At 71.4% G+C, this 43,101-nt stretch carries 42 protein-coding genes; 18 read left to right on the top strand and 24 right to left on the bottom strand.

The window, feature by feature from the left end:
- Positions 1–81: 81 nt before the first annotated feature.
- Positions 82–810: a hypothetical protein gene (locus AB0M46_RS16005; protein WP_363336496.1), complete on the bottom strand. Its 729-nt coding sequence runs from the start codon at positions 808–810 to the stop codon at positions 82–84.
- Between the two features lie 67 nt (positions 811–877).
- Between AB0M46_RS16005 and AB0M46_RS16010 the strand changes: the two genes are divergently transcribed.
- Both AB0M46_RS16010 and AB0M46_RS16015 read left to right on the top strand, forming a co-directional pair.
- The gene (locus AB0M46_RS16010; RefSeq protein ID WP_363336578.1) at positions 878–2,062 is read left to right on the top strand and encodes a DNA recombination protein RmuC; all 1,185 of its coding nucleotides are present in this window, start codon (positions 878–880) and stop codon (positions 2,060–2,062) included.
- A gap of 459 nt (positions 2,063–2,521) precedes the next feature.
- Positions 2,522–2,911 carry a hypothetical protein gene (locus AB0M46_RS16015; RefSeq protein ID WP_363336498.1) on the top strand — a complete coding sequence of 130 codons (390 nt, stop codon included), beginning with the start codon at positions 2,522–2,524 and terminating at the stop codon, positions 2,909–2,911.
- Positions 2,912–3,316: 405 nt separating this feature from the next.
- On the opposite strand, the gene AB0M46_RS16020 is transcribed toward AB0M46_RS16015, so the two are convergent.
- From AB0M46_RS16020 to AB0M46_RS16040, 5 genes are all read right to left on the bottom strand, one after another.
- The gene (locus AB0M46_RS16020) at positions 3,317–5,092 is read right to left on the bottom strand and encodes a tetratricopeptide repeat protein (protein WP_363336500.1); all 1,776 of its coding nucleotides are present in this window, start codon (positions 5,090–5,092) and stop codon (positions 3,317–3,319) included.
- A 171-nt stretch (positions 5,093–5,263) separates the two neighbouring features.
- Positions 5,264–7,048 (bottom strand): ABC transporter ATP-binding protein, encoded by a 1,785-nt coding sequence (locus AB0M46_RS16025; protein WP_363336502.1) that lies wholly within the window; start codon positions 7,046–7,048, stop codon positions 5,264–5,266.
- A complete protein-coding gene (locus tag AB0M46_RS16030; RefSeq protein WP_363336504.1) occupies positions 7,038–8,792 on the bottom strand; it encodes an ABC transporter ATP-binding protein in 1,755 nt (584 codons plus the stop codon). Before AB0M46_RS16030 ends, AB0M46_RS16025 begins: the two co-directional genes overlap by 11 nt.
- A gap of 42 nt (positions 8,793–8,834) precedes the next feature.
- Positions 8,835–9,296 carry a methylated-DNA--[protein]-cysteine S-methyltransferase gene (locus tag AB0M46_RS16035; protein WP_363336580.1) on the bottom strand — a complete coding sequence of 154 codons (462 nt, stop codon included), beginning with the start codon at positions 9,294–9,296 and terminating at the stop codon, positions 8,835–8,837.
- Between the two features lie 44 nt (positions 9,297–9,340).
- Positions 9,341–10,744: an AlkA N-terminal domain-containing protein gene (locus tag AB0M46_RS16040; RefSeq protein ID WP_363336506.1), complete on the bottom strand. Its 1,404-nt coding sequence runs from the start codon at positions 10,742–10,744 to the stop codon at positions 9,341–9,343.
- A 110-nt stretch (positions 10,745–10,854) separates the two neighbouring features.
- Between AB0M46_RS16040 and AB0M46_RS16045 the strand changes: the two genes are divergently transcribed.
- Positions 10,855–11,412, top strand: coding sequence for a hypothetical protein (locus tag AB0M46_RS16045; RefSeq protein ID WP_363336507.1), 558 nt, complete (start codon positions 10,855–10,857; stop codon positions 11,410–11,412).
- 83 nt (positions 11,413–11,495) lie between these two features.
- On the opposite strand, the gene AB0M46_RS16050 is transcribed toward AB0M46_RS16045, so the two are convergent.
- Positions 11,496–12,308 carry an AAC(3) family N-acetyltransferase gene (locus AB0M46_RS16050; RefSeq protein ID WP_363336509.1) on the bottom strand — a complete coding sequence of 271 codons (813 nt, stop codon included), beginning with the start codon at positions 12,306–12,308 and terminating at the stop codon, positions 11,496–11,498.
- Positions 12,309–12,327: 19 nt separating this feature from the next.
- Here AB0M46_RS16050 and AB0M46_RS16055 point away from each other — a divergent pair, with 19 nt between their 5' ends.
- Both AB0M46_RS16055 and ychF read left to right on the top strand, forming a co-directional pair.
- A complete protein-coding gene (locus AB0M46_RS16055) occupies positions 12,328–13,161 on the top strand; it encodes a sugar phosphate isomerase/epimerase family protein (RefSeq protein ID WP_363336511.1) in 834 nt (277 codons plus the stop codon).
- Between the two features lie 321 nt (positions 13,162–13,482).
- Positions 13,483–14,556 carry a redox-regulated ATPase YchF gene (ychF, locus tag AB0M46_RS16060; RefSeq protein ID WP_363336513.1) on the top strand — a complete coding sequence of 358 codons (1,074 nt, stop codon included), beginning with the start codon at positions 13,483–13,485 and terminating at the stop codon, positions 14,554–14,556.
- 235 nt (positions 14,557–14,791) lie between these two features.
- On the opposite strand, the gene AB0M46_RS16065 is transcribed toward ychF, so the two are convergent.
- Positions 14,792–15,109, bottom strand: a complete 318-nt coding sequence (locus AB0M46_RS16065) for a pterin dehydratase (protein WP_363336515.1) — start codon at positions 15,107–15,109, stop codon at positions 14,792–14,794.
- A 206-nt stretch (positions 15,110–15,315) separates the two neighbouring features.
- Between AB0M46_RS16065 and AB0M46_RS16070 the strand changes: the two genes are divergently transcribed.
- Positions 15,316–15,714: a (deoxy)nucleoside triphosphate pyrophosphohydrolase gene (locus AB0M46_RS16070; RefSeq protein ID WP_363336516.1), complete on the top strand. Its 399-nt coding sequence runs from the start codon at positions 15,316–15,318 to the stop codon at positions 15,712–15,714.
- The gene (locus AB0M46_RS16075; RefSeq protein WP_363336518.1) at positions 15,711–16,205 is read left to right on the top strand and encodes a DUF1990 domain-containing protein; all 495 of its coding nucleotides are present in this window, start codon (positions 15,711–15,713) and stop codon (positions 16,203–16,205) included. Before AB0M46_RS16070 ends, AB0M46_RS16075 begins: the two co-directional genes overlap by 4 nt.
- Positions 16,206–16,238: 33 nt before the next feature.
- On the opposite strand, the gene AB0M46_RS16080 is transcribed toward AB0M46_RS16075, so the two are convergent.
- The 11 genes from AB0M46_RS16080 to AB0M46_RS16130 form a co-directional block, all read right to left on the bottom strand.
- Entirely contained in the window at positions 16,239–17,231 is a 993-nt protein-coding gene (locus AB0M46_RS16080) for a succinate dehydrogenase/fumarate reductase iron-sulfur subunit (RefSeq protein WP_363336520.1), read from the bottom strand.
- The gene (locus AB0M46_RS16085; RefSeq protein ID WP_363336522.1) at positions 17,231–19,096 is read right to left on the bottom strand and encodes a fumarate reductase/succinate dehydrogenase flavoprotein subunit; all 1,866 of its coding nucleotides are present in this window, start codon (positions 19,094–19,096) and stop codon (positions 17,231–17,233) included. Before AB0M46_RS16085 ends, AB0M46_RS16080 begins: the two co-directional genes overlap by 1 nt.
- 9 nt (positions 19,097–19,105) lie before the next feature.
- Positions 19,106–19,927: a hypothetical protein gene (locus AB0M46_RS16090; RefSeq protein WP_363336524.1), complete on the bottom strand. Its 822-nt coding sequence runs from the start codon at positions 19,925–19,927 to the stop codon at positions 19,106–19,108.
- A gap of 374 nt (positions 19,928–20,301) precedes the next feature.
- Entirely contained in the window at positions 20,302–21,684 is a 1,383-nt protein-coding gene (locus AB0M46_RS16095; RefSeq protein ID WP_363336526.1) for a metallopeptidase TldD-related protein, read from the bottom strand.
- A complete protein-coding gene (locus AB0M46_RS16100; protein WP_363336528.1) occupies positions 21,681–23,117 on the bottom strand; it encodes a TldD/PmbA family protein in 1,437 nt (478 codons plus the stop codon). Before AB0M46_RS16100 ends, AB0M46_RS16095 begins: the two co-directional genes overlap by 4 nt.
- Before the next feature lie 63 nt (positions 23,118–23,180).
- Positions 23,181–23,465 (bottom strand): 4a-hydroxytetrahydrobiopterin dehydratase, encoded by a 285-nt coding sequence (locus tag AB0M46_RS16105; RefSeq protein ID WP_363336530.1) that lies wholly within the window; start codon positions 23,463–23,465, stop codon positions 23,181–23,183.
- Positions 23,466–23,475: 10 nt separating this feature from the next.
- The gene (mycP, locus tag AB0M46_RS16110; protein ID WP_363336532.1) at positions 23,476–24,576 is read right to left on the bottom strand and encodes a type VII secretion-associated serine protease mycosin; all 1,101 of its coding nucleotides are present in this window, start codon (positions 24,574–24,576) and stop codon (positions 23,476–23,478) included.
- Positions 24,573–25,673 carry a type VII secretion-associated serine protease mycosin gene (mycP, locus tag AB0M46_RS16115; protein WP_363336534.1) on the bottom strand — a complete coding sequence of 367 codons (1,101 nt, stop codon included), beginning with the start codon at positions 25,671–25,673 and terminating at the stop codon, positions 24,573–24,575. The genes mycP (AB0M46_RS16110) and mycP (AB0M46_RS16115) overlap by 4 nt, the downstream gene beginning before the upstream one ends.
- Before the next feature lie 13 nt (positions 25,674–25,686).
- Positions 25,687–26,787 carry a type VII secretion-associated serine protease mycosin gene (gene mycP, locus AB0M46_RS16120; RefSeq protein ID WP_363336536.1) on the bottom strand — a complete coding sequence of 367 codons (1,101 nt, stop codon included), beginning with the start codon at positions 26,785–26,787 and terminating at the stop codon, positions 25,687–25,689.
- A complete protein-coding gene (locus AB0M46_RS16125; RefSeq protein WP_363336537.1) occupies positions 26,784–28,148 on the bottom strand; it encodes a hypothetical protein in 1,365 nt (454 codons plus the stop codon). Before AB0M46_RS16125 ends, mycP (AB0M46_RS16120) begins: the two co-directional genes overlap by 4 nt.
- The gene (locus AB0M46_RS16130; RefSeq protein ID WP_363336539.1) at positions 28,145–28,603 is read right to left on the bottom strand and encodes a hypothetical protein; all 459 of its coding nucleotides are present in this window, start codon (positions 28,601–28,603) and stop codon (positions 28,145–28,147) included. Before AB0M46_RS16130 ends, AB0M46_RS16125 begins: the two co-directional genes overlap by 4 nt.
- A gap of 68 nt (positions 28,604–28,671) precedes the next feature.
- On the opposite strand from AB0M46_RS16130, the gene AB0M46_RS16135 reads away from it, so the two are divergent.
- Positions 28,672–29,541 (top strand): hypothetical protein, encoded by an 870-nt coding sequence (locus AB0M46_RS16135; protein ID WP_363336541.1) that lies wholly within the window; start codon positions 28,672–28,674, stop codon positions 29,539–29,541.
- Here the strand turns inward: AB0M46_RS16135 and AB0M46_RS16140 are convergent.
- On the bottom strand, positions 29,510–31,615 hold the full coding sequence (locus tag AB0M46_RS16140; RefSeq protein WP_363336543.1) for a prolyl oligopeptidase family serine peptidase: 2,106 nt from the start codon (positions 31,613–31,615) through the stop codon (positions 29,510–29,512). The genes AB0M46_RS16135 and AB0M46_RS16140 overlap by 32 nt on opposite strands.
- A 130-nt stretch (positions 31,616–31,745) precedes the next feature.
- Here AB0M46_RS16140 and mshB point away from each other — a divergent pair, with 130 nt between their 5' ends.
- From mshB to AB0M46_RS16155, 3 genes are all read left to right on the top strand, one after another.
- Positions 31,746–32,699 (top strand): N-acetyl-1-D-myo-inositol-2-amino-2-deoxy-alpha-D-glucopyranoside deacetylase, encoded by a 954-nt coding sequence (mshB, locus tag AB0M46_RS16145; protein ID WP_363336545.1) that lies wholly within the window; start codon positions 31,746–31,748, stop codon positions 32,697–32,699.
- On the top strand, positions 32,696–33,625 hold the full coding sequence (locus AB0M46_RS16150; RefSeq protein WP_363336547.1) for a hypothetical protein: 930 nt from the start codon (positions 32,696–32,698) through the stop codon (positions 33,623–33,625). The genes mshB and AB0M46_RS16150 overlap by 4 nt, the downstream gene beginning before the upstream one ends.
- A gap of 236 nt (positions 33,626–33,861) precedes the next feature.
- Positions 33,862–34,329: a hypothetical protein gene (locus AB0M46_RS16155; RefSeq protein WP_363336549.1), complete on the top strand. Its 468-nt coding sequence runs from the start codon at positions 33,862–33,864 to the stop codon at positions 34,327–34,329.
- 13 nt (positions 34,330–34,342) lie between these two features.
- Here the strand turns inward: AB0M46_RS16155 and AB0M46_RS16160 are convergent, their stop codons facing one another.
- Positions 34,343–35,299 carry a GNAT family N-acetyltransferase gene (locus AB0M46_RS16160; RefSeq protein WP_363336551.1) on the bottom strand — a complete coding sequence of 319 codons (957 nt, stop codon included), beginning with the start codon at positions 35,297–35,299 and terminating at the stop codon, positions 34,343–34,345.
- Between the two features lie 107 nt (positions 35,300–35,406).
- Here AB0M46_RS16160 and fdxA point away from each other — a divergent pair, with 107 nt between their 5' ends.
- Positions 35,407–35,733 carry a ferredoxin gene (fdxA, locus tag AB0M46_RS16165; RefSeq protein ID WP_363336553.1) on the top strand — a complete coding sequence of 109 codons (327 nt, stop codon included), beginning with the start codon at positions 35,407–35,409 and terminating at the stop codon, positions 35,731–35,733.
- A complete protein-coding gene (gene dapC / locus AB0M46_RS16170) occupies positions 35,730–36,842 on the top strand; it encodes a succinyldiaminopimelate transaminase (protein WP_363336582.1) in 1,113 nt (370 codons plus the stop codon). The genes fdxA and dapC overlap by 4 nt, the downstream gene beginning before the upstream one ends.
- Positions 36,843–36,885: 43 nt before the next feature.
- On the opposite strand, the gene dapD is transcribed toward dapC, so the two are convergent.
- Positions 36,886–37,830 carry a 2,3,4,5-tetrahydropyridine-2,6-dicarboxylate N-succinyltransferase gene (gene dapD, locus AB0M46_RS16175; protein ID WP_363336555.1) on the bottom strand — a complete coding sequence of 315 codons (945 nt, stop codon included), beginning with the start codon at positions 37,828–37,830 and terminating at the stop codon, positions 36,886–36,888.
- Positions 37,831–37,864: 34 nt separating this feature from the next.
- On the opposite strand from dapD, the gene dapE reads away from it, so the two are divergent.
- Positions 37,865–38,932, top strand: coding sequence for a succinyl-diaminopimelate desuccinylase (gene dapE, locus AB0M46_RS16180; RefSeq protein ID WP_363336557.1), 1,068 nt, complete (start codon positions 37,865–37,867; stop codon positions 38,930–38,932).
- Positions 38,933–39,045: 113 nt separating this feature from the next.
- On the opposite strand, the gene AB0M46_RS16185 is transcribed toward dapE, so the two are convergent.
- Both AB0M46_RS16185 and AB0M46_RS16190 read right to left on the bottom strand, forming a co-directional pair.
- Positions 39,046–39,174 carry a hypothetical protein gene (locus AB0M46_RS16185; protein ID WP_363336559.1) on the bottom strand — a complete coding sequence of 43 codons (129 nt, stop codon included), beginning with the start codon at positions 39,172–39,174 and terminating at the stop codon, positions 39,046–39,048.
- A gap of 104 nt (positions 39,175–39,278) precedes the next feature.
- Positions 39,279–39,851 (bottom strand): DUF3152 domain-containing protein, encoded by a 573-nt coding sequence (locus tag AB0M46_RS16190; protein ID WP_363336561.1) that lies wholly within the window; start codon positions 39,849–39,851, stop codon positions 39,279–39,281.
- Here AB0M46_RS16190 and AB0M46_RS16195 point away from each other — a divergent pair.
- The 4 genes from AB0M46_RS16195 to AB0M46_RS16210 form a co-directional block, all read left to right on the top strand.
- Complete coding sequence (locus AB0M46_RS16195; RefSeq protein ID WP_363336563.1) at positions 39,841–40,128, top strand: hypothetical protein; 288 nt, start codon at positions 39,841–39,843, stop codon at positions 40,126–40,128. The two genes, AB0M46_RS16190 and AB0M46_RS16195, sit on opposite strands and share 11 nt — an antisense overlap.
- Positions 40,129–40,223: 95 nt before the next feature.
- A complete protein-coding gene (locus tag AB0M46_RS16200) occupies positions 40,224–40,988 on the top strand; it encodes a TIGR00730 family Rossman fold protein (protein WP_363336565.1) in 765 nt (254 codons plus the stop codon).
- Positions 40,989–41,552, top strand: a complete 564-nt coding sequence (locus tag AB0M46_RS16205) for a TIGR00730 family Rossman fold protein (RefSeq protein WP_363336567.1) — start codon at positions 40,989–40,991, stop codon at positions 41,550–41,552. It abuts the gene before it with no gap.
- 81 nt (positions 41,553–41,633) lie between these two features.
- On the top strand, positions 41,634–43,101 hold a 1,468-nt coding region (locus AB0M46_RS16210; RefSeq protein ID WP_363336584.1), incomplete at its 3' end, for an ATP-dependent helicase.

The following is a 43,101-nucleotide window of genomic DNA, read 5'->3' on the forward strand; positions in this document are numbered from 1 at the left end:
TTTTGTCTTTGGGGGGTCCCCCCTTAAACCCGCTGCGGGGGGGGGGGCCCCCCCGCGCGCCCCCCCCCCGCCGCCCGTGCCTCAGAAGTCGCCGCCGAAGTCCCCGAAGTCGCCCCCGAAGTCTCCGCCGTCGCCCCAGTCGCCGCCGCCGTCATCGCCGCCGCCGCTGTCGTCGTAGGCCTGGTTGAAGCCCTGGTCGAAGCCCTGATCCATGCCCTGGTCGAACCCGGCGTTGTACGCCGCGTCGTAGCCGTGGTCCCCCCAGCCCGGGCTGAAGAGCGCGTCGAACACGAGCACGGACCCGATTCCCCAGGCGCCGGCCACCAGGGCCGTCTTCCACCAGGGCTCGGAGTACCAGCCGGCCGGGACCCCGCGGCCGGCCACCGCGCCGCCCGGGTAGTAGTAGGGCGTCGCGTTGCCGGGCTCGGGGCTGGCACGGTACGTGTGCCCCTGGACGTCGACCTCGCGCTCCTTCGTGATCTGCCCGGCCCGCGCCCCGGCCAGCGGCGGCAGGTCCGGCCCCGCGTCGAGGCCCATGGCGGTGCGCGCCGCCCGGATGTAGGCGAGCCCCTCCAGCGACGTCTCCCGCGCCAGGTCGTACTGCTTCAGGCTGGTGGCCCGCTCCAGCTGCCCACCCGCCGCGTTGTACCGCTCGCTGGCGTCCACCAGCGCCTGCTTGACCGACGTCTCATCGCCGGAAAGATTCATGAGCTGCCCACCGAGCCGCTCGTACCACCGAAGGGCCTCCTCCCGCGCATCGGCCAGCTGCTGCTGTTCGCGCTTCCTGCGCCCGAAGCCGAACACCGTCACCACTCCAACCAGGACGAGTAACCCATGCCCTCGACGGTACCGGTTTCTGTCGTACCCCTACGGCATGCTGAGTACCGTGAATCTCCTCCTCCTACTCGTCGGCCTCATCACCGGAGCCGCCCTCGGCTGGTTCGCCGCCCGTTCCCGCGCCGCGGTTGACCTGGCGAAACTGGAAGCTACGCTGCAGGCGACCCGCGACGGCGAGGCCCGCCTGGAGGCCTCCCTGCGGGGTCTGACCCTGGAGGCCCGGGGCCAGACCCAGGACGCCGTCGCCGACGCGGTCACGCCGCTGCACGAGGCGCTGGTGCGGTATGAGCGCCGCGTGAGCGACCTGGAGAAGGACCGGGTCGGCGCCTACGAGGCGCTGCGCGAGCAGGTGCGCGCCATGCACGAGGTCTCGGGCGAGCTGCGCACGGAGACCCACCGGCTGGTCGCCGCCCTGCGCGCCCCCGCGGTCCGCGGCCGCTGGGGCGAGCACCAGCTGCGCCGCATCGTCGAGGCGGCGGGCATGCTCGAGCACTGCGACTTCGACGAGCAGGTGACCGCCGCCACCGACGCCGGCGTCGTGCGCCCCGACCTGATCGTGCGCCTGCACGGCGGCCGCCAGGTGGTGGTCGACGCCAAGGCCCCGCTGGACGCCTACCTGTCGGCGCTGGAGGCCCCCGACGACCAAGCCCGCACCACCCGCCTGACCCAGCACGCCCGCCACCTGCGCGCCCACGTCGACGCCCTGTCCGCCAAGTCGTACTGGTCGGCGTTCGAGCCCGCCCCCGAGTTCGTCGTCCTGTTCGTCCCCGCCGACACGTTCCTCGACGCCGCCCTCCAGCACGACCCGCCCCTGCTGGAGCACGCCTTCGCCCGCAACGTCGTGCTGGCCACCCCGGCCACCCTGGTCGCCCTGCTGCGCACCATCGCCTACGCCTGGCGACAGGACTCCCTGACCACCAACGCGCAGGCCGTCCACCGGGTCGGCCGCGAGCTGTACGCCCGGCTGAGCACCATGGGCGAGCACATGTCGAAGGTGGGCACCTCGCTGTCGGCCGCCGTCACGTCGTACAACCGCGCGATCGGCTCCCTGGAGGCCCGCGTCCTGGTGAGCGCCCGCAAGCTGGCCGAGCTGGGCATCAGCGCCGACGACCTGCCGGCGCCGCCCCAGGTCGAGACGACGCCCCGCCAGCTGCAGGCCCCCGAGCTGGTCGACAACGAGTACGAGGCGCTCCTGGCGGCCTTGCGCGAAGAGCCACCCCAATAAGCCATCCATGACTCGGGCCCGCGTCACGATCAGACCGTTCTTCCCACGAGACACCACTCGGCGCTGGCGCGCCTCCTTGCCAGGTCCGCGTGGCCAAGCCCCTGCACCCACCCCATCGACCCGCCCCGGCCCTCGTCCCGTCCGATACGCCGGACGCCCGCCGCCTCGACCGGCCCGGCCCTGCTCCCGTCGGATACGCGGGACGCCTTCCGCCTCGACCGGCCCCGGCCCTGGTCCCGTCGGATACGCCGGGCGCTCGCCGCCTTGACTGTCCGGACGGCGCCGGGGAGTGGGTCGGGGCGTGCGGGTGGGTTCGCCGCGGCGGTGCTCCCGGGTCGCGTCCGATGACCGATTGAGGACCGAATTCTCCGGCCAAACTCGGGCAATGCCCGACAGCCCGTGGCGGCACTGTCGCGCACATGATCGCCGAGGCGGCCGGGGCCCTCTACCGTCGCGCTCATGTTCGGACTAGGCCGGAAACCCGGCGCCAACGCGATCAGCGCCCGCGGCGAGATCGTCCACGTCGGCTTCGGCCTGCAGAACGTGGACGAGTACGGCAATACGAAGGCATCGCGCTACACGGTGCGCGTCCGCGTGTACCCCGACGACGCCTCCCAGTTCGAGGCCGACATCAAGGTCAAGCTCCGCGGCACCGCCGCCCCGATGCATGGCGAGGAGACCTGGGTCCGCTACGACCCGGCCAACCGCACCCGCATCGACTTCGACCGCGACCGCATCAAGACCCGCACCTACGACCGAGCCGAGGCCAACCCCGGGCTCCGCGTGGTCGTCGACACCCTGTACCGCCACGGCGACCCCCCGATCAGCGTCATCGCCACCGCCCGCTGACCCGCGTCCGTCCCCACCGGCTCGGCTCGCTCCTCGGCGCCGGGCCGTGCGTCGGGAGACCGCCGCTGCCCCCGCGTCCGTCCTGACCGGCTCGGCTCGTCCCTCGGCGCCGGGCCGCGCACCGGGAGACCGCCGCTGACCCCCGCGTCTGTTCTCACCGGGCTCGGCTTGTCCCTCGGTGCTGGGCCGTGCGTCGCGAGACCGCCATCGCCCCGCAGACCGTCGGCGGCACCGGTGGTCCCTCGGGGGGCGGCGGCGAGAGTGCCACCGCCGGACGTCGACCTTGCGCGGAGGCAACGTCGGCGGGGATCTCCGCCCTGGTCGTGCCGGCGTCGTCCCGCGTGTCGATGCTGGAGCGGAGCGTGCCGCGGTTCGCGCAGACGGACTCGGTCGGCGGGCGGTGGGTCAGTAGCGGTGGGAGCCCTGGGCGCCGCGCAGGGCGCGCTCGGCCAGGGCCAGGTCCGAGGCGGCGGCGCGGGCGAACGGGCTCGACGCCCCGAGGAGCTGGGCGTAGACGGCCTGGGCCGCGCGGTACTCCGTGATGGCCTCGTCCAGCCGGCCCAGGTCGTGCAGCACGCTGGCCAGGCGGTGGCGGGAGACGGCGGTGTCCAGGTGGACCGGGCCGAGCAGGCGCAGGCGGGAGCTCAGCACCGCCCGGTGCTCGGCCTCCGCGTCGGGCAGGCGGCCGGCGTGGTGCAGGGCCGAGGCGAGCAGGCTGCGGCTCATCAGGGTGTCGCGGTGCTCGGCGCCGAGCAGGTGGGTGCGGGCCCGCATGACCGTGCCATGCTCGTCGATCGCGCGGTCGAGCTCGCCCATGTCCTGGTAGACCTTGGCGAGGTTGCTGCGCGAGATGAGGGTCTCCTGGTGGTTGGCGCCCAGGACCCGGGTGCGCGCCTCCAGCACCCGCTGGTGCTCGGCCTCCGCCCGGGTCAGGTCGCCCAGCTGGTGGTAGATGGTGGCCAGGTGGCTGCGGCTGGTCAGGGTGTCCGGGTGGTCCTCGCCGAGGATGCGCACCCGGGAGGTCAGCGCCTCGTCGCACTCGACCAGGGCCTCGGCCAGGCGGTCGAGGTCACGCAGGACGGTGGCGTGCTGGTCGCGGGCGGTCAGGGTGTCCGGGTGGTCCCAGCCGAGGGCGTGGGCGCGGGCGTCGACGATCTCGCGGTACGCCTCCTCGGCCTCCTGCAGCTGGCCGCGCCAGTGCAGGTCGGTCGCGCGCTGCCAGCCCGCGGAGTCGTCGTAGACGGGCGAAGGGTGGCTCGGGCGGTGGCGGGTCTCCGGGGCGGTCCACTCGACCGGGTCGGGCTCCACGGCCGCGGGGGCGCCGTAGACGGTGGAGGACATGACGTGCGGGAAGACGTCGTCGTCCATGCGCTGCGGCTGCTGCTGGGGGATAGGTGGGGGAGGGGGCGCCGGGTGGGTCGGGAAGCGCATCGGCTCGTAGACGTCGGGCTCGTGCTCGTCGAAGACCTCGGCCGGCACCTCGATGGGGGACTCGTGGTTGCGGCGGCGCAGCTCGCGGCGCAGGGAGACGATCGCCTCGGAGATGGCGTCGGACTGGTCGCCGAGGCGCCAGGCGACGGCCGCCACCGGGCGGTCCAGGGCGGTGCTGAGCTGGCGCACCGAGCTGAGGATGGAGTCGTCGGGGGCGGCGTTGACGATGACCAGCGCGGCCTGGAAGGCGGCGGTCGGGCCGACCAGGAGGGCCTGCAGCGTCGCCTGCATGCGGGCCATGGAGAAGCCGGTGCCGGCCCGGACGTCGACGATGATGTGGGCCTCGGACATGGCGATCGGGCCCAGGAAGTACCCGAAGACGGGTTGCAGCTTCTGACCCTCGCGGCCGGCGGCCTCGTAGAGCGCCGCGTTGGCGCCCTCGTGGTAGGCGATGGCCTGCGGGGCGTGGCCGCGGATCAGCTGGACGAAGCGGTCGTAGGCGCCCTCGGCGTCGCCGTCCTGCTGGGCGCGGCCGGCCGAGGCCATGCGCTCCTCGCGGTCGGCGGAGCGGACCACGATCGCCCCGCCGGACAGGCCCGCCAGGCCGACCAGCACACCCGCCCCTACGAGGGCGGCCGCGCCGGCGGTGCTGCGGAACGCCACCGTCGTGAGCACGCCCAAGCCGACCAGGGCGAGCCCGACGAACACGACGAGAAATCGGGTCTGGCCACTCCATCGTCCGCCAGTCATCGGTCCTCTTCTGCGTTGGTCATGACCCCCGCGAAGATCACTGCGGGCGACGAGCCTTGCGCCGTAGCGTGACGAGAATCTTCCCATGAACCGCTGCGTCCACGGTAGATCGACGGCGTGAACCCCGCCATTCACGCGCAAGGCCCAAGATGAGTGTCAATTACCCGACACTTAGAGCAGGGAGTCGCGCCACTGGGTGTGCAGGTCGGCGTAGTGGCCGCCGCGGTCGATCAGGACCGAGGGCGGGCCGTCCTCGACGATCCGGCCGCCCGAGAGCACCAGGACCCGGTCGGCGATCTCCACTGTGGACAGCCGGTGGGCGATCACCAGCGCGGTGCGGGAGGCCAGGATCGTGCGCAGGGCCTGTTGCACCAGCCGCTCGCTGGGGATGTCCAGCGAGGACGTCGCCTCGTCGAGAATCAGCACCGCGGGGTCGGCCAGAAAGGCGCGCGCGAACGCCACCAGTTGGCGCTGTCCGGCCGAAAGTCTTCCCCCGCGCTTGCGTACGTCGGTGTCGTACCCCTCCGGCAGCGCCCGGATGAACGCGTCCGCCCCGATCGCCGCCGCGGCCGCCTCGACCTCGGCCCGGGTGGCGCCCGGCCGGCCGAAGGCGATGTTGGAGGCGACCGTGCCGGAGAAGAGATAGTTCTCCTGGGTCACCATGACGATCGCGCGGCGCAGGTCGTCCTCCGGCAGCGAGCGCAGGTCGACGCCGTCCAGCGACACCGTGCCGGCGCTCGGGTCGTAGAAGCGGGCCACCAGCTTGGCGATGGTGGACTTGCCCGCGCCCGTCGCGCCGACCAGGGCGACCGTCTGCCCGGCCGGCACGAAGAGGTCCAGCGCCGGCAGCACCGGGCGCCCGGCGTCGTACTGGAAGGCGACGCCGTCGAAGGTCAGCTCGCCGCGCGGGCTCGGCAGGCGCACCGGCGAGCGCGGTTCGGCGACCGCGGGGGCTTCGTCCAGTACCGCCGCCAGCTTCTCCAACGCGGCCGTCGCGGACTGCAGCGTGTTGTAGAACTGCGACAGCTCCTGCATCGGCTCGTAGAACCGGCGCAGGTACAGCAGGAACGCCGCCAGCACCCCGACCTCGGTGTGCCCGTGTAGCACCCGCCAGCCCCCGTACGTGAGCACCACCGCGATCGACACGTTGCCGATCACCTTGATGGCCGGGGAGTAGGTCGCGACGAGCCGCTGCGCGCGCAGGCTGGCCACCGCGTAGTCGCCGTTGACGGCGGCGAAGATCTCGTCGTTGCGCCGCTCGCGGCGGAAGGCCTGGACCGCGCGGATGCCGCCGAGCGACTCCACGAAGTGGATGATGACGAGCGCGATCGTCTCTCTGGTCCGGCGGTACGCCCGCGCGCTGGCCCGCTGGAACCAGCGCGACAGCCACAGCAGGAACGGGAACGACGCCAGCGTGACCAGCGCCAGCGGCGGGTCCAGCCAGAGCAGGATCCCGGCCACCGACAGCACCGACAGCGCGGCCAGCACGAGGTCGTCCAGCGCCCCGTCGGTGAGCTCGGCGATGTTGTCGACGTCGCTGGTGAGCCGGGCGATGACCCGCCCCGACGTGAACCGCTCGTGGAAGCCGATGGACAGCCGCTGGAAGTGCCGGTAGACGCGGATGCGCAGGTCGTACAGCACCGCGTTGCCGACCCGGCCGGACATGGCCAGGAACACCCGGCGGGTGACGAACTCGGTGGCGGTGGCCAGCCCGAAGAGCGCGGTCACCAGCACCAGCACGGGCGGATGGCCGATGCCCCGGTCGATGCCGAGCTTCACCAGATAAGGGCCGGCCATCCCGGCCAGGTTCTGGGCCAGCAGCAGCGCGACGAGCGCGGCGATGGACAGCCGGTGCGGGCGCAGCAGCGAGCCCAGCAGGCGGCGGCTGGCCACGCGCTGGGTCGGGTCGGGCTCCTCGGTCGCGGTGCCGCGCCACCGCTGCACGTCAAGCGCCACGCAGCACGTCCCGGTAGCCGGGGCAGGTGGCCAGCAGCCGCGAGTGGGTGCCGACCGCGGCGAGGCGGCCGTCCTCGAGGTACGCCACCCGGTCCGCGAGCGCGATGGTGGACGGCCGGTGCACCACGAGCAGCGCCGTCGTGCCGGTCAGCACGGTGGACAGCGCCGACTCGACCAGCGCCTCGGTGTGCACGTCCAGGGCCGACAGCGGGTCGTCGAGCACCAGCACCCGCGGCCGGCCGAGCACCGCCCGGGCCAGGGCGAGCCGCTGCCGCTGCCCGCCGGACAGCGACAGGCCCTGCTCGCCGATGCGGGTGTCCAGCCCCCACGGCAGGTCGTGGGCGAAGCCGGCCTGGGCGATCCGCAGCGCCTCCTCGACCTCGGCGTCGGTGGCGTCGGTGCGGCCCAGGGTCAGGTTCTCCCGCACGCTCATCGAGAACAGCGTCGGGTCCTCGAAGGCGGTGCCGACGATGCGCCGCAGCGCGTCGAGCTTGATGTCGCGCACGTCGTGCCCGTCGATGGTGATGCGCCCGGCGTCGACGTCGTACAGGCGCGGGACCAGCGATACGAGCGTGGTCTTGCCGCTGCCGGTGACCCCGACGATCGCCACCGTCTCGCCCGGCTCGACCTCCAGGTCGATGCCGCGCAGGATCGGCCGGCCCGGCTCGTAGCCGAAGACCACGCCCTCGAAGCGCAGCCGTCCCCGCACCCCGGACGGCGTCACCGCGCCCGGGCGGTCCACGATGGACGGCGCCGTGTCCAGCACCTCGTAGATGCGCGCGGACGCGCTCATCGCCTCCTGCGCGTTGGCGATGATCCAGCCGAGGATGTCGATCGGCCAGACCAGCATCACCTGCAGCGCCACGAAGGCGACCAGCGTGCCGACGGTGAGCGCGCCGCGCGAGACGGCGACCGCGCCGGCCACCAGCACCACGGCCATCGTGACGTTCGGGACCAGGTCGAACTGCGACAGCGTGCGGGCCACCATCCGGCTCTTGCCCACGCCGAGGTCGTGCACGTGCCGGGCGCCGCCGGCGAACTGCTCGGCCACGTGGTCGCGCCGGCCGAACGCGCGGATCACCCGGATGCCCTGCGCCGACTCCTCGATGCGCGTGGTCAGGTCGCCGAGGGAGTCCTGCAGCTCGCGGGAGGCGGCGAAGAACCGTCCGGTGAACCTCTGCACGATGAAGAACAGCGGGACCGCGCTGAGGGCCACGAACACGCCCAGCGGCCAGTACAGGCGGATCAGCAGGACGGACACCGCCACGTACGTGCCGATGTTCAGCACGAAGAAGAACAGCCCGAAGGACAGGAAGCGCCGGATCGAGGAGAGGTCGGCGGTGGCCCGCGACAGCAGCTGGCCGGACTGCCACCGGTCGTGGAACTCGATCGGCAGGCGCTGCAGGTGCGCGTAGAGATCCTCGCGCAGCCTCGCCTCCATGCCGACCGAGGAGGCGGACTGGGCCCACCGGCGGATGAAGCTCAGCGCGCCCTCGCACAGCCCGAGCGCGATCGCCAGGCCGCCGAGCAGGAACAGCCCGCGGGTGTCGCCGTGGCGCACCGGGCCGTCGACGACCCGCTGGATGAGCAGCGGGATGGCGAGGCTGGCGGCGGTGGAGGCGACCGCGGCGAGCATCGACCAGGCGGTGAGCGCGTAGTAGGGCCGCAGGTAGGACCGCATCCGCCAGAGCGCGTAGGCCTTGCTCTCCCGCCGCACCCGGGCGGGCGCGGCGGTCGTGGACATGCTTCCAAGCTACGTGGCGCTTACATAGGCGCCAAGCGATATTCAGATAGCTTCATGACTTGAGCGGTCAGCTTCATGGTCGAGCAGCCAGCGCTTGACCGGCAGGCCCCAGCGGAACCCGCCGAGCGTGCCGTCCAGGCGCAGCACCCGGTGGCAGGGGACGAACAGCGCGGCCGCGTTGCGTGCGCAGGCCATCGCGGCCGCCCGCACCGCCGCCGGCCGCCCGGACCGCGCGGCGAACTCGGAGTAGGTCACCGGCGCCCCGGCGGGCACCGTGCGCAGCACCTCCCACGCGTGGTTGAGGAACTCCCCGCTGCGCTGGCGCACCGGCACGTCGTCGATCGCCGTCAGGTCACCGTCCACATAGGATTCAAGTGCCTTCGACGGTACGCCCAGCTGCCCGCGATGCTCCGGGTGCTCGGTCAGCTTGGCCAGGACCATCAGCCCGCGCACGTCGGTCGTCCAGCCCGACGCCAGCACGGCCTCGTCGGGGTCGACGATCATCGTGAACGGGCCGGCCGGGGTGTCGGTGGTGGTGAAGTACGTGTTCACTGCATCCTCCAGAGTCGGATCGCGGCGTAGGAGCGCCAGGGCCGCCAGCGCTCGGCGTGCGCGGCCAGGGTCTTCGGGGTGTCGGGGAGCCCGGCGGACCGCGCGCCGCGCAGCACCCCCAGGTCGGTGGGCAGGAACGCGTCCGGGTCGCCGAGGGCGCGCATGGCGACGTACTGGGCGGTCCAGTCGCCGATGCCGGGCAGCGCCTTGAACTTCTCGACCGTCTCGTCGCGGTCCCCGCCGCCGTCGAGGTCGAGCTCGCCGGCCGCGACCGCGGCGGCCAGCCCGCGCAGGGTGCGCCGCCGGGCCTCGGGCATCGCGAACGCCTCGTCGGGAAGGGCGAGCAGCTCATCGGCCGTGGGGAACAGGCCCGCGTCGGCGGCGATGAGCTTGCGCAGTACCGTGCGCGCGGCCGGCACCGAGATCTGCTGGCCGACGACGGCCCGCACCGCGATCTCGAAGCCGTCGACCGCGCGGGGCACCCGCACGCCCTCCTCCTTGAGCACCATCGGGGCGAGCGCGGGGTCGGCGCCGAGCACCGCGTCCACCGCGACCGGATCGGCGTCGAGGTCGAACAGCCGGCGACAGCGGGCCACCGCCGGGGCCAGGTCGCGCACGTCGGCCAGGTGCAGCGTCGCGGCCACGTGCCCGTCGCGCGGGGCGAGCGTGACGCGGCCGGTGCCGTGCGGGAGCCTGAGATTGCGGTGGTACTGCCCCTCCTCCACGGCGTCGATGCCCTGCACGGCGCGGTCGCGCAGGAACGACAGCAGCGACTCGGCGTGCAGCGGCGCCCGGTACGGCAGCCGCACCGCCACCACGCCCTCGTCCTGCTGCGGCAGGCTGCGCCGGGCCCGCAGCTGCGACGGCGTGCGGCCGTAGATCTCGCGGATCGTGTCGTTGAACTGGCGCACGCTGCCGAAGCCGGCCGCGAACGCGATCTCCGCCAGCCCCATCCCGGTCGTCTCGATGAGCACCCGGGCCGTCTGCGCGCGCTGGGCCCGCGCGAGGGCCAGGGGACCGGCGCCGACCTCGGCGGTGAGCATGCGGTGCAGGTGGCGCTCGGTGTACCCGAGCCGGTCGGCCAGCCCCGGCACGCCGTCGCGGTCCACGACCCCGTCGGCGATGAGCCGCATGGCCCGCCCGACCACGTCGCCGCGCACGTCCCAGTCCGGCGAGCCGGGCGCGGCGTCGGGCCGGCAGCGCAGGCAGGCCCGGTACCCCTCGCGCTGCGCGGCCGCCGCGGTCGGCAGGAACGTCACGTTCTCGGGCCGCGGCGTGATGGCCGGGCAGGACGGCCGGCAATAGATCTTGGTCGACTTGACCGCGGTGACGAACACGCCGTCGAAGCGCGAGTCCCGGCTGGTCGCCGCCTTGCGGCAGGTTTCGAAGTCGAGTTTCACGACTCCATCCTGCCTCGCGTCCCGGCCGGCGACTGGCGGTTTTCGGACCCGAATGTGGCTGGCCGGGAACGCCTAAGGTGGTGGCCAACGTACACGAGATGGAGACCGCGATGACCGAGTACGACTCCGCCGGGCCGGGCGCCGGCGGCGAGGGCGAGGCCGGGCTGTCCGCCGCCGACCAGGGGCCGGAACCGACCGTCGTCACGCTGCACGGGGAGCACGGCGAGACCATCTACGCGATCGACCGCGACGGCGACGGCCGGGCCGACGCCGTCGCCTACGACGACGACAGCGACGGCAAGATCGACCGCTACGCGATCGACACCGACGGCGACGGCACGCTCGATACCGAGCTGCGCGACCTCAACGGCGACGGCCGGATCGACGCCGTGTTCATCGACACGGACAACGACGGCGACAAGGACGTGGCCGCGCTGGACACCAACGGCGACGGCCGCTTCGACCGGGTCGTGGCCGACCTCGACAACGACGGCAACATCGACACCGACGTGCGCGACACGAACTTCGACGGCAAGGCCGACTACGTGGCCCGCGACCTCGACGGCGACGGCCGCCGTGACGTGACGATCACCGACAGTGACTTCGACGGCCACTTCGAGACGGTGCAGTACGACGACCCGAAGGACGACCCCCTCGCGCAGGCCTGAGCTGGCAGTCCGCTTCCAAATTCCGCCGCCGGCCCCCGTCAGGGCCGGCGGCCGTTCGGCCATGGCGCGAAGTGGACAGCGGTTCAGTGTGCGGCGCGCTGGGACAGCCACCGTCCGCCGAAGTCGACCAGGGCGCGCTGGCGGGTCAGGCTGGCGGTGCCGGCGCCCACCGGGCCGGTGCGCTCGCCGCCGGTGATCTCCGCGAAGTCCTTGGCCAAGGGGACGAAGAGCGAGGTGTCGTTGACGAGCTCGCGGTACTCGACCCACTGGCGCTCGCCGTCGACCAGGATCGGGGAGCCCTGGCGGCGATACCGCTCGGGTGCGTCGGCGCGGTACTCGGCCAGGTGCAGCGACGTGTTGTTGCCGTGCCCCACGCCGAGCAGGAGCACCCAGGCGTCGGCGTCGTACAGGCGGGCCAGCGGCGAGTGCTCGCCCAGGCCGTCGTCCAGCCGGTGGCCGGCGGTGATGCGCTCGGCCAGCGGGCCCAGGGCGGCGAAGGAGACGGTCGGGTGGGAGCTGCGTCGCACGCCCGGGAAGGAGCGGAAGCACTCGACGATCGCGCCCATGTAGCCCGTGGGGGTCACGCGGGGGTCGTAGGCCGGGGTCTCGGCCCGGATGATCGGCCACCACTCCTCGGGGACCGGCGGGTTGCCCCAGTCGGAGGGCTCGGTCAGGCCGCGGGAGTGGGTCGGCATGACCAGGGTGCCGTCCGGGCCCAGCACGCGCAGGAGGGCCAGCACGACGGCCTGGGCGCCGCCGGCCACCCAGCCCAGGCGGGACAGCGAGGAATGGACCACGACCGTCGCGCCCTCGGGCAGGCCCAGGGCACGCAAATCGTGGGCGAGGCTCTCCACGGTGCCCGGGCGGGTCGCGCGGGCCACGGCGTAGTCTTCCATGGCATTCATAATGTCCGGTATGACGCGGTGGATGCTGTCGGGGTTCGGCGACGAGATCGACGCCGATTTTGCGGTACAGCTGCAGGTGCTTCTGGCTCTTGGGGCTTCGCACGTCGAAGTGCGCAGCGCCTGGGGGACCAACGTGGTGGACATGTCCGACGAGGATCTGGCGCGGCTGTCGGGGCTGCTGGAACGGCACGGGGTGCGGGTCTCCGCGATCGCGTCGCCGATCGGCAAGAGCCAGGTGTACGACGACCCGGCCCCCGAACTCGCCCGGCTGGAGCGGGTCGTGGCGGCCGCGCGCCGGTTGGAGGCGCGCTACATCCGGCTGTTCTCGTTCTACCGGCCCGACGGCGTGGAGGCGGTGGCCGTGCGCGACACCGTGCTGGCGCGCCTGCGGGCCTTCGCCGACGTCGCCGAGCGGGAGTCCGTCGTGCTGGTGCACGAGAACGAGAAGGCGATCTACGGGGACACGCCCTCGCGGGTGCTCGACATCGTGGAGTCGGTCGGCTCGTCCGCGCTGCGGGTGGCCTGGGACAACGCGAACTTCGTGCAGGTGGGCGTGCGGCCGTTCACCGACGGGTACGCGCTGCTGCGGCCACACATCGCGTACCTGCAGGTCAAGGACGCGCGGGCGGCGGACGGGGTCGAGGTGCCGGCGGGGCATGGGGACGGGGAGCTGCGGGAGACCCTGGAGGCGCTGCGGGACGACGGGTGGGAGGGGTTCGCCTCGCTCGAGCCGCACCTGGCCGACCCCGCGCGGCCGGACGTGCTGTCCGGGCCGCGGCGCTTCGGGGAGGCGGCCCGGGCGTTCGCCGGGCTGACCGCGGAGCTGGGCATCGAGCTGGCCTGAGCGGACCGCCTCGGCCGGGCCGGCCTGAGCGGGATGCGTTTGCCGGGCCGGCGGGGGAGCCGGGCGTCGCGCCGGCCTGAGCGGGATGCGTTTGGTCGGGCCGGCGGGGGAGCCGGGCGTCGCGCCGACCCGAGCGGGATGCGTTTGCCGGGCCGGCCCGCGGTGAGCGGTGAGCCGGGCCGGTGGGGGAGTTCAGCGTCGCGCCGGCCCGGGTGGAATGCGCTTGCCGGGCCGGTCGCGCGGCGGGCGTCGGGGCGCCCCGGGCCGGTCGCGGCGCTGGGCGTCAAGGTGCGCCGAGCGAATCGCCTAAGCTGAACAGTCGTGGCACTCAGCATCGGCATCGTCGGCCTGCCCAACGTGGGCAAGAGCACCCTGTTCAACGCCCTCACCAAGGGGGACGCGCTCGCGGCGAACTACCCGTTCGCGACCATCGAGCCCAACGTCGGCGTGGTCGGGCTTCCCGACGAGCGGCTCGGACGGCTGGCGGCGCTGTACGACTCGCAGAAGATCATCCCGGCGCCGGTGTCGTTCGTCGACATCGCGGGGCTGGTGCGCGGGGCGTCGAAGGGCCAGGGGCGGGGCAACGCGTTCCTCGCGAACATCCGGGACGCCTCGGCGATCTGCCAGGTGGTGCGGGCCTTCTCCGACCCGAACGTGGTGCACGTCGACGGCAAGGTCTCGCCGCGCGACGACATCGAGACGATCAACACCGAGCTGATCCTGGCCGACCTGCAGACCATCGAGAAGGCGCTGCCGCGGCTGGAGAAGGAGGCCAAGGTCCGCAAGGAGCGGGCCGGGATCGCCGCCGCCGCGAAGGCCGCCGGGGAACTGCTCAACGAGGGCAACACGCTGTACGCGGCCGGCTTCGACGTCTCCGAGCTCGGCGAGCTGCACCTGCTCACCGCGAAGCCGTTCCTCTACGTCTTCAACGTCGACGAGGCCGGCCTGTCCGACGCCGCCTTCCTCGACGAGCTGCGCGCCATCGTCGCCCCGGCCGAGGCCATCTTCCTGGACGCCAAGATCGAGTCCGAGCTCACCGACCTCGACGAGGATGAGGCCCTGGAGCTGCTGGCCTCCATCGGCCAGCCGGAGCCGGGGCTGCACCAGCTGATCAGGGTCGGCTTCCGCACGCTCGGGCTGCAGACGTACCTCACGGCCGGCCCCAAGGAGGCGCGGGCCTGGACGATCCCGATCGGCGCCACCGCCCCCGAGGCCGCCGGCGTGATCCACTCGGACTTCCAGCGCGGCTTCATCAAGGCCGAGGTGGTCTCCTTCGAGGACCTGATGACCGCGGGCGCGATGAACGCCGCCAAGGCGGCCGGCAGGGTCCGCATCGAGGGCAAGGAGTACGTCATGCAGGACGGCGACGTCGTGGAGTTCCGCTTCAACGTGTAAATCGCGGGCGTTTCGGCAGGTTCGAGGCATTTCGGCATGTCGGGCGCTCTGCACCACGACATGCCGGATTTAGGCGGCGCCAGGGTATAAATCGGATAAGTCGCGGCGCGCCAGCGCCCGGCTTGTCCGACGATCTTGGCACCGCGGAGCTGGCAGGGAGGCCCGCCAGGGCCGACCGATGTCTGACGGGAGCAACGGTGCCCTGGTGACGCGGACCGGAGCCAGGATTTGGCTCTTAAGCAGCGCCAGCAATGATCGTCTTGTACAGATCCTCGATGCGGGCGGCCAGGGTGACCTCGCCCGGGGAGAGCTCCGAGTCGGCCGTGCCGGGCACGCGGAGGCGGATCTGGGTGCGGCCGTCCAGGCGGCGAACGTCCGGGCGGACGCCGACGGCATCCGCGACCACTTTCATTCGCTCGGTGAGTGCCGCATGCTGGGAATCGTCGAGTGCCAGAGTGCGCCGGATCTCCCCGGCGTCGTGCGTCCAGCCCTGCAGTAAGGCCAGTGCATCGCTGAGATAGTCACGGTGATCGTCGCTCCACCGGGCCCGCATGTCGACCTACCCTCCCACGGCATCGTTGCCGGCTTGTGGCCGTTTCGAAGCCTGCCCGTCATCAACGGTGTCTGCAAGTCTGACTAGCAACCGGTGGATCTGTCCACGGCCACATTTCCCTCGTGTGGTGAACAACAGGGCATAGCCCGCCACCGGAACTTCATTTGGATCTGGCACTCTGGTTGGCCGTGCAGACCGAACGGTTGATGCCACGGATCATCGTCGGAGCAGCGATCATCTCCGAGGGGCGCGTTCTGGCGTGCGAGCGGGCCGCGCCGCCCGAAATGGCCGGTAGGTGGGAATTTCCGGGGGGCAAGGTCGACCCGGGGGAGACCGAGGAGCAGGCCCTGGTGCGGGAGTGCCAGGAGGAGCTCGGGGTCGACGTCGTCGTGGGGCCGAGGGTCGGCGACGATATCGAGATGCTCGGCGGCACCGCGCTGCTTCGGGTGTACGTCGCCACGCTGGCCAACGGCGGGCAGCCGATCGCCCTGGAGCACAGCGACCTGCGCTGGCTGGGCGCCGGTGAGCTCCACAGCGTGCCGTGGCTGCCGGCCGACGCGCCCATCGTGTACGCGCTGGAGCCGTTGTTACCGTCTAGCCCGTGAACCTGACGTACTCCGAGGTCGGCGCGACCCGCGAGGGCCCGCTGCCGCCCGGCTACCGGCACGTGACCCGGCGCATCCGGCTGGGCTCCGGGCCCGAGGTGTTCCGGACCGCGGCCGAGGCGCTGGCCCACTGGCGGCCGCAGCGGGGCGCGGGGCTGCGCGTGCGGACCGGCGCGGAGCGGGCGGGGCTGGGGGTCGAGTTCGCCACCGGCATCGGGGCCGGGCCGCTGCGCCTGTGGGTGCCCTGCAGGATCGTGTGGGTGGTGGACGAGCCCGACCGGTACGGCTACGGGTTCGGCACGCTGCCCGGGCACGTCGCGGACGGCGAGGAGGCGTTCCTGCTCGGCATGGACGCCGGCGGAGACGTGTGGTTCGAGGTGCGGGCGTTCAGCCGCCCGGCGACGTGGTGGGCGAAGCTCGGCGGGCCGGTGACCCGGCTGGTGCAGTCGAGGGTCACCGACGGGTACGCCGCGGCGATGCGGGGCCTCTAAGAACTGGCCCCGCATCGGCCGGGAGCGTCTTGCTCAGTGCCCGTTCTTGGGGTGGTTGTAGCGCAGCTTCTCCGGCGGGAGCGGGAACTCCTGGTCGTCGCCGAAGGGCGAGGCCGCGGCGGGGCGGTCCAGGTAGAGCTCCGCGACGGCCAGCTTGCCGTCGGCGCCGAGGGCCGGCTCCTGCGGGACCGGGCCCTGCTGGTGCCAGTGCGAGCCGGTGTCCGCCGACGCGCCCGTCGCGCTCGAGGCGTGGGTCACGGCCGACTCGTCCAGTTGGTCACGACGGAAGATCTTGCGGCCAAGCCAGGTCACCGGGTCGTACCTCCGATCGACAACGCGTTCCTTCATGGGGATGATCGCATTATCAGTGATCTTGATGTGTTCCGGGCACACTTCGGTGCAGCACTTGGTGATGTTGCAGTAGCCGAGGCCCTGCTCCGCCTGGGCCAGCTCCTTGCGGTCGCCACGCGCGTCGAGCGGGTGCATGTCCAGCTCGGCGGCGCGGATGAAGAACCGGGGGCCGGAGAAGGCCTTCTTGTTCTCCTCGTGGTCGCGGACCACGTGGCACACGTTCTGGCACAGGTAGCACTCGATGCACTTGCGGAACTCCTGCGAGCGCTCGACGTCGACCTGCTGCATGCGGTACTCGCCGGGCTCCACGCCCTTCGGCGGCGCGAAGGCGGGCAGCTCCCGGGCCTTCTGGTAGTTGAAGTTCACGTTCGTGACCAGGTCGCGGATCACCGGGAAGGTGCGCAGCGGGGTGACGGTGACCGTCTCGCTGTCGCCGAACGTGGACATCCGGGTCATGCAGCCCAGCCGCGGCTTGCCGTTGATCTCCATCGAGCACGAGCCGCACTTGCCGGCTTTGCAGTTCCAGCGGACCGCGAGGTCGGGGGTCTGGGTGGCCTGGAGCCGGTGGATGACGTCGAGCACGACCTCGCCCTCGTTGACCTCCACCTGGAAGTCCTCCAGCGAGCCGCCCGTGTCGTCGCCGCGCCAGACGCGGAAGTGGCGCATGGTACCCATCACAGCTCCTCGTCGGTCATGTACTTGGCCAGCTCACTGCGCTCGAACAGGCCCTGGAGCTCGGGGCGCATGACCGGCAGCGGCTTGCGCTCCAGCCGGACGTCATCGCCGTCCAGCGAGCAGACCAGGTTGACCTGGCGCCAGTTCGGGTCCATCTTCGGGAAGTCCTCGCGGGTGTGCCCGCCGCGAGACTCGGTGCGCTCCAGCGCCGCCTTGGCCGTGCACTCCGACACGACCAGCATGTTGCGCAGGTCGAGGGCCAGGTGCCAGCCCGGGTTGTACCGCCGTCCGCCCGTCGCGCCGACCTTCCTGACCCGCTCCTTGAGCTCGGCCAGCCGGACCAGCGAGTCGCGCAGCTCGCCCTCGCGGCGGATGATGCCGACCAGGGTGCCCATGATGTCCTGCAGCTCGTGGTGCAGGGCGTACGGGTTCTCGCCGCCATCGCCGCGCTGCAGCGGGGCCAGCGCCGTCTCCACGGCCGCCTCGACCGCCGCCGCCGAGGGCTTGCGCCGCCGCGTCTCGGTCGCGTGCGCCGCCGCGTGCTCGCCCGCCCGCTTGCCGAACACCAGCAGGTCGGACAGCGAGTTGCCGCCGAGCCGGTTGGAGCCGTGCATGCCGCCGGAGACCTCGCCCGCCGCGAACAGCCCGGACACCGCGGCCGCCGCGCTGTCGGCGTCGACCTCGATCCCGCCCATCACGTAGTGGCAGGTCGGCCCGACCTCCATCGGCTGCTTGGTGATGTCGACGTCGGCCAGCTCCTTGAACTGGTGGTACATCGAGGGCAGCCGCTTGGTGATCTGCTCGGGCTTGAGCCGGGAGGCGATGTCGAGCAGCACGCCGCCGGCCTGGGTGCCGCGGCCGGCCTTGACCTCGCTGTTGATCGCCCGGGCCACCTCGTCGCGGGGCAGCAGCTCCGGCGGGCGGCGGTTGTTGTCCGGGTCGGAGTACCAGCGGTCGGCCTCCTCCTCGGTCTCCGCGTACTGCTTGCGGAAGACGTCCGGCACGTAGTCGAACATGAACCGCTTGCCGTCGGTGTTGCGCAGGACGCCGCCGTCGCCACGCACCGACTCGGTCACCAGGATGCCCTTGACCGACGGCGGCCAGACCATGCCGGTCGGGTGGAACTGGAGAAACTCCATGTTGATCAGGGTCGCGCCGCTGCGCAGCGCAAGAGCATGACCATCGCCCGTGTACTCCCACGAGTTCGACGTCACCTTGTAGCTCTTGCCCACGCCGCCCGTGGCCAGCACGATCGCCGAGGTCTCGAAGAGCACGAACTCGCCCGACTCGCGGTAGTAGCCGAACGCGCCGGCCACCGCGCCGTCCTCGATGAACAGCTCGGTGATCGTGCACTCCTGGAACACCCGGATCCGCGCCTCGTAGTCGCCGTGCGCGGCGTAGTCCTCCTGCTGCAGCGAGACGATCTTCTGCTGCAGCGTGCGGATCAGCTCCAGGCCCGTCCGGTCACCGACGTGCGCCAGCCGCGGGTACTCGTGGCCGCCGAAGTTGCGCTGGCTGATCTTGCCGTCCTTGGTGCGGTCGAACAGCGCGCCGTAGGTCTCCAGCTCCCAGATGCGGTCCGGGGCCTCCTTGGCGTGCAGCTCGGCCATCCTGAAGTTGTTCAGGAACTTGCCGCCGCGCATCGTGTCGCGGAAGTGCACCTGCCAGTTGTCGTTGGCATTGACGTTGCCCATCGCCGCGGCGGCGCCGCCCTCGGCCATGACCGTGTGCGCCTTGCCGAACAGCGACTTGGAGATGATGGCGGTCTTCTTGCCCGCGAGCCGCGCCTCGATGGCCGCCCGCAGCCCGGCGCCGCCCGCGCCGATCACCACGACGTCGTAGGTGTGTCGCTCGATGTTCGTCATCGGGGGGTCCTAATTCCAGATTCGGAGGTCGGTGATCCATTGCGCCGACACGGCCATGATGTAGAAGTCGGTCAGGATGACCGTGAACAGGGAGGTCATGGCGAACGTGCCGTGCCGGGTGTTGAGCTTGGAGATCAGCGTCCACATCCGGTACCGGACCGGGTGCTTCGAGAAGTGCTTGAGCCGGCCGCCCATGACGTGCCGGCACGCGTGGCAGCTCACCGTGTACCCCGCCAGCGCCACCACGTTGACCACGATGATCAGCGAGCCCAGCCCGATGCCGAAGTTCCCGTCGGCCCCCTTGAACGCGTGGAGCGCGTCCCAGATGTTGATCAACAGGATGATCGACGCCACGTAGAAGAAGTACCGGTGCGAGTTCATGAAGACGAGCGGGAACCGCGTCTCGCCGCTGTACTTCTTGTGGGGCTCCTGCACGGCGCACGCCTGCGGCGACAGCCAGAGCGAGCGGTACCCGCTCTTGCGGTAGTAGTAGCACGTCACCCGGAAGCCGGCGACGAACGGGAACGCCGCCAGGCCGAGCGGAAGCCACCGCGGGAACTCCCCGAACGGCGTGCCGAAGTGCGACGACCCAGAGACACAGGAGTCGCTCAGACAGGGGGAGTAGAGCGGTGTCAGATAGCCGTGTTCGGGGACGAAGTACCACTTCGCCATGAAAATGCGAATCGTCGAATAGACGATGAAGAACAGCAGAATCACCGCGATGGACAACGGTGAAGTCCGCCACCCGTCCGTCCGCAATGTCTTGGCGCTGATCGCCGCGCGGCCCCCCGCGCCGGCAACTGACCGAGCCCTGGTCGGCGTGGTCGTCATGGTGAGTACTCCCTGGACGGGCTGGTGAAGAGTTCGCCGAGTGTACCGATCTTTGGTCGGTGCACACGTTACGCCCGATCCTGCTGCGACGTGCGTTGGGAGGCTTGGGTGTGACGATTCGTCACTGAAACGCTTCACCCGGCAATCTCACCCCTCCCGGCAATCCCCTCTTTTTCTAATTGATCTTGAACGCACCGAACAAGTTTGGTTTGCCTTACCTAAGTTCCGCTGGCGCGGTCGACTCCTAGCGGCGCTTTCAGGTCCCGTGCGGCGCTCTCGGTCCTTCACGGCACTTTCGGGTTGTTTACGGGCGCTTGGGGTGCTTTTGGGGCGGGGTTCCCCGCCCCTCAGCTTTGGATCCTTACCCCCGAAGATCAGCCCGACGCGCCGCCGGTGTAGTTCCACGACGCCAACCGCACCGCCGGCGCCATGAACCCGGCCTCCGACCAGGGCCCCGGCTGCTCCACCGCCCGGGTCCCCAGCCCCAGCACCGCCCCCGGCCCCAGCGCCTGCGCATACGACTGCGTGAACCGGAAGTTCCGCACCGGCGTCGTGATGACCCCGTCCTCGATCAGCCACACCCCGTTGCGCGTCAGCCCCGTGACCACCAGCGTCCGCGGATCGAGCACCCGCGTGTAGTGGTTGTCCGTCACCAGCAGCCCCCGCTCGACTCCGGCCACCAGCGCCGCCACCGACGAGTCCGCCGCCGGCCCGTCCACCTCCACCGGCGCCGGCCCATCCGCCGGCAGCAGCCGCAGGCTCGACGCGAGCGCACCGAAGCTCGCCCCGCCCGGGATCGCGTGCCCGGTCGACCGCGCCCCGCTCCCGGCCCGGGCGGCCGTGCGCCGGTCGTGCACCACTGCCGTGGAGACGCCCTTGTCCACCAGGACCACCCGCTGCCGCGGCGTGCCCTCGGCATCGAACGGCAGCGCCGTCGCGTCCGGCAGCGAGGCGTCCTCCACCAGGGTCACCGACGGGTCGAACTGCGCCTCGCCCAGCTGCAGGAAGGACTGGCGGTCGAGCACCATCTTGGCGTTGAACCCGTACATCGTCAGGAACTGCAGCACGTCCGCCACCGCCGCCGGCTCGAGCACCACCTCGTACTTGCCCGGCGGCAACTCCACCGGGTCGGCGCCGGCCCGCGCCTTGGCCGCCGCCCGCGCGCCGAGCACCGTGCCGTCGATGTCGGCCAGCCGCACCGCCGCCAGCCGGGCCAGCCCGTCCGACGTCGCCGTGCGCGCGATGCCGTCCATCGCCGCGCTGCTGCGCGCCGCCGTCAGGTGCTGCCCGGCCGAGTTCGCGTAGGCGATCCTGGTCGAGGACGTCCGGCAGTACCCGGCGGTGTCCAGCCCCCCGGCCTGGTCCACGAAGGCCCGCACCCGTGCCGCCCGCTCATCCGGCGAGGCCGCCGCGGTCTCCTCGTCGAGGTTGCCGGAGAAGTCCAGCGGCGTCCGCGGCGTGAGCCCCGGCCACGTCGGGTCGGCCGGCGCGAGCCGCATGGCGTCGACCGTGCGCCGGACCAGCTCGTCCAGCCCGTCGATCACCGTCGTCGAAGTGCTGGCCGTGCGCCCGTCGGCGTGCAGCCGCAGCCGCACCGAGGTCGTCTCGTCGGCGACGTTCTGGTGGATGTACGAGTTGGCGAACCGGGTCAGCGCCAGCGCGTGCCGCTCCACCGTCACCTCGGCCTCGATGCCGGCCCCGACCAGGTCGAGCACCCGCTGTGCCAGGTCGGTCTCGGTCGCCGCAATGCTGGTCATCCCCGCACCCCCACTCGGACGTTCTGGAACCGGGCCGCCGCGGCCGGGTGCCCGGTGTGCCCGATCTGGCCGGGCTGCCCCTTGCCGCAGTTCGGCGTGCCCCAGGACACGACCTCCGAGCTCAGCATGTCCATCGAGCCCCAGAAGCGCGGCCCGATCCCCGTATACGTCGGGTTGCGCAGCATCCGCCCCAGCTTGCCGTTCTTGATCTCCCAGCCGATCTCGCACCCGAACTGGAAGTTGAGCCGCTTGTCGTCGATCGACCAGGACCGGTTGAGGTCCATCAGCACCCCGTCGTCGGTCGCCGCGATCATTTCCTCCAGCGTGTGCGGCCCCGGCAGCAGCCCGACGTTCGTCATCCGGACCATCGGCAGCCGCGCCCACCCGTCGGCCCGCACACTGCCCGCATAGTCCAGCCCGGCGACCGCGGCCGAGTCCCGCCCGGCCAGCGCCCCCACCCAGATCCCGTCGCGCACCGCATACCGGGGCGCCGCCGGCGTCCCCTCGTCGTCGTACCCGAACGACCCCAACGCCCCCGGGATCGTCGGATCGATCGTGATGTTCATCAGCTCCGACCCGTACCGCAGCTGGTTGATCTTGGCGAGGTCGAGCCACGACGTGCCCGCGAAGGCCGCCTCCCAGCCCAGAATCCGGTCCAGCTCGATCGCGTGCCCCACCGACTCGTGAATCTGCAGCGCCATCTGCTCGCTGCCCAGGATCAGGGTCGTCTCACCCGCCGGGCACTGCGGCGCCGACAACAGCGCCCGAGCCTCCTCCGCGATCCGCGCCGCATGCGCCGGGATGTCGAGCTCGTCGACCAGCTCCCAGCCGCGCGTGCCGTACTGCCCGCGATACGACGGGTAGGACCTCCGCTGCGTCTCCCCGTCCCCGATCACCGTCGCCGAGATGCCCGCCCCCGCCTCGCGGATGTGCTGGTCGATGCGATGCCCCTGCGACGACACGAACCACTTCCGGGTGTCCCAGATCTGGTACAGCCCCTCGGCGATGTCCGCTCCTGCCTTGTGCGCCTCCGCGGTCGCCCCGGTCAGCAGGTCACCCTTCACCGACAGCGCCACCCCGAGCGGGTCCACCTCGCAGGCGCTCGCCCACGAGTCCACCCGCGCCTCGACGTCCACCAAATCCAACGCCGGCCCCGGCACCGTGGACGAGGCCCGCGCAATCGCCGCCGCCCGCTCACCCGCCCGCCGCGCCGCGTCGCTGCCGAGGTCCGGCACCGCGAAGAACCCCCAGCTGGACCCCACCAGCGCCCGCACCCCGACGCCGGCGTCCTCGTCCTGACTCAGGTCCTCGATCTCACCGTTGCGCGCCGTCATCGACTCGCTCCGCCGATGCATCACGCGGGCGTCCGCATATCGCGCCCCGGCCGCGAGGGCCGCCTCGACCGCCGCGGTCGCTACGTCGAATTGGGTCATGGTTGGACAGTACCGAGGGGGTATGACAGTTTGGGCAGACTCGACCCTACGCCGATGCCAGCGCTACCCGATCAGCTCGTTGATCTGCCCCGCGAGCGTGATGTCCTTCTCCGTCACCCCACCCGCGGAGTGCGTCGACAGCCGGAAGGTCACCGTCCTCCACCGGATGTCGATGTCGGGGTGATGATCGGCCTGCTCGGCCACGTGCGCGACCTCGGCCACCAGCCGTATCCCGTCGAGGAACGAGGGCGCGGTCACCGACCGCTCGATCCCTTCCGCGTCGCCGGACCACCCCGCGAGCCCGGCGAGGGCCGCAGAAACCGCATCGTTGCCGAGCACATCAACCATGGCCCCGAACCTACCCCCGCCGCCTCCGCCCGCGGATGATGATTTGCAGTACGGCGATGAAGACGACGACCACCGCGGCAGCACTGATCGCCGCGATCACCCCCGCCGCGTTGCCGCCTCCAGCTTTCCCGGCCGAGCCCGGCGCGGCCGAGGCTTGGGGCGAGGCGCTGGGTGAGGCGGGCGGGACGTCGGCGGTGAGCGCCTTGACCGGGTCGACGATGCCGTACCCGTAGACCGGATCCCGCCCAGGCTCACCCTTGTCCTGCGCGGTTGCGGTCAGGCGGCGGACAATTTCCGCGCCGCTCAGCTGTGGATACTTGGCCCGGACGAGTGCGGTCACGCCGGCGACAACGGCATTGGCGTCGCTGGTGCCGCTGGTCGCGCGATGGTTTCCCTCGATGTCCGTGGACATGATGTCGACACCCGGAGCGGTCAGGAGTACCTCCGGTCCGGTGACGGACGCTTCGGATGCCACTCCCTGCTGGTTTACGGCGCCGACAGCCAGCACGCCGGGAAGCTTCGCCGGAAAGGCAACCTTGGTCGTCTTTGGCCGGTTTCCGACCGCTGCGACCACCACGATGTCAGCAGCCAGTGCCTTCTCGATCGCTGCTTTGACCTTCGGGTCCTCATCGGTGCCGAGGGAAATGCAGATGACCTTGGCATGTTGGCTGATCGCCCATTCGAGGCCCGCGGCCAAATCCTTGCCCGAGCCACCGAAGGCGGGCGCGGGCGACACTCGCACCGGCAGGATGTCTGCCTTCGGGGCAATGCCGAGAACACCATTCCCGTTGCTCGTGCCACGCCCGGCGATGATGCCGGCCATTGCCGTGCCGTGGCCGTCGGTATCGGCGCGTCCGTCGCCGGACCGGCCGAAGAACTCCCCGCCTGGCAGCACGGCCGCGCCTAGCTCCGGCGCGGCGGGATCGACACCCGAGTCGACCACCGCGACGAGCACACCGTCGCCCTGACTGACCTTATGGGCGTCGGCGATGTGGAGGAACCCAAGGTGCCATTGCTGATCTCGGACGGTGTCGGCGTGTGCAGCGGGGGCAGGCACTGCGGCAAGTAGAACCGCGATGGTTACGAAGCCACCTCTGCGCATCCGGATCATGCCCGACGCCGCCGCCCGCGGACGATGATCTGCAGTACGGTGATGAAAACGACGACCACCGCGGCAGCACTGATCGCCGCGATCACCGCCGCTGGGCTGGTACCCGAAGACTTTCCATCCGTGCTTGCCACGGCCGAGGCTTGCGGCGAGGCGCTGGGCGCGGCCGGCGGGACGTCGGCGGTGAGCGCCTTGACCGGGTCGACGATGCCGTACCCGTAGACCGGATCGCGTCCAGGCTCACCCTTGTCCTGCGCGGTAGCGGTCAGACGGTGGATGACCTCGGGTCCGCTCAGCTGGGGGTACTTGGCTCGGACGAGGGCGACGACGCCAGAAACGACGGCGGCCGCGTCGCTGGTGCCGCGGCCAGACTGAGCCTTTCCCTCGAGGTCTGTTGTGACCATGTCTACGCCGGGAGCGGTGAGGACCATTTCGGCGCCAGCGACAGAAACGGCTGCGCGTTCCCCTTGCTGATCGACTGCGCCGACCGCGATCACACCAGGCATTCGCGCGGGGAATGTGACCGATCCGTACGTCGGTTTGTTGCCGGCGGCCGCGACCACCACGACGTTGGCATCGATGGCCCGCTGGATCGCATCCTTGACTTCCTTGGCTTCGCTCGTGTCCAGCGAGATGTTGATGACCTTGGCGCCTTGGGTGACGGCGTAGTCGATGCCCTTGGCAAGATCGAGAGGATTTCCACCCATGTCCAGGGCCTTCGACACCTGGACAGGCAGGATGGTCGACCTCGGAGCGATACCGAGGACGCCGTTGTTGCCGCCCTTGCCGCGCCCAGCGATCAGGCCGGCCATTGCTGTGCCGTGTCCGACGATGTCGTGCCGGCCATCGCCGGTGTTTCCACCGAAGTCCTTGCCCGGTCTGACAGCAGAGGCCAACTCGGGTGACGTGGTATCGACCCCGGAATCCTCCACCGCCACAATGACGCCCTCGCCTTGGCTGATCTTGTGAGCGTCGGCAATGTGGAGGAAGCGCAGGTGCCACTGCATGTCACGGATCGAGTCCGCGAGTGCAGAAGCCGGAAACGCCGCCACCGCCAACAATGCCGCGACGGTTACGAGAGCCGAGCGCCGAAGACTCAACGGTCGGTTCTCCTCACGTCCGACGCCTCCGCCCGCGGATGATGATTTGCAGTACGGCGATGAAGACGACGACCACCGCGGCAGCACTGATCGCCGCGATCACCCCCGCCGCGTTGCCGCCTCCAGCTTTTCCGGCCGAGCTCGGCGCGGCCGAGGCTTGGGGCGAGGTGCTGGGTGAGGCGGGTGGGACGTCGGCGGTGAGCGCCTTGACCGGGTCGACGATGCCGTACCCGTAGACCGGATCCCGCCCAGGCTCGTCCTTGTCCTGCGCGGTAGCGGTGAGCCGATGCACTACCTCGTCCGCCCGCATCTGTGGGTACTTGGCTCTTACGAGCGCCACTACACCGGCGACGATGGCGGCGGCATCACTGGTTCCCGTGCCGGTGCGTAGCTTGCCGCTGAGGCCGGTGCTTGCAATGTCGACGCCTGGCGCCACAAGTGAGAGCTCTGGCCCCGCGACCGAGACGGCGGCGCGCTGACCCTGCTGATCGATCGCACCCACGGCAACGACGCCGGGCATTTTTGCTGGAAAAACAACCGAGCCGGCCTTCGGTTTGTTGCCGGCGGCCGCGACCACGACGACGTCGGCGTCGAAAGCCTTCTGGATCGACGACCTGAGCACGCTGACATCGTTGGTGCCGGCGGCAATGCAGATGACACTGGCCCCGCGGCTCACCGCATAGTCGATTCCTGCCGCGACGTCCTCGGGGTAGCCGGCGAAATCGATGTATTGAGCGACCTGTACAGGCAGGATGGTCGACTTCGGTGCGATCCCGAGCACCCCTTTGTCGCCTCCCTTGCCGCGCCCGGCAATGAGGGCCGCCATCGCCGTTCCGTGTCCGTTGGTGTCGCTGCGGCCGTCGCCCTTGCCGCCACCGAAATCCTTGCCTGGCACAACGGCCGCGGCGAGTTCGGGAACACTGGCGTCAACGCCGGAGTCGAGCACGGCCACCATGACACCCTCGCCCTGGCTGACCTGCTGAGCTTCGGCCATGTGGAGGAAACCGAGGTGCCATTGTTGGTCGCGGGCCGTGTCCGCTTGTGCAGGAGTTGGAAATACTGCCATGGCGAGCGTGGCCGCAGCGGCAGTAAGCGCGAGACGCCGCAGGATCAACGGTCGATTCCGATCACGCCGGGGGTGGCATCGTGATTGGACGAAATGTCAGGAGATTCCAGCAACGGTGTGACGCCCTCTTCCACCTGCCATTGTTGGTCCTTGTCGCGATCGCCGGGCGGCCGTCGCCGGGCGTAGGCCTCGTAGCTTCGGTCGTGCCAGCCACCTGCGGGCGTGCGTTCCTCACCACGTAGCGATTCGGAAGTGGTGCGCGGCGCAGCTGGCCGTCTCGGCTCTTGACCGATCACGCCAGATCGGTTGGCGATCCTGGTGCTCGGCCCGGCGGGATGCCCCAGTTGCTGTCCGTTCACGTCGAACCGACTTCCGGGTCTAGACGGTGAGCCACCTACGACGCCGCTTCGTTCCATCGGCTCCGGGCCAGGTCCACTCGCCAGGTTCCGGAAGGATGGCGGCGTCGGTCGTTCGATGAGGCCACCGGGGCGTAGAACGCGTTCGCCGGACGGCGCTTGCACCATCCATCCGGATACCGGGGGCACGTGCGAAATCGGCGGCGTCACGAGCGGACCGGTCGGTGAGGCCACCGGTGGTGCAGAAGGAGGAGCCAATACCGGAGGGCTGGCCGGTGGCGATGGCGTTCCGGTCAGGAATGGACCGGGATCGAGAACGATCGGGACTGTGCCGACGTCAGGACGAGGGCGCGCATCGGGCGCGGGCGGGTCGAAAACGGGTTGCGGCAAGTAGCGGCCGCCGCTCGACGAGATGCCTGTGCCACCGTCGTGCTGATGGGTTGGCGGGGGTGGAGCCACGCCGTCGTCGAGTCGTCCAATTTCGGGGATTCTGGTCTCGGTCATGGGAGTGGCGTCCACTTTGCGATCGGTCGACTCCATGATCGCGCGGGCCTGCTGGTCGAGATGATGCTGGTGAGAGTCCATCACAGCGTTGCCGAGCGCGTCGGGAAGCCCCATTGTGGGCACCCAGTCGTCTGGCAAGCCGCTGAGCGCCGCCGACAGCGGGGTGCTGTTCTTGATGTAAGTCTTCAGCGCGGCCTTCGGATCAGAGTATGCCTTTTGCAGTGGTTCGAGTTGTCGTTTCGCATCGAGCAGGGCTTCCGACACGGCGGAGTACTGCCGGTGGACTTTGGTGGCGGCGTCGCTGGCCTGGGTCATCGCGCCCAAAAGGCCGTCGATTTGCCCGAGGAACGTTCGAGCTGCCGCGCTCTGCTCGGGATTCCAGCAGGCGGCGACCTGCTCGCGGAGGCTCTGCAGGTTTCCGATCTGCTTTGTCAGCAGCTTAAGCTTCTGGTCCCAGGCGCCTTCGTGGGCAGTGTTGTTATCGAGGTTCTCGCCGGCAACCATGTTCCAGAGGCTGATTGCGGAGTACCGATCGTAGACGCCGCTCACCGCGAACCGCCCGGATTGTGTAGCTCCCGGTTCTCGTTCATACGATCTCGCTGTTCATCCGCGAGCGCCTTCTGCAGTGCGTCCTCATTGGCCTGCTCAGTGCGCGTCACCTCGGTCGACGCGCCACCCTCCAGCGCACTCAGGAACTCCACTGATTGGTTGTCGGCGTCGCGGTACGTCGTGACGATCTCTTGGGCTACTTTGGCCAGGACTGCGGCGTTGTGGGACAAGGTGTCCAGGAAGAGCATGGCCTCTTCCATGCGCTGCCAGTAGCTGTAGGCGGCCGACTGCACGACCGGGCTGGCGCTATGTATGCCGAACGACGGGTAGAACTGCAGTTGGTTCTTGATGAGCTCGCTGCCAGGAACGATGTACTTGTCCACCTGGTCCTGCAGCTTCGTGCTGAAGTCTTGCATGCCGGCGGCGTTGATCTCGATGCCCTTGCTGTCGGCCACGGTGCCTCCCCCGTCCGTGTGATGACATGTTCACGGTAGCGGAGCGTCGCAGGAGGAGAAAGAACGGTATGTCGATGCGTGGGGTCGTGCGGGAGCTGCTCGTGCGGTGTGTGGACACGTGGGCGCCAGGCAGTCTCCACGCTCCGCACGGAGCGACATTTCTCTACGCGTCCGGGCGGGGGATCGATGTCGGGGCGGCCGAGGCGGTGGTGCGGGCGTTCGCCGAGTTCGGGGATCGGTTGCGGGGGCGGCTCACGTTGTTGTTCGTGGCGCCCGGGAGCGAGGCGCTGGCCTCGCGGGTGGAGGGGCTTCGGCGGGAATTGCGCATGCCGCCGGAAATGGGCGTGCACGTCGTGGGCAATGGCAACGTCGGGGCGGTGCTCAAAGCGGCCGGGGCTGGGAGCGGGCCGGTGCTGGCGGTGATCGACGAGACCGTCGAGATGAGCTTTACCGCTGCGGTCGTACTCCTCACCGCCCCCGCCGGCGACTGGCCGGCGCAGCGCGAGCGGTTGCGGCGGGCCGGACTGGAGCTGACGGCCGGGGTCGAGCTGGTCGATGGGGAGGACGAGCTGCTGGTCGGGTTCGGCACGCGGTCGGGCAAGAGCCTCGAGGCGTTCAAGGCCGAGCTGTGGGCCCTCGACGAGTACGCCGGCGTGCGCTACCGCGACCCCAGCGACCCCGAGGGCCACCTCATGGACATCTCGCTCGAGCCCAACCCCGGTGCGCTGCGGCGGGAGATCCTGCAGCGGCTGCGCGGCGGGGCGATGACGGTCACCGAGCTCAAGCGCTTCGCGCTCACCGAGACCGTGTACCGCGCCGTCGACGCGCAGAAGGTCGTCACCGCGCTGCTGCACGCGGGTGCGGTGACGCGCAGCCCCGAGGGTGGACGCCTCGGGGGTGACGTCGTCATCCGGAGAGCGGCAGCGAACGGCGGATGAAGTCGAGCTCGATGCGCAGCAGCTTCTCGGCCAGGCCGCCCGCGGCCATGTGGGTCGCGCCGGTCAGCGGGATCATCGAGTGTGGACGGCCGGCGGCCAGGAGGGCGGCCGACAGGCGCAGGGTGTGCGCGGCGGCCACGTTGTCGTCGACCAGGCCGTGGACGAGCAGCATCGGGCGGGCGTCGTCCGGGCGCACCGGCGGCTCGGCGGCCAGCTCGATCAGGGAGTTGTGGGCGTAGACGTCGGGCGCGTCGACGGGCAGCCCCAGATACCGCTCGGTGTACGCCGTGTCGTACAAACTCCAGTCGGCCACGGGCGCGCCGACGACGGCGCAGTGGTACACGTCGGGGCGGCGCAGCACGGCCAGGGCCGACAGCCAGCCGCCGAAGGACCAGCCGCGGATGCCGACCCGGGTGAGGTCGAGGTCGGGGTGCTTGCCGGCGAGGCCCTGCAGGGCGTCGACCTGGTCGGCCAGGATCACGTCGGAGAAGCGGCGATGGATGGCCTTGTCGAAGCTCGGGGCGACGCCCGGGGTGCCCCGGTTGTCGATGGAGACGACGGCGAAGCCCTGGTCGGCCCACCACTGCTTCTCCTGCCAGCGGCCGCGCGCGGCCACGACCTCCTGGTGGCCGGGGCCGCCGTAGATCGCGACCAGCACGGGCAGCTTGCGGCCGGCGACGTGACTGCGCGGGTAGAGCACGCCGGTCGGCACGCGCCGGTCCGTCACCCGCTCGAGGGCCGGGCGCGGCGCGTAAGGGGGTGCGGCGGCGAGCGACGGGATGACGCCGACCGGTTCGCCGTTGTGGATGACGGTGTACGCCACCCCGCCCGCCTCCAGCGTCTGCGAGCCGATCACGACCGTCCGGCCGGCCGCCTGGGCCTGGTGCCAGCCCGGCTCGGTGGTCAGCCGCGTCGCCCGCGGGCCGGAATGGCTGACCGGGATGACGAAGACGTGCTGCTCGCTGGGCTCCCCGTCGCTGGCCTCGACCACCAGGTCGCCGTCGAGGCGCCCGGCCACTCTCCTGAGGTACAGATTCGGCGGGGTGATGAGGCTGCCGTCGGCGAACAGGCAGCGGGCGTCGTAGCCGTCGTGGCCGAGCTCGCCGCCGACCAGCACCCGGCCGTCGGCGAGGTGGGCCGGCGTGCCCGGGACCGGCTCGACCCAGCGCGGATCGGCGAGCTCGGCGTGGACCTGCGTCTCGCCGGTGCGCGGGTCGACGGCGATCACGAGGCCGTGCTGCTGCAGGCGGCGCAGCACCGCGAGCAGCGGGCCGTTCTGCTCCGACCAGGCGGCGGCGACCAGGTACGGATACGTCTCCCGGTCCCAGTGCACGTCGACCCAGCCGCCGTCGAGGTCGAGCACATGCAGCGTGACCTTCGCGTTGGTCGCCCCGGCGTGCGGATAGGCGATCGTGGTCGGCGCCTGGTCGGGCCGCGACGGATCCTGCAGGTGCCAGCGGGGCACGCGCGACTCGTCGACCCGGGCCGTGAGGATGCTGCGGCCGTCGGGCGACCACCAGTACCCCCGGAAGCGGTGGAACTCCTCGGCGCCGATGAACTCGGCGAGGCCCCAGGTCACGCCGTCCTCGCCGGCCAGCAGGCTGTCGGTGCCGTCGGCGTCGACGATGCGCAGGGTGCCGCCGGTGACGTAGGCGATGCGCCGGCCGGTCGGGTCGGGGCGGGGGTCGATGACCGGGCCGGCCGTTTCGAGCTCGGTCACGTCGCCGGTGAGCAGGTCGGCCTTGAACAGCCGGCCACCCAGCGGGAAGGCGGCCAGCACGCCGGCCTCGTCGAGCGCGAACGAGCCGATGCCGCCGGCGGAGAGCCGCAGGCGCTCGCGTAAGGCCCGCTCGGCGGCCGGCAGGTCGGGCTGGTCGCGCAGGAGCTTCGCCGGGTCGGCCAGGCAGCGCTCGGTCCGCGCGGCGACGTCGTAGACCCACAGCGCATCGCTGGGGTCCTCGGGACCCGACGAGCGCAGGAAGATCACTCGCGCTCCGTCCGGGCTCACCGTGACTGCGCGGGGCGCGCCGTAGGAGAAACGACGGGTTCGTGCGGCCAACTCCGGATAGTCCACCCCGGAATGTTGACTCGCGCCCGGCGGATTGTCATGTGATTGGCCCTGTACGTCACTCGGGGTGCGCGCTCGGTTACGCATACCGTGGCGGTTGGAAGAACTGTCGGTGGTACGCCGTAGAGTTGCCCCCGTGAGTGCTCGGAGCATCCTGTTCGTCCATGCACACCCCGACGACGAGTCGATGGGGACCGGCGCCACGATGGCCCGATACGCGGCCGCCGGGGCGCACGTAACCCTCGTGACCTGCACCCTTGGCGAGGAAGGCGAGATCCACGTGCCCGCGCTGGCCGGGCTCGCCGCGGCCGAGGGCGATCAGCTCGGTGGATATCGCATTGCCGAGCTCGCCGAGGCCTGTCGCTACCTCGGGGTGAGCGACCACCGCTTCCTCGGCGGCGCCGGGCGCTACCGGGACTCCGGCATGATGGACACGCCGGCCAACAAGCACCCACGCGCGTTCTGGGGCGCCGACCTCGACACCGCCGCGGGCGAGCTGCTCGAGATCATTCGCGAGACCCGCCCGCAGGTCGCGGTCACCTACGACCCCAACGGCTTCTACGGCCACCCCGACCACATCCAGGCCCACCGGGTGCTGACCCGCGCCGTCGAGCTGGCCGAGGCCGAGGGCATCGCACCCGAGAAGGTGTACTGGACGGCCGTGCCCCGCAGCGTGCTGGAGGCCGGCATGCGGGAGTTTCGCGGCTCCTCCGACAACCCTTTCGCGGACATCGAGCGGCCGGAGGACCTGCCCTTCGGCACCGCCGACGAGGACATCGCCGCGCGGGTCGACGCGCACGAGTTCGCCGAGGAGAAGACGGCCGCCCTGAAGGCGCACGCCACGCAGATTCCCCAGTCGTCCTGGCTGTTCTCCATCGCGGGCAACTTCGGCGCGGAGTTCATGGGCGTCGAGTATTACCAGCTGGCCCGCGGCGCCAAGGGGCCCGGCGTGGGCCGGTACGGGTGGGAGGAGGACCTGTTCGCGGGCGTCGACGTGTCCGGGCCGCCGGAGCCGCGCGAGGTGCCGACCGGCGCGCTGGAGGCCACAGCGCTGTCCAGCGGCGCGACTGTGGAGCCCGGGTCCTCGTGAGCACGAAGCGCAAGGGGGCGCCGCGCCCCGGCACCCGTCCCGCCCGGCAGATCGCGCCGGGCGGCCAGGGCCTCGCCACCGCCGGCCCCACTTCGGACAGCACCACCGGCCCCGCGCCCGCCGGCGCAACGCCCAACGGCGCCGCCGGCCCCGCGTCCAACGGCCCCGCGCTCGCCGACGCAGCGCCCACCAGCGCCGCCGATGCCGCTGGTCCCGCGTCCAACGGTGCCGCTCCCGCCGCCGCGATGTCCGACGGCGTCGGCGGCGCGTTCAGCGGCCCCGCCGGTCCCGCGTCGAACGACCCAGTTCCCGCCGGCGCCGCGTTCAACGGCGGTGTCCAGGGTGGCGCGCTTGAGCGGGATGCGAGCGTGCCGTCGACCGGCGGGCCCGAAGGGGGAGACGCTGGTGGTGTGGCGAACATGAACGGCGGCGACCCGGACCCGGCGCGGCCCGAAGACGCGGGCCGCCGGTCCATGTCGCCGGCCGTCGAGCAACTGCTGGACGTCGGGATCAGGGTAGCCGGGTTGCTGATCGCCGTCCTGCTGGCGATCGTGTTCGCGCTCTTCGAGGTCTTCTACTCCCCGTTGCGCATCGGCGGCGTGCGCGTGCCCGTGTCGCTGGTGGTGGCGCTGGCGACCAACCCGCTGCTGGGGTGGTTCGCGTTCACGACGAGCCGGCTGCGCCTCGCCGCGCTGCTGCCCGGGGCGGCGTGGTGCGTGATCTGGTTCGGGGCGGCCGGGAAGACCTCGGAAGGGGACCTGCTCATCACCAGCGACAACTGGGTGGGGCTGTTGACGCTGTTCACGGGGTCGCTGGCCTTCGCGATCGGGATCTACGTGTCGTCGATGCGACAGAGGCTGTCGCCCGGGTCGCGCAGTGGTCCCGGCGCCGGTCCGTCCGCGACCTCGCCGACGGCCGGCGCCTGACGAGCTGGGCGCACGGGGTAGCCCGCGAGTTTGCCGTGGGCGACTGTGCGGGTGATTTCCCGCCGAAGTGCAGCGCGGCCGGCGGTGATGCGGGCGAATTGCCGATGGTCGGGCGGAGGCTCAGGGAACTCAGAGGCGGCAGGTCTTGCGCCTTGGAGGTATTGGCGAGTAAACACGTTTCCGCGCCGAGTGAGGTGTCGGCGGAATCGGGGAAACGGGGAAACGGGAGGCTGGCGATGAAGGAGCGGTGGTTGCCCGTCGGGCTCGTCGCGGGGGGCCTCTTTCTGGTCAATGTCATCGCGCGGCTCGTGGTGCGGTTCGGGGCCGGGGACGACGACGCCAAGCAGATCACCATCGGGCTGTGGGCGCTGTTCGCGGTCGGGGCGGTGATGATTCCGGTCGCGTTCTGGTACGGCCGGAGGCGCCCGATGCTGCACGTGGTGGGTGAGTTGGGGGCCGCCGTTGTCGCCGCCTGCGTGCTGGCGGTGCTGATCGGGCCGTTCGTGTCCGGAGTCGGGCCGTTCAGCAACGGCGTCGGGCTCGTGTTCCGGCAGTTCTTCTACTTCGTCGGGCTGTCGGCGATCGGGGCCGTGGTGGGCCTGCTGCTGCTGATGACGCTCGGCCTCGACTACCGGTCGCAGTCCTGGAAACGGTACGTCGACCGGGTCGGCACGAAGCCCCGCAAGGTGATCCGGCGCGGATAAGGCGCGGACAGGGTCAGCCGAGCAGGCGGCGCGAGGAATAGACGTGGTGCGTGGTGAAGCCGAGGCGCTCGTAGAGCGCCACCGCCGCGGTGTTGCGCTGCTCCACCTGTAGGTACGCCTCCTCGGCGCCGAGCGAGCCGGCCCACTCGACCAGCGCGGCGATGAGGCGCTGAGCCAGGCCGCGGCGGCGGGCCGCCTCCGCCACGCCGATGACGGACAGCCCCAGCCAGCGCGAGCCGGGATCGGCCACGCAGCCGCGGGCGGTGGCCAGGAGGGTGCCGTCCTCGCCGTACCACTCGGCGAAACGAACGTGCGGGACGGACGTCAGCACGCCGACGGCCGAGTCCGGGAGCGGGCCCTTGCGGCCGCCCACCGCGGCCAGCCACTCGGCCGACGGGGTGGTGGCCAGCGCGAGGCGTCCCGGCACCGCGGCGAACGGCGGGAAGGTCAGCTCGGCGTGCCTCGCCGTCATCACCTGGGTGACCGGCAAGGCGATCCAGCCGCGGCGCTCCAGTTCGTCGTCGAGGCGCTGGAAGAGCGGCACCGGGACGCTCATCGCGGGGACGAGGCCGCGCTCGCGGTACCACTGCTGCACGAAGTCGATCGCCTCGCCCGGCGAGAGGTCCGGGTCGCCGATGGCCAGGGCCGAGTTGGCCCGCTGGGTCCAGCCGTCGGTGGCCCGCAGCCGCCAGTCGCCCAGGCTCGCCTGCTCGGCGGCCGGCCAGCCCAGGGCCGCGGCGGCCTCGAGGGACTCGGTGGGGGTGAAACGGCGGCGCGGGGGGACCGGCTTGGCCCGCACGATCTCAGAAATTGGAACGCGGATCGCGCCCGAGCGGGCCCGAACTGTGAGATGTGTCTCGGACGCTTCGACCAGGTGGCCCAGAATGTCGGAAAACACGGGTCGTTCGTCACGCATCCCGACGATTCGGCGCACGACGACGCGCTGTCCCACGTGTTGTGGCCCGAGCACGATCGACCTCCCGTGAACCTGGATACTAGGCTTCGTACCGCCGCGGTTGGATGCGGCGGGGTTTGCCAGCCCAGGCTGGCAGCCTCAGGCGCGAAAGAGGGCGACCCGTGACTTACATCATCGCCGAACCTTGCGTGGACCTGCTCGACAAGGCATGCATCGAGGAGTGCCCTGTCGACTGCATCTACGAGGGCAACCGCATGCTTTACATCCACCCCGACGAATGCGTGGACTGTGGCGCCTGCGAGCCGGTGTGCCCGGTCGAGGCGATCTTCTACGAGGACGACGTCCCGGAGAAGTGGAAGGACTTCGTCGGCGCCAACTACTCGTTCTTCGACGAGCTGGGCTCGCCCGGCGGCGCGTCGAAGGTCGGCAAGATCGAGAAGGACGCGTCGTTCGTCGCCGCCCTGCCGCCGCAGGAGCGCGAACACTGACCGGCACAGTTTCTTCCGCCGGGGCCCGGCGCGCGCTCGCGGCCGGGCTGCCGGACTTCCCTTGGGACCGGCTCGAGCCGGCCAAGGCCGCCGCGGCGCGGCACCCGGACGGACTGGTCGACCTGTCGATCGGCACGCCCGTCGACTCCGTGCCGGCGATCGTCCGCGCGGCGCTGGCCGAGGCTTCCGACGCGCCCGGGTATCCGTTGACCGCCGGCGTCCCGGCCCTGCGCGCGGCGATCGCGGACTGGGTGGGCCGCTGGTGTGCGCCCGGCTCCGGGTCGTTCGGCGTGCTGCCCACGATCGGCTCGAAGGAGCTGGTCGCCTGGCTTCCCACGCTGCTGGGCCTCGGGCCCGGCGACACCGTGGTGATCCCGTCGGTGTGCTACCCGACGTACGAGGTGGGGATCCAGCTCGCGGGGGCCGCCGTGGTGCGGTCCGATTCGCTCACGGCGCTCGGGCCGGCGCGGGTGCGGATGGTGTGGGTCAACTCGCCGTCCAACCCGACCGGGCGGGTGCTGCCGGAGGCGCACCTGCGCAAGATCGTGGCGTGGGCGCGCGAGCGCGACGCGATCGTGGTCAGCGACGAGTGTTACCTCCCGCTGCCGTGGGAGTCGGCCCCCGTGTCGATCCTGTCCGTGTGCGACGGCGTGTTCGACAACGTGCTCGCCGTGCACTCGCTGTCGAAGCGGTCCAACCTCGCGGGGTACCGCGCCGGCTTCCTCGCCGGCGATCCCGCGCTCGTCGAGGAGATCCTGGCGGTGCGCAAGCACGCCGGGATGATCGTGCCCGCCCCGGTGCAGGCGGCCATGGTCGCCGCGCTCGGGGACGAGTCGCACGTGGACGAGCAGCGCGAGCGGTACCGGCGGCGGCGCGAGATCCTGCGCGAGGCCTTCGAGCGGGCCGGGTTCACGGTCGAGCATTCGGAGGCCGGGCTGTACCTCTGGCTGACCCGCGGCGAGGACTCCTGGGCCACGGTCGACTGGCTGGCCGAGCGGGGCATTCTGGCCGCGCCGGGGGCCTTCTACGGGCCGGCCGGGGAGCGGCACGTCCGGGTGGCGTTCACGGCCACGGACGAGCGGGTCGCGGCGGCCGCCGCCCGCTTGTAGCTGTGCGATGGCCCCCGCCGCGGCGCGGCGGGGGCCGGCTTGCTCAGTTGGCGTGCAGCGCGGCGTTGAGCTCGATGCCCCGGCCCTGGCGCTCGCGCACCTCGAGCCGCCCGTTCACCGAGTTGCGGATGTACAGCAGGTTGCTCAGCCCGGACAACTCCCGCGCCTTGACCACGCGGCCGTCCGGCAGGGTGAGCTTCGAGCCCGCCGTGATGTAGCAGCCCGCCTCCACCACGCAGTCGTCACCCAGCGAGATGCCGATGCCCGAGTTGGCGCCGAGCAGGCAGCGCTCACCCAGGTTGATGATCTCCTTGCCGCCACCCGACAGCGTGCCCATGATCGAGGCGCCGCCGCCCACGTCGGTGCCGTCGCCGACCACCACGCCGGCCGAGATGCGGCCCTCCACCATCGAGGTGCCCAGCGTGCCGGCGTTGAAGTTGACGAAGCCCTCGTGCATGACGGTGGTGCCCGGGGCCAGGTGCGCGCCCAGCCGCACCCGGTCGGCGTCGGCGATGCGCACGCCGGACGGGGTCACGTAGTCGACCATCCGCGGGAACTTGTCCACGCCGAACACGTTGAGCCGGCGCCCGGCCCGCCGCTCCAGCGCGCGCAGGTCGTCGACCTGCTCGGGCAGGCACGGGCCGGCCGAGGTCCAGGCGACGTTGGCCAGCAGGCCGAACTGCCCGTCGAGGTTGGCCTGGTGCGGGCGGACGAGGCGGTGCGAGAGCAGGTGCAGGCGCAGGTACACCTCGGCCGTGCTGGTCGGCGCGTCCCCGAGTGACTGGATCTCCACCCGGACCACCTCGTTGCGCAGCCCCAGCGGTGATTCCGCCAGATCCGAGATGTTCGAAAAGTCGCTGGTGGGCGAGGTGGGGGAGCCCAGGCCCAGGTTGCCGGCCGGGAACCAGGCGTCCAGCACCTGGCCCGAGGACGTCACGGTGGCCAGGCCCAGCCCCCACGCGGGAGAGTCGATGTAGGCGGTCGTCACGTGATCGAACGCTACCCCATCTAAGGTCAGAGCCATGCTCACCCGTGAAGTCCTTGCCGATCCCGTTGCCCTGACCCGCGCGCTGGTCGACATCGAGTCGGTCTCCGGCAACGAGGCCGAGATCGCCGACCGCGTCGAGGAGACGCTCGCCGCCACCAAGCTGCAGGTCCAGCGCTTCGGGCACACCATCGTGGCGCGGACCGAGCTCGGCCGGGCGCAGCGCGTGGTGCTGGCCGGCCACCTCGACACGGTGCCGCTGCACGACAACTTCCCGTCCCGCACCGAGGGCAACCTGATGTGGGGGTGCGGCACGTCCGACATGAAGTCCGGCACGGCCATCGCCCTGCACCTCGCCGTCACCGAGGAGGCGCCGCGCCACGACGTGACCTACGTGTTTTACGACTGCGAGGAGATCGACTCGGCGCGCAACGGGCTGAAGATCCTCGCCGACCGGCGTCCGGACCTCCTGACCGATGCCGCCTTCGCGGTACTGCTGGAGCCCACCCACGGCCTGATCGAGGGTGGATGCCAGGGGACGCAGCGCGTGATCGTGCGCATCAGCGGCAAGCGCGCGCACTCGGCCCGGTCGTGGCTGGGCGAGAACGCGATCCACAAGGCGGCGCCCGTGCTGGAGCGTTTGCGGCGGTACCGCGAACGCACCGTCACCATCGACGGCTGCGAGTTCCACGAGGGGCTCAACGCGGTGCGGATCGCCGGCGGGGTGGCCGGCAACGTCGTGCCCGACGCCTGCGAGATCGAGGTCAACTTCCGCTTCGCGCCGGACCGCGACGAGAAGGCCGCCGAGGAGCACGTGCGCGAGGTGTTCGACGGCTTCGAGGTCGAGCTCACCGACTCCGCCCCCGGCGCGCTGCCGGGCCTGGACGCGCCCGCGGCCCAGGAGCTGCTCGGCGCGATCGGCCGCCCGCCCCGAGCCAAGCTCGGCTGGACCGACGTGGCCCGCTTCGCCGTGCTCGGCATCCCGGGCCTGAACTTCGGCCCCGGCGACCCGAACCTGGCCCACAAGCAGGACGAGCACGTGGAGATCGACAAGATCGTCGAGAGTGCCGACGTCATGCGCCGCTGGTTGCGCGGCGAGGCCTGATCCGCCGATGAAACGGGCAATTCGCCCGTTCCACGCATCGGGAACCTATACCCCGCCGGGGTAAAAGTCCGAAAAGTCGCGGCGCGCAGTGCCCGACTTTTCGTATGAAAGGGTCAGTTCGCCTCGGGCGCGGAGTCCTCGATCACCGGGTCGATCTGGCGCATCATGCGGCGCACCGCGAGCACCTCGCGGATCCTCCGGTTGATCTGCCGCTTCTGGCGGTCCTGGTCCGTCCGCGTCATGGCCGGTCACCCCCCATGTCCCCTGCCACTGGTATACCGAGTAGGACGCGACGGCAGGGCGGAACGTTGCTCCCTGCACCCATTTTCTTACCGAAAGCGTCCGATCATCGCGGCGCGGGTGGCCCGGTGACGTAGGTCTTACCGTCCGGATAGGGCCAGGCGTTGGCCGCGCAGCCCTCCAGGCCGAAGGACTGGCGGGCCATCACCGGGGCGGGGGCGCCCTTGTGCGGGCAGACGGCGTGGCCGTGGCCGAGGAAGTGGCCGACCTCGTGGTTGACGACCATGTTGCGGTACTCCGCGACGCTCGGGTACCAGGCGACGGCGAGCAGCCAGCGCTTGAGGTTGATGATCACGTCCCGGCCGCCGCGGCAGGAAACCTCGCCCCTCGTGTTCACCCCGCGCTTGGCGCACATGGTGTCGGTCGTCGATGGTGTGGCCAGATGCACAGTGAGCTCGCTCGGGCTGCCGGCCGGGACCCGCTGGAAGGAGAATCGGCCTCCTGCGATCCAGCTGCGCCCGTCGCCGAGGGTGCGGTGCACGGCGGCGGCGAACTCCTCGGGGTCGACGCCGGATCCCTGCTCGGTCGCGACGGTGTAGTGCACCACGTGCCCGGCGGCGCCGATCCGCTCGCCGCCGGTGGTGGCGTAGTCGAACTTCCCGTTGCCCTTGACCGGCACGGAGGGCGGCTGGGTAGAGGCCGGCGCGGCCGGCGGAGGCGACGACGGGGAGGCGGCAGGGGAAGGGGGCGACGGCGGGGAAGGCGCGGCCGGCGACGAGGCCGCCAGGGGCTTTGCGGGTGGGGAGGAAGCGCTCATGCCGTACCAAATGATGGAAGAACCCACCAGAATCAGGCAGGCCAACGAGAGCAGCATCCACCCCCGTCGCGTCATGGCGGTATTGGACCACGACTTGGCCGCCTGGTGGGTTCCCGGCAATCCGATCGACGTACCGTGACAGGCATGAGCGGCCCGGATCGAGGGGGAGCGGCCGCGGACAAAGCGGACACAGCCTGGCTCAGGCCGGCGCCGGAACGAACCGGAGGTGACGGCATGAGCGAACCCAAGCGCAGCCGGCCGCGGGAGCGGCATCGCGGAATGGTGACACTGCGACGCGACGCCATTGCGTTGAGCACCGCCGACCAGCGGCTGCTCGACTCGCACCTGCGGCACGAGTGGAAGACCAAGGACGCGTGGCGGGCGCTGCGCATCCTCAGCGAGTTCGTCGAGGGCTTCGACACGCTGGCCGACCTGCCGCCGGCCGTGAGCGTCTTCGGCTCGGCCCGCAGCAAGCCCGACAGCCCGGAGTGGGCGATGGGCGAGGCGCTCGGCAAGGCGCTGGCCGGGGCCGGGTATGCGGTGATCACCGGCGGCGGTCCGGGCGTCATGGAGGCGGCCAACAAGGGCGTCGCCGAGGCCGGCGGGCTGTCCATCGGGCTGGGCATCGAGCTGCCGTTCGAGCAGGGGCTCAACGACTGGGTCGACATCGGCATCGACTTCCGGTACTTCTTCGCGCGCAAGACGATGTTCGTGAAGTACGCGCAGGCCTTCGTGGTGCTCCCGGGCGGCTTCGGCACGCTCGACGAGCTGTTCGAGGCCGTGACGCTGGTGCAGACGCGGAAGGTGACGCGCTTCCCGGTGGTGCTCATGGGCACCGACTACTGGCGCGGCCTGCTCGACTGGATGCGCGACACCATGCTCCCGGACGGGAAGATCGGACCCGAGGACCTCGAGCTGCTGTTCCTCACCGACGACGTCGAGGCCGCCGTGCAGCACATCCGCGACGCGGCCGAGCACGTCGAGGAGGGGAGCGAGTAGATGGCCCGCATCGGTGTGTTCTGCGCCTCGTCGCAGCGGCTCGACCAGCGCTGGCTCGGCCTGGCCTACGACCTCGGCGTCGAGATCGGCCGCCGCGGCCACGAGCTGGTCTCCGGCGGCGGCTGCGTGGGCATGATGGGCGCGGTCGCGGACGGCGCCCGGGCCGGCGGGGCCCGCACGTTCGGCGTGATACCGCAGTCCCTGGTCGACCTCGAGGTGGCCGACACCAAGTCGGACGAGCTGGTCGTCACCGACGGCATGGCCTCGCGCAAGCTGCTGATGATCGAGCGCGCCGACGCCTTCATCACGCTGCCCGGCGGGCTGGGCACCCTGGACGAGCTGTTCGAGGTCTGGACCACGGCCATGCTCGACCAGCACCGCAAGCCGATCCTGCTGCTGGACGCCGGCGGCTTCTACGGCGGGCTGCTGGACTGGCTGGGCGGCCTGGCCCGCGAGCAGTTCGTCCGCCCGTCGGCCCTGGCGCTGCTGCTGATGGCCCAGGACGTCGACAAGGCCATGGACCTGATCGAGGCATCCCTGCTCGGCACGGCGCGCGGACGATGAGCCCGGCTCCCGCGATGTGATTGCATAGGCCGCGTGACCGCGACAGCTTCCCCCGCGGGGCAGCGGCGTGCCTTCCGGCTCGTGCGCCGCCCCCCGGCCGCGGCCGTCCCGGTCTTCGCCGACCCGTGGCAGCGGCTGGTCATCGAGCACACCAAGGGCCCGCTGCTGGTCATCGGCGGCCCGGGCACCGGCAAGACGAGCGCGCTGGTCGAGGCCGTCGCGGCCCGGGTCGAGGAGGGCGCCGACCCCGAGAGCATCCTCGTGCTCACGTTCGGGCGGCGCGGGGCGGTGCGGCTGCGCGACCGGATCGAGGGGCGGCTCGGGCGGGCCGCCGGGCTGCGGACCACCGCCGAGCCGATGGTCCGCACATTCCACGGATACGCCTTCGGGCTGCTGCGCCGCGCCGCGGTCGAGCGGGGCGAGACCTCGCCGCGGCTGCTCACCGGGCCCGAGCAGGACCTGGTGATCCGGGAGCTGCTGGCGGAGTCCACGGCACCCTGGCCGGAGTCGCTGCGCGGGGCGCTGGGCACCCGGGCGTTCGCCACCGAGCTGCGCGACCTGCTCCTGCGCGCGGTCGAGCGGGGTGTCGGGCCCAATCAGCTGCGCGAACTGGCGCGCATCCATCGGCGCGCCGACTGGACCGCGGCCGCCGAGTTCTTCCGGGAGTACCTCCAGGTGCTCGCCCTGCGCGACGCCACCGGCCGGGGGTCGGTCGCCTACGACTACGCCGAGCTCGTGCGGGCGGCGGCCGGCGAGTCCGATCTCCTCGAGCGGGAACAACGGCGGCTGGCGTACGTCTACGTCGACGAACTCGCCGACACCGACCCCGCCCAGGTCGAGCTGCTGGAGCTGGTCGCCGGCAACGGCGCGCACCTGGTCGCGTTCGCCGACCCGGACTCCTCCACGTTCGCGTTCCGCGGCGCCGACCCGTCGATCGTCGGCGACTTCGGCGAGCGGTTCCCCGGCGCGCCGCGGGTGACCCTGCCGCACTCGCGGCGGCTCGGGGCCGGGCTGCTGGCGCCGGTCGGGCGGGTCGCGGCGCGGCTGCGCGGGCCGTCGCGGCACCGGGCGATGCTGGCCACCCGCGAGGGCGGCACGACGGAGACGCGGACGTTCGCGTCGGAGACGTCGGAGGCGGCATACATCGCACACCGGCTGCGCGAGGCGCACCTGCTGCGGGGCGTGCCCTGGGCGCGGATGGCGGTCATCGTGCGCTCGACCGCGCGGCAGCTCGCCCCGCTGCAGCGGGCGCTGCACTCGGCCGGGGTACCGACGGTGACCGAGGCCGAGGACCTGCCGCTGCACCTGCAGCCGGCGATCGCGCCGCTGCTGCTGCTCATCCGGTGCGCGCTCGACGGCGAGCGGCTGGACGAGGACGCGGCGGTGGCGCTGCTGCACTCGCCGCTGGGCGGGGCCGACCCGCTGGCCGAGCGGCGGCTGCGGCAGGGGCTGCGGGCGCTCGCGCTGGCCGCGGGGGACCGCCGGCCGTCGGGCGTGCTGCTGCTGGCCGCGCTGCGCGACCCGGCCGAGCTGGCCATGGTGGAGCGGC

This window comes from Dactylosporangium sp. NPDC051485, assembly GCF_040682015.1.
GTDB lineage: Bacteria > Actinomycetota > Actinomycetes > Mycobacteriales > Micromonosporaceae > Dactylosporangium.

Coding starts and splice junctions, on each gene's coding strand:
- AB0M46_RS16015 (WP_363336498.1), top strand. CDS start 2,522: ATGTTCGGACTAGGCCGGAAACCCGGCGCCAACGCGATCAGCGCCCGC.
- AB0M46_RS16020 (WP_363336500.1), bottom strand. CDS start 5,092: ATGACTGGCGGACGATGGAGTGGCCAGACCCGATTTCTCGTCGTGTTC.
- AB0M46_RS16030 (WP_363336504.1), bottom strand. CDS start 8,792: ATGTCCACGACCGCCGCGCCCGCCCGGGTGCGGCGGGAGAGCAAGGCC.
- AB0M46_RS16035 (WP_363336580.1), bottom strand. CDS start 9,296: ATGATCGTCGACCCCGACGAGGCCGTGCTGGCGTCGGGCTGGACGACC.
- AB0M46_RS16045 (WP_363336507.1), top strand. CDS start 10,855: ATGACCGAGTACGACTCCGCCGGGCCGGGCGCCGGCGGCGAGGGCGAG.
- AB0M46_RS16050 (WP_363336509.1), bottom strand. CDS start 12,308: ATGGAAGACTACGCCGTGGCCCGCGCGACCCGCCCGGGCACCGTGGAG.
- AB0M46_RS16055 (WP_363336511.1), top strand. CDS start 12,328: ATGACGCGGTGGATGCTGTCGGGGTTCGGCGACGAGATCGACGCCGAT.
- AB0M46_RS16065 (WP_363336515.1), bottom strand. CDS start 15,109: ATGCGGGCCCGGTGGAGCGACGATCACCGTGACTATCTCAGCGATGCA.
- AB0M46_RS16070 (WP_363336516.1), top strand. CDS start 15,316: ATGCCACGGATCATCGTCGGAGCAGCGATCATCTCCGAGGGGCGCGTT.
- AB0M46_RS16080 (WP_363336520.1), bottom strand. CDS start 17,231: ATGGGTACCATGCGCCACTTCCGCGTCTGGCGCGGCGACGACACGGGC.
- AB0M46_RS16085 (WP_363336522.1), bottom strand. CDS start 19,096: ATGACGAACATCGAGCGACACACCTACGACGTCGTGGTGATCGGCGCG.
- AB0M46_RS16090 (WP_363336524.1), bottom strand. CDS start 19,927: ATGACGACCACGCCGACCAGGGCTCGGTCAGTTGCCGGCGCGGGGGGC.
- AB0M46_RS16095 (WP_363336526.1), bottom strand. CDS start 21,684: ATGACCAGCATTGCGGCGACCGAGACCGACCTGGCACAGCGGGTGCTC.
- AB0M46_RS16100 (WP_363336528.1), bottom strand. CDS start 23,117: ATGACCCAATTCGACGTAGCGACCGCGGCGGTCGAGGCGGCCCTCGCG.
- AB0M46_RS16105 (WP_363336530.1), bottom strand. CDS start 23,465: ATGGTTGATGTGCTCGGCAACGATGCGGTTTCTGCGGCCCTCGCCGGG.
- mycP (WP_363336532.1), bottom strand. CDS start 24,576: ATGATCCGGATGCGCAGAGGTGGCTTCGTAACCATCGCGGTTCTACTT.
- AB0M46_RS16135 (WP_363336541.1), top strand. CDS start 28,672: ATGTCGATGCGTGGGGTCGTGCGGGAGCTGCTCGTGCGGTGTGTGGAC.
- AB0M46_RS16155 (WP_363336549.1), top strand. CDS start 33,862: ATGAAGGAGCGGTGGTTGCCCGTCGGGCTCGTCGCGGGGGGCCTCTTT.
- dapE (WP_363336557.1), top strand. CDS start 37,865: ATGCTCACCCGTGAAGTCCTTGCCGATCCCGTTGCCCTGACCCGCGCG.
- AB0M46_RS16185 (WP_363336559.1), bottom strand. CDS start 39,174: ATGACGCGGACGGACCAGGACCGCCAGAAGCGGCAGATCAACCGGAGG.
- AB0M46_RS16200 (WP_363336565.1), top strand. CDS start 40,224: ATGAGCGAACCCAAGCGCAGCCGGCCGCGGGAGCGGCATCGCGGAATG.
- AB0M46_RS16205 (WP_363336567.1), top strand. CDS start 40,989: ATGGCCCGCATCGGTGTGTTCTGCGCCTCGTCGCAGCGGCTCGACCAG.